Here is a 57010-nt window from a genome sequence, read left to right as displayed (position 1 = left end):
AGCGAAGGCGTGCGCACCGAGCGTCGTGACATCATCAAAGACGGCGTGCTGACCCAGTGGCTGCTGACCAACTACTCGGCGCGTAAGCTGGGGATGAAAAGCACCGGCCACGCCGGGGGCATCCACAACTGGCGCATTAACGGCCGCGGCCTGAGTTTTGCAAAGATGCTTAAAGAGATGGGCACCGGTCTTGTGGTTACCGAACTGATGGGGCAGGGTGTCAGTGGCGTCACCGGCGACTACTCACGCGGCGCATCCGGCTTCTGGGTAGAAAACGGCGAAATTCAATATCCTGTCAGTGAGATCACCATTGCAGGAAATCTGAAAGAAATGTGGCGTAATATCGTGACCATTGGCGATGATATTGAAACGCGCAGCAACATTCAGTGCGGTTCTGTGCTGCTGCCGGAGATGAAAATCGCCGGGCAATAACACCTGTTTGCTTAAATAATAAAAAGGAAGTGAGCAATGCGTAAAAAACTGTTAGCGATGCTGGCTGTCTCTGCTTTTGCGCTCGGTTCAGCGTCGGCCTTCGCCGACCTGGGCGAAGACATGGACACTCTGGCAGAAAACCTGCAAGTGGTACAGAAGACCTCCGACGCCGGCGAGCTGAAAGCGGCGCTGAATAAGATGCGTACCGCCGCGGTCGATGCCCAGAAAGAGACCCCGCCGAAGCTGGAAGGCAAAGCGGCCGACAGCGCTGAGATGAAAGATTACCGTCATGGTCTGGATATTCTGATCGGCCAGATCGACGGTGCGCTGAAGCTGGCGAACGAAGGCAAGGTGAAAGAGGCGCAGGCCGCCGCGGAGGAGTTTAAAACCACCCGCAACACCTACCATAAGAAGTACCGCTAACCGTTCTTTTCGGGAGGCATCAGCCGATGCCTCCCGCCTGAAAGCCTACCGATATCACATTTTTCCACTCTCTTTTTCCGGCCTTTCCGCTGCCGCGGGCGCCTTGTCCACGCTCATTGTTGTGATACATCTCACGTCATAGCCGTCGTTTTTGCCTTTTCCCTGTGAATATGTGGGGTCGATCACGCCTGCCGTCTCCCTTTCCACTTCGAAGTGGAAAACAACTCGCTACAAACTCCCATCCCCCGGCGCTACCTTGATTTCCAGAGACATCAGCGGGGTATCAGAAGTGAATAACGGAGCGGTAATACACGACGAAGGGGAGCAGGCAGCGCAGACCGAACGGCTGGCTGACAAGATGCTGCAGCAGGTTTACGCCTTGTTAAACCGTCACGGCATCGTCCCTAACGACGTTCAGGAGCAAATGCTGACTTCCCACGTGCGGGCCATGGCCCACCGGTCAATCAGTGGTGAACCGCTGCCGGAAGTGGATGCCAGCCTGTTCGAAGAGATTTCACCAGATTCAATGACGCTGGCCCGCGAAGTGGTCGCGCAGTTCGGCAACCTGCCCGATGAAGAGGCCTGGCTGCTGTCCGTCCATTTCGAAGTCGCAAAAGAAAACCTGTAAGGAGCAAAACATGGAACAAATCACCGTAGTCATTGGCGACCGTCTGGGTAAAGGCCAAAAAGTCGCTGCAGGCGCTGAGAAAGCGGGCGCACGTGCTGTGGTCGTCCCTGGCGTTGCTGCCGATATGAAGCTTGGCGACATGATGAAAGCGGAAAACGCTACCTTCGGCATCTCCTTCTGCGGCAGCGGCGGCGCCGGGGCCATCACCGCCCAGACCAAATACGGCTACAAAGCGAAATATGGCATGCGTTCGGTGGAAGAGGGCGTCACTGCCATCAACGAAGGGTGCAACGTGCTGGGCTTCGGCTTTATGGATAAAGAAGAGCTGGGCGAGCGCCTGGTAGAAGCCTGGAAAAAGAAATACGGCGCATAAGTATGAAAGAGCAATTCACCACCACGGTGAGGGTTGCCGGCAAAGGCGAAAGCAAATCACGGGCCTTCGCCGATGCCCTGAACCATGTGCAGGCTGCGGTGATGAAAACCTCATCGCACATTCTGCTGCGTATTGAGCCACAGGACGTGACGGTTGTTCATGCGCGCGAAGCGGTACGAAAAGAGGCCTTCCTGTTCTTCTTTTTGCGCCGTGAACGACGGACCTACAGCGTGGAGCTGGACGTCACCGTCAACGTGACCGCCATCGATCTCGATAAAGTGGATTTCGTCACGCAAACCTGATTGTTAGCAAAGGGTCTGACTATGTTCCTGATAATTTTAATAAAATCGCTCATCATCGGCGGCCTGGTCGGCGTCGGCGTGGGCGCCGGAGCGGCACGCATGTTTCACGCCCCTACCACCCAGGGGATGGGGGCGTTTCGAACCCTGGGCGAGCTGAATTCCTGCGAAGGCGATCCGGCTTCCCACTTCTCCTTTGGCCTCGGTTTCTTCTTTAACGCCTGGGCCTCTTCCGTGGCAGCAGGCTCCTTCACCCAGGATGTTGACCACCGCATTATCCCCAACTGGGGCGCGGCGGCGCTAATGCTGAAAAATCGTAACGTCGGCGAAACGCTGCACGATCCGAAAAAAATGGCCATCTCCTGCGGCATCATCGGCATGATTGTCGTCGCCTTCCTCAACCTCACCGCCTCGTCCGTACCGGAAGCGCTGCAGGTGACCGCGGTTAAGGTCCTGGTGCCGGCGGCAAACCTGCTGGTGAACACCGTGATGCCGGTGATCTTCTGGCTGGCGGCTATCGATGCCGGTAAGAAATCAGGCTTCTGGGCGACGATTTTCGGCGGCGCCGCGCAGCTGATTATGGGTAACGCCGTACCGGGTCTGGTGCTGGGGATCCTGATCGGTAAAGGCGTCGAAGAGAGCGGCTGGAACCGGGTGACTAAAGTGATGATGGTGGCCATCGTCGCGCTGTTTGTCCTCAGCGGCTTCTTCCGCGGCTTCGACATGAAGATGATCGAATCCTTCCATCTGACCGTGCCGAACTGGCTGGACATGATCCACAACTCACTCAGCGGCAAGTAACGGGAGCCTGATAATGGAACAGAATAAAGGTTTTTGGTATGCCGACTGGTCGTTCCCGATCTTTGTTGGCCTGCTCTCCTCCGGCGTCTTCGCCGGGACGCACATGTACTACCTGTACGGCATCGGCGCCTTTAACGAAGTGGCCTTCGTGGCCATGCTGAAGTCGGGGATTGATACCGGCGTTTACGGCGCGGTGGCGGCGTTTGGCGCCAGCTTCCTGTTCGCCCGCATCATCGAAGGGTCGCTGGTGGGGATCCTCGATATCGGCGGAGCGATACAGACCGGTATCGGTCTTGGCGTACCGGCGCTGCTGCTCGGCGCGGGCTTTGTCTTCCCGGTGGCGAACTTCGCCGCCTCGCTGGTCACCGGCCTGGTCCTTGGTCTGGCAGTGGGTTACATCATCATTCTGGCGCGTAAGTTCACCATTAACCAGAGCGATTCCACTTACGGCGCCGACGTGATGATGGGGGCCGGTAATGCCTCCGGCCGCTTCCTCGGTCCCTTGATTATCCTCAGCGCGATGACCGCCTCGATTCCTATCGGGATTGGCTCGCTGGTTGGCGCACTGCTGTTCTACATCTGGCAGAAACCGATCACCGGCGGCGCCATCCTCGGCGCGATGATCCTCGGCTCCATCTTCCCGGTGGCGATTAGCTAATCGCCCGATGGCGCTGCGCTTATCGGGCCTACACGTCAGCGCGATTGGTAGGCCGGATAAGGCGGTACGCCGCCATCCGGCAACAGATTCACCCTTTTCATCAGGAGATAGCTATGTTTGATTTACTCCTGCGCCGTGCGCGCCTCGTCGACGATACCCTGACTGATATCGCCATCCAGGACGGGAAAATCGCGGCGCTGGGCGAGATTAGCGCGCCCTCCCGCAACACCCTCGATCTGCACGGCAACAGCTACGTTAGCGCCGGCTGGATTGACTCCCACGTTCACTGCTACCCGAATTCACCGATTTATCATGATGAGCCGGATAGCGTCGGCATCGCCACCGGCGTCACTACCGTGATCGATGCCGGCAGCACCGGCGCCGACGACGTCGATGACTTCTATCAACTGACCCGTAAAGCGGCGACGGAAGTTTATGCGTTGCTCAACATCTCCCGCGTCGGGCTGATTGCGCAGAATGAGCTGGCGAATATGGCCAATATCGACGCCGCCGCGGTGAAGCAGGCGGTGCAGCGTCATCCTGACTTTATCGTCGGCCTGAAGGCGCGGATGAGCAGCAGCGTCGTCGGCGAAAACGGCATCACGCCGCTGGCGCGCGCCAAGGCCATTCAGCAGGAAAACGGCGATCTGCCGCTGATGGTGCACATCGGCAATAACCCGCCGAACCTCGATGAAATCGCCGATCTGCTGAGCAGCGGCGACATCATTACCCACTGCTATAACGGCAAGCCGAACCGCATTCTGAATCCTGCCGGCGAGCTGCGCAGCTCCATTACTCGCGCTCTGCAGCGCGGCGTGCGCCTCGATGTCGGCCACGGTACCGCCAGTTTCAGCTTTGAAGTGGCGCGGCGGGCGATTGCGATGGGCATTCTGCCGCACACCATTAGCTCCGATATTTACTGCCGTAACCGTATCGACGGCCCGGTGCGCTCGCTGGCGCTGGTGATGTCGAAATTCCTCGCCATCGGCATGACCCTGCCGCAGGTGATTGACTGCGTGACCGTCAGCGCCGCCGAGGGGCTGCGCCTGGCGCGTAAAGGGCGACTGGAAGCGGGCTTCGATGCCGATTTAACGCTATTTAGCCTGCAGCATCAGCCCACGTTATTGGTGGATGCCGAAAAAGAGAGCCTGCAGGCTGACAACATTCTGGTGCCGCTGGCCGCGATTCGCGCGGGCAAGGGCTATCTGACCGAACAAGGGAGCGCGGAACATGCCTTCGATTTTTGAGAAATACCATTTAAAACAAGTTATTAATACTTCAGGCCGGATGACGGCGCTGGGCGTCTCCACGCCGCGCCCGGAAGTGGTTGAAGCCGCGATGGCCGGTATGAACCAGTACTTTGAAATGAAAGACCTGGTGAATAAAACCGGCGAGTACATCGCCAAACTGCTGGATGTGGAAGGGGCGACCGTTGTCTCCTGCGCGTCGGCGGGGATTGCCCAGTCGGTAGCGGCGGTGCTGGTGAAAGACAGCGACTGGCTGCTGGAGAATCTGCACGTTACCCCGATTGAAAATAACGAAATCGTGTTGCCGAAGGGCCACAACGTCAACTTTGGCGCGCCGGTAGGCACCATGGTGGCATTGGGCGGCGGTAAGCTGGTGGAAGCGGGCTACGCCAACGAATGCTCTGCCCAACAGCTGGCGGCGGCGATCACTCCGCGCACCGCGGCGATTCTGTATATCAAATCCCACCACTGCGTGCAGAAAAGCATGCTCAACGTCGCGCAGGCCGCGGAAGTAGCGCGCCAGCATAACTTACCGCTGATCGTCGATGCGGCGGCGGAAGAAGATCTGCAGTGCTACTACCGCATGGGCGCCGATTTGGTTATCTACAGCGGCGCGAAAGCGATTGAAGGGCCGACCAGCGGGCTGGTCATCGGCAAAACGCAGTACGTTGAGTGGGTTAAGCGCCAGTCGATGGGGATTGGCCGGGCGATGAAAGTGGGCAAAGAGGGCATTCTCGGTCTGACCTGCGCCATTGAACACTACCTGACGGCGACCAAAGAGAGCGGTCAGCAGATGGTGGACAAGATGACGCCGTTTATCGAACAGCTCAACACGCTTAACGGCGTGACCGCCCGGGTGGTGTGGGATAGCGCGGGTCGCGATATCGCCCGCGCCGAAATCAAATTCAACGAAGCGGTGACCGGCGTGAAGACCGGCGATCTGGTTAACGCGCTGAAGCAGGGCGAATACGCCATCTACTTCCGCGGCTATAAAGCGAATGAAGGCATTATCGAAGCCGATGTCCGCAGCGTGAACGCGCAGCAGCTGGCGGTGGTTGCTCGCCGCATCGCGGAAGTGCTGAACAAGGAGAAACAAGCATGAAACTGACCCCAAACTTTCACCGTGATCGCGTGTGCCTGAACGTCCTGGCGGGCAGCAAAGACAACGCCCGCGAAATTTACGACGCGGCGGAAGGTCACGTCCTGGTCGGCGTGCTCTCCAAAAACTATCCGGATGTCGCCAGCGCGGTGGCCGATATGCGTGACTACGCGAAGCTTATTGATAACGCGCTCTCCGTCGGGCTGGGCGCAGGCGATCCAAACCAGTCGGCGATGGTGAGCGAGATTTCTCGCCAGGTGCAGCCGCAGCACGTCAACCAGGTCTTCACCGGCGTGGCTACCAGCCGCGCGCTGCTCGGGCAGAATGAGACCGTGGTGAATGGCCTGGTCTCGCCGACCGGTACGCCGGGAATGGTGAAGATCTCCACCGGCCCGCTGAGCAGCGGCGCGGCGGATGGCATTGTGCCGCTGGAAACCGCCATCGCGCTGCTGAAAGACATGGGCGGCAGCTCCATCAAATACTTCCCGATGGGCGGCCTGAAGCACCGCGCCGAATTCGAAGCCGTCGCCAAAGCCTGCGCTGCGCACGATTTCTGGCTGGAACCGACCGGCGGTATCGATCTGGACAACTACAGCGAGATCCTGAAAATCGCTCTCGATGCCGGGGTGAGCAAAATCATCCCGCATATCTACAGCTCGATTATCGATAAAGCCAGCGGCAACACCCGCCCGGCCGATGTGCGCCAGCTGCTGGAGATGACTAAACAGTTAGTGAAGTAGTGCTATTGCCGCTCATCCTAACTTTCTCCCGGAGGGAGAGGGAACCATCTGGTTTTCTCCCTCTCCCTTTGGGAGAGGGCCGGGGTGAGAGGCAACTTATCCCACCGAACCATCAAGGAGTTGCTATGCCTGTCGCTCGTCATCTGCTTGTCGCTTCACTGTCCCTGTTTGCCGCCGCCGCGGGCGCCGCGCAAACCCACTATGCCTGGGTAGGTACCTATAATCCCAATGGCGAAGGTCTGTACCGCTTTACCGTCGATGCCAACACCGGCGCGCTGCGTGACAGGGCGCTGGTGAGCGCGTTGCCAAACGTCGCGCAGCTGACCGTGTCGCGCGATGGCAAAACGCTGTATGCCGCCAGTGAAGTCGAAAAAGGCGTCGTGCAGGCGTGGCGCATTGAGAAGAATGGCGAGCTGACCGCGCTCAGCCAGGTTGCCTCCGGCGGCGCCGGGCCGGTGTATCTCTCCCTGACGCCGGATGGTAAACATCTGCTGGTGGCCAACTACGTCAGCGGGAGTATCGCCGTGCTACCGGTGAAAGAAGATGGTAGCCTGGGCGAGGCAGTGGACAGGCATCAGGATGAAGGCCCGGCAGGCGCCGAACGCCCGGCGGCGGCCGTCGAGGGCAGCTTCGCCATCAGCGATCACAATGGCCCGCACGCCCATATGATCGCCGCCGATCCCTGCGGGAAATTTGTTTATTCCACCGATCTGGGGCTGGATCGGATCTATCAGTACCGGCTGGATAGCGCCAGCGGCAAGCTGACGCCGAACGATCCGCCGTTCATCGCCGCTTCGTCGCCGGGCGCCGGCCCACGCCACTTCGTCTTTACGCCAAAGGGCGACGGCCTGTGGCTGATCAACGAAGAAGCGTCGACGCTGACTTTCTATCATCTGGATAAGCAAAGCGGCTTGCTGCGCGAAGGCAAAACCGTCTCCGCGCTGCCGAAAGAGTATAAGGGCACCAGCTTTGCCGCCGGTCTGGCGCTGAGCAACGATGGTAAGCAGCTGTATGTCGCCAACCGCCTGCATAACAGCATCGCCCACTTTACGGTGCAGGCCGACGGCCGCCTGAGCCACCAGGAGGATATCTGGACGCGTGGGGATTACCCCCGTACGCTGACCCTGGATAATCAGGGGCAGTGGCTGTACGTCATGAACCAGCGTAGCGATAATATTACCCGCTTCAGCGTGGCGCCGAAGGATGGCAAATTAACCTTTGCCTCCGACTACACGCCGGTTGGTAGCCCATCGCAGATGGTGATATCCGCCCAACCCTGAGCCGTAACCACAAGGAACTGACATGCGATTTCCCAACCAACGCTTAGCGCAACTCTTCACCCTGCTGCGGAATGAAACGCTGCCGCAGGATGAGCTGGCGCAGCGGCTGTCGGTTTCCACCCGTACTGTGCGCGCCGATATTACCGCCCTGAATGCGCTACTGGCGCAGTATGGCGCACAGTTTATCCTCAACCGCGGCAGCGGTTATCAACTGAAAATTGATAACCCGGCGAGCTTTCAGGCGCTGGAGGAGACGGCGCCGAAGACGCAGCACGTGCCGCGAACCGCCCAGGATCGCATCACGTTTCTGCTGGTGCGCTTCCTGACGTCGGCGTTCTCCATCAAGCTGGAAGATCTGGCGGATGAGTGGTTCGTCAGCCGCGCGACGCTGCAAAATGATATGGTCGAGGTGCGCGAGCGCTTCCAGCGCTATCAGCTCACCCTTGAAACCCGCCCGCGCCACGGCATGAAGCTGTTTGGTAGCGAGGTGTCGATTCGCGCCTGCCTGACCGATCTACTGTGGGAACTGACGCTGCAGGGCGGCATTCATCCGTTAATCGGCGCCGAGGCGCTGGAAGCGGATGTCCCTGCGCTGCTGGAGCCTGTGCTGCAGGAGACGCTCACCCGGCATCATATTCGCCTCACCGATGTCGGCGAGCGTTTTATCTGCCTGTACGGCGCAGTGGTGGTGCGCCGCGTTAGCGAAGGCTATCCGCTGGCCGATTTCAACGCCGAAGATGTGGCGCAAAACGTCCGCGACGCCGCGCGCGATTTGGCGGGAGAGCTACAGCGGCTGGCCGGAAAGCCCTTCTCGCCCGCTGAAGAAGAGTGGCTGTGCGTGCATCTCGCCGCCCGTCAGGTGCAGGACGTCGACCCGGAAACCATCAGCGCCGACGATGACGAAGCGCTGGTCAATTACATTCTGCGCTACATCAACAGCCAGTATAACTACAACCTGCTGGACGACGCCCAGCTGCACGCCGATCTGCTGACCCACATTAAGACCATGATCACCCGCGTGCGCTACCAGATCATGATCCCCAATCCGCTGCTGGATAACATCAAACAGCACTACCCGATGGCCTGGGATATGACCCTCGCCGCGGTCTCCAGCTGGGGGAAATATACTCCGTACACCATCAGCGAAAACGAAATCGGCTTTCTGGTGCTGCATATCGGCGTCGGGCTGGAGCGTCACTACAACATTGGCTACCAGCGTCAACCGCAGATGCTACTGGTCTGCGATACCAGCAATGCGATGGTACGGATGATCGAAGCGATCCTGCAGCGCAAATATCCGCAGCTGGAGATCGCCGCCACGATTTCCCAGCGCGAGTATGAACAGCGGGATGCGATCGAGGCGGATTTTGTTATCTCCACGGTGCGCATCAGCGAAAAAGACAAACCGGTGGTGACCATCGCGCCGTTTCCCACCGACTATCAGCTGGATCAGATTGGCAAGCTGGTGCTGGTGGACCGTACCCGTCCGTGGATGCTGAATAAGTACTTCGATGCCGCCCACTTCCGGGTGGTCGATAAGCCGATGGATCAGCAAACGCTGTTCGCCGAGCTGTGCCAGCAGCTGCTGGAGGAAGGCTTTGTTGACGCCGAGTTTCATGCTTCGGTGGTGGAGCGTGAGGCGATTGTCAGCACCATGCTCGGCGATGGCATTGCGCTGCCGCACTCCCTGGGACTGCTGGCCAAAAAGACGGTGGTTTATACGGTTATCGCCCCGCAGGGCATCGCCTGGGGCGACGAAACCGCCCATATCATTTTCCTGCTCGCCATCAGTAAGCGCGAGTACGAAGAGGCGATGGCGATCTACGATATTTTCGTGACTTTCCTGCGCGAGCGCGCCATGAGCCGCCTTGCCACGACCCGCAGCTTCAATGAGTTTAAAACGGTGGCGATGGAGTGCGTCAGCCGGTTTTGAGAGGCTGACGGAGGGGATTAACGCAAATGATGTACCACCTGGTTGCTGCTGCCGCGCCAGATCAGCGCCGGGTCTTTTAAATCCTGCACAAACTTACCGTCGACCAGCACGTTGATCAGGTTCACTACCTGCATCTGCGCCTCATTCAGCTCATCCAGTTTATAGCCGGTCCAGACCCAGATATCTTTGCCGGGGCATTCGGCGCGCACGCGCTGAACCAGCTTGAGGATCTCCGCGATGTTTTGCGGATGCAGCGGATCGCCGCCGGAGAGTGAAATCCCCTGGCGCTTGATGCGGGTATCGTTGAGGTCGGCAATGATGCGGTCGGCCATCTCAGCGGTAAACGGCATACCGGAGTTCACCCGCCAGGTGCTCTTGTTGTAGCAGCCGGGGCACTCGTGGACGCAGCCGGAGACAAACAGGGTGCAGCGGGTGCCGGGGCCGTTGACGATATCTACCGGGTAGTACTGATGGTAATTCATTTTTCGCTTCTCAATTAACGCCATAGCCGCGTTGGCTGCGCTCGCTCACCCCAGTCACGTACTGAATGTACGCTCCCGGGGATTCCCTCGTTTGCCGCCTTGCTCTGACGCTAATTGCTTTGCGAAAACGGAGGAATGCGGCCATTTCCCGGGTCGCGGCGTTCCGCCTTACCCGGGCTACCGGACGGTGCAAAACAGTAGCCCGGATAAGGCGCTGCGCGCCGCTATCCGGGAAAAGCGCATTGGTCTTTAACCGATTTGCCCATTGCCCAGGTGCTTAACGCGGCGCTTCACCTCTTCCTGCTTGCCGGCGTTGAACGGGCGCGCGTCCGGACTGCCGAGATAACCGCATACCCGACGAGTAACCGACACGCGAGCGGCATCGTGGTTACCGCATTTCGGGCAGGTAAAGCCCTTGCTGGTGCACTCGAACTCGCCGGTAAAACCGCACTCGTAGCATTCATCGATCGGCGTGTTGGTGCCGTAGTACGGCACGTGCTCATAGCTGTAATCCCACACGTCTTCCAGCGCCTTCAGGTTGTGCTGGATATTCGGGTACTCGCCGTAGCAAATGAAGCCGCCGTTGGCCAGCGGCGGGTACGGCGCTTCGAAATCGATCTTGTCGTACGGGTTGACCTTCTTCTCGACGTCAAGGTGGAAGCTGTTGGTGTAGTAACCTTTATCGGTCACGCCCTCCACTATGCCAAACTCGGCGGTGTCGAGACGGCAGAAGCGGTCGCACAGGTTTTCGCTCGGCGTGCTGTACAGACTAAAGCCGTAGCCGGTTTCTTCCTTCCACACATCGACGGCGTCGCGCAGGCGCTGGACGATGGCCACACCTTTCTCACGCAGCGCCTCGCTGTCGTACATATGCTGATTACCGTACAGCGCATTGATGGTCTCATGGATACCGATATAACCCAGCGAAATGGACGCGCGGCCGTTTTTGAAAATCTCGGAGACGTCATCGTCGGCTTTCAGCCGCACGCCGCAGGCCCCTTCCATATACAGGATCGGCGCCACGCGGGCCTTCACCCCTTCCAGACGGGCAATACGGGTCATCAGCGCTTTGCGCGCCAGCTGCAGGCGCTCGTCCAGCAGCGCCCAGAAGGCGGCTTCGTCGCCTTTCGCTTCCAGGGCGATACGCGGCAGGTTGAGGCTAATCACGCCGAGGTTATTGCGCCCGTCATGCACCTGCTCGCCATCCTCGTTTTTCCACACCCCGAGGAAGCTGCGGCAGCCCATCGGCGTTTTAAACGACCCGGTGACTTTCACCACCTGATCGTAGTTGAGGATATCCGGGTACATGCGCTTGCTGGCGCACTCCAGCGCCAGCTGCTTGATGTCGTAGTTCGGATCGCCGAACTTATGGTTCAGACCGTCGCGAATGGCGAAGACCAGTTTCGGGAATACCGCGGTTTTGCGATTTTTACCGAGGCCAGCGATGCGGTTGCGCAGAATCGACTGCTGGATCATGCGCGACTCCCAGCTAGTGCCGAGGCCAAAACCAAAGGTGACAAACGGCGTCTGACCGTTGGCGGTATGCAGCGTGTTGACTTCATACTCCAGCGACTGGAAGGCGTCGTAGCACTCTTTTTCGGTACGGGCGCGGGCATAGCCTTCGGCGTCCGGGATCTGCCACTCTTCGGCGATTTTACGATGCTTTTTGAAGCTTTCGGTGACGAACGGCGCCAGCACTTCATCGATACGGTTGATGGTAGTGCCGCCATAAATATGGCTGGCGACCTGGGCGATGATCTGCGCCGTCACCGCGGTGGCGGTAGAGATAGACTTCGGCGGCTCGATCTCCGCGTTGCCCATCTTAAAGCCCTGAGTCAGCATCCCTTTCAGATCGATCAGCATGCAGTTGAACATCGGGAAGAAGGGCGAGTAATCGAGGTCGTGATAGTGGATCATGCCGCGCTCGTGGGCCATCACCACATCGTGGGGCAGCAGGTGCTGCCGCGCATAGTGCTTGGCGACGATACCGGCCAGCAGGTCCCGCTGGGTCGGGATGACTTTGCTATCCTTGTTGGCATTTTCGTTGAGCAGCGCGGAGTTGGTCTGCTCGACGAGGCCGCGGATCTCCTGATTGAGGCGGCCGCGCTTCTCGCGCTGGCTATCGCGGTCATGGCGATACTCAATGTAGGCGCGCGCCAGCTGCTTATAGGGGCCGGACATCAGCTGGTTTTCTACCGCAGTCTGAATCTCGTTGATGTCGACCTGGGCGCGGCCCTGCATTTGTTGGCTAACGACTTCTGCGACGGTGGCGCAATAGTCTGCGTCATCGACTCCCGCTGCTTTAGCTGCACGTAGAATTGCTTCCTGAATGCGCTCTGATTTGAACGGCACTTTACAGCCATCACGTTTCATCACATGCGGTGTCATGATCACTCCATATATAGAACAGGTTATCCACAGAGGCGGAGGTTATCCCGAAGGCGCTGCACGCTACGGCTCGTGCTGTTTGCCTTCAGATCCGGCCCGTTTTATCCACATCTCATCACCGCCAGACATCGACAAGATATGGTGACATAATAGACGATTAATACAACATGTAGGGCCGGGACGCATTTTAAGTTCTATATGTAGTGATTTGCATCAAAGATGTTTGCGATTTTATTGACCCAGAACAAGGTAAAAAGGTGAGAGTACGGATGATGGGCGCTGGCGATAAATGTAAATTTATCTGGCTGGAAAATAAGCAAAAATGCCTGGCATCCACCTCCGATGCCAGGCATTACGCTCCGGTTTCTGTCGGGCAAGAAGTACCTTACGCCTGCAGCCACCATACGGCTTCGAACGGCCGCAGCGTCAGACCGGTCGGGCGGGGCGTAGTTTCGGCATAGTTGCTGATGATCATCTTCCAGTCGCCCTGGGCTTCCTCTGGCTGCCAGGTCTGCAGGTCGCGGCTCAGGTTGGCGGCGACCACCAGTGTTTGCCCCTGCCACTGACGGCGATAACACCACAGCGACGGATGGTCCGGCAGGAGATCCTGGTAATCGCCCCAGGTCAGCAGCGGCAGGGTTTTACGCAGCGTAATCAGCTGCTGATAGGCATAAAACACCGAATCGGGGTCCGCCAGCGCCGCCTCAACGTTGATCTCCCGGTAGTTATCGCCAAGGCCGATCCACGGCTCACCGTCGCTGAAGCCGCCGTTCTCCCCGGCGTGCCACGGCATCGGCGTGCGGCTGTTGTCGCGCGACTTACTGGCGAGGATTGCCAGCAGTTCGTCCGGGCTTTGCCCCTGCGCTGCGCGCTCGATAAACATATTGTGGCTTTCGACGTCACGGTAATCGCTGATGCTGCTGAAGTGCGGATTGGTCATGCCGATCTCTTCGCCCTGGTAGATATAGGGCGTGCCCTGCATGCCGTGCAGCACCATCGCCAGCATCTTCGCCGCCGGCACCCGGTACTCGCCTTCGTCGCCAAAGCGCGACACGATGCGCGGCTGATCGTGGTTACACCAGAACAGCGCGTTCCACGCCCGATTGTGCATCCCCTGCTGCCAGTGGCGGAACAGCGCTTTCAGCGCCACATAGTCCGGGCGGGCGAGGGTCCATTTTTCACCGCCGGGATAATCGACCTTTAAATGGTGGAAGTTAAAGGTCATCGACAGCTCGCGGCCGTCCAGCGCGGCGTACTGCTGGCAGTGCTCCAGCGAGGTGGAGGACATCTCGCCGACGGTCATCAGGTTACGGGGAGTAAAGACATCGCGGCTCATCTCCTGCAGGAATTCATGCACCCGCGGGCCGTCAGTGTAGAAGCGGCGGCCATCACCCTCCGCATCGCAGGGGAAGGTCTGGTCTTTCGAGATCAGGTTGACGACGTCGAGGCGCAGACCGTCGACGCCGCGGTCGGCCCAGAATTCGCAGACCTTTTTCAGCTCAGCGCGTACCGCCGGGTTCTCCCAGTTGAGATCCGCCTGTTCAATGGCGAACAGGTGCAGATAATACTGCCCGCTGTCGGCGTGCCACTGCCAGGCGTTGCCGCCAAATTTGGAGCGCCAGTTGTTCGGCAGCGCGTCCGGTTCGCCGTCGCGCCAGATATAGAACTGCCGGTAGGGACTCTCCTTATTCAGCGACTGACGGAACCATTCATGCTCGGTCGAGGTATGGTTCAGTACCATATCCAGCACGATGCGGATGCCGCGGGCCTTCGCCTCCGCCACCAGGGCGTCAAAGTCGGCCATCGTGCCGTAGGAGGGATCGATAGCGGTGTAGTTCGCCACATCGTAGCCGTTATCCACCTGCGGCGACACGTAGAACGGCGTCAGCCAGATGGCGTCGACCCCAAGCTTCTGCAGATAGTCGAGGCGGGAAGTGACGCCGCGCAGATCGCCGGTACCGCTGCCGGTGGTATCCTGAAAACTCTTCGGATAGATTTGATAAATAACGCCGTTTTGCCACCAGTGGGGAAGATGATTCATAGTGCTTTCCTGCTGCAACGAGGGGCGCCAAAGGCGCCCCGAAAGAAGAAGTTAGACAATCTGCAAGGTGCCCTGACGGTACTTGCGCTGATACACCACGGTGGTCAGGATAATCGGCACCACCACCGCGATAGCCATCGCCATGGCGTACACCTGCCAGTAGGTTGGCTGGATGGAGAGGATGCCCGGCAGGCCGCCGACGCCGATGCCGTTCGCCAGCACGCCGTTCAGGCCGCACAGCAGGCCGGCAAGACCGGAGCCGATCATCGCGCACAGCATCGGGAAGCGGTACTTCAGGTTGATACCGTACATCGCCGGTTCGGTAACCCCGAGGTAAGCAGAGATTGCCGCCGGCACCGAGATTTCGCGTTCATTCTGTTTACGGCTGGCAATAATAATGCCGACTACCGCCGATGCCTGGGCAATGTTGGATAGCGCAATCAGTGGCCACACCGGGGTGCCGCCCATGCTCTGGATCATCTGCATATCGATAGCGAGGGTGGTCTGGTGGACACCGGTAATCACCAGCGGCGCGTAGAGGAAGCCGAACAGCGCGGCGCCGATTGGCGCGAAGCTGCCGGTTAACAGATGGCGTACCGCGAAGGCCACGCCGTCGCCGATCAGGCGGCCGAACGGACCGATAATGGCGTGCGCGAGGAACACCGCGAGGATCAGCGAGCAGACCGGGACAATGACCAGGTAGAGGTAGTCAGGCACGATGCGCTTGAGGCGCGTCTCGATAAAGCCGAGCGTCAGGCCCGCCAGCAGGGCCGGGATCACCTGCGCCTGGTAGCCAACTTTGGCAATGGTAAACAGGCCGAAGTTCCACACCTCCGGCACCTGCTGGCCGAGGAGATAGGCGTTCATCAGCTGCGGGGAAACCAGGGTGACGCCAAGGACGATCCCGAGGATCGGCGTGCCGCCCATTTTCTTCACCGCTGACCAGCAGATCCCCACCGGCAGATAGAAGAAGATCGCCTCGCCAATCAGCCACAGGAAGTCATAGATGGTTTTCAGCGACGGGTGCATCTGAGCCAGCGTCTGGCCGTTGCTCATGGGTAAGTCGCCGATGACGTTACGGAAACCGAGGATCAGACCGCCACTGATTAGCGCCGGCAGCAGCGGGAAGAAGATCTCGGCAAAGTGCGAGATCAACTGCTCATGCCACTTCATATTTTGCCGCGCGGCCTGCTTGACCTGCTCTTTATTGGCGGAGGTCTGGCCGGTGGTAGCCAGCAGGGCCTTGTAGTAATCGCCCACCTCGGTGCCGATGACCACCTGGAACTGACCGGCGTTAGTGAAGCATCCCTTCACCATGCGCAGCTGTTCAATCTCTTTTGGTTTGGCGATGGCCGGGTCGTTCAGCACAAAGCGCAAACGGGTAATACAGTGGCTGACGGTGGCGATGTTGCCGCGCCCGCCCACCAGTTCGATCAGTTTATCGATGTCCTGCTGGTTTACTTTGCTCATGATGAAGCCTCAAAAACAGAGGGGAGAGATGCCGTTTTTACCTTGAGGGCATCCTAACCGTTTCGTTTGCTTTGCAAAATGGGAACGTTCCCGAAACCCGGCGACGATCACATAAATCGTCCGAACGAGATTAATTCAGGGCGGCGGGAATCACGATCTGGCGGGGTTCGACGCTGCCGGCGATCTGCTCGATCAACTGCCGGGCGGCCCGGCGTCCGGACTCGGCATAGCCGGGATCGACGGTCAAGATTTCCGGGTGGAGAAACTTCATTAGCGGCGTGCTACCGACGCTGGCGAGCTGCAGCGCAGCGCGGCCCTGCTGCTGAAGGTACTTGCTGGCGCCGAGGGCGAGGGTATCCGTCGCGCAGACCAGGGCGCTGGTTTCGGCCGTCAGCACGCTGGCGACGGTGTCATACCCCTGCTTCATGCCCAGGCCCGGCAGAGCGGCGGTGGGCGTCAGGCGATGCTTTTTACAGAAGGCGAGGTAGGCGAGATGGCGGCGCTCGCCGGTGGTGACGTCGCTGTGCGGGACGCCAAGAAAACTGATGTGGCGATGTCCGCGATCGTAGAGCCGCTGCATCAGCAGCGTGATGGCGCCTTCGTCGTCATAGCACACCGAGGCGAAACCGGGGGCGTCGCGGGCCATCAGCACCAGCGTATCGCGCCAGGGGGCGAGCATCGCCTCATCAATGCCGGTAAATCCGAACAGCACTACGCCGTCAATATTACGCCGGGCGAGCATGCCGAGATGCTCTTCAACCAGTCCCGGGGAGAACTGGCTCTCCATCATAATCGGATCGTAACCCTGTTCATAAAAGGCAGGCAGCATGGTCTGCACGGCAAGGTTTTCCGACAGGGAATCCAGACGGGTAACGATAATCGCCACCACTTTATCGCTCTGGCCGCGCATGGCGCGGGCGGAGCGGGAGGGTGAGAAACCGTGCTGCTGCATCACCGCTTCGACGCGCTCGCGGGTCCGTTCGCTGACCCCGCTCTCGTTGTTAAGGACGCGGGATACCGTCGATTTTCCTACGCCGCTTAAACGCGCAATATCTTTGATGGTCAGCCGGTTCTGCATGCGGAATTCTCGTCAGGGATGGTAGAAGTGAGCCTAATGCTACTCAACCAAACCGCAATGAGCAAAGTCTGGTTTACGTTCGGTTTAGTTGCGCGGGCTTATCATCGCCATAAATGCCACACATGTCTCAACGAGCGCGCTATAATCCGCGCCGTTTATATTCACTTACCGGAGAATTTATGGACCCCGATCCCACTCCTCATCCTCGATGGAGCAACCTTTCTTTCCGGTAAGCCTGTTTAACACTGCTTTACCGGAAAGCGTAAAGCAGTGATGTCCTTGATGTCCCTGCCATAAAAATTACATGCCTGACAGGTAGGCTTTGCTACGCCTGTTGGCGACGCTGCGTTCGCTCGCGCGAGCGCGGAGGGACTGTTTATGTTGAAAAATTATACCCGGCAGCTGTTCGCGCAGCTTAGCCGCCATCTGCCACGCCGTTTGGTCCAGCGCGATCCGCTGCCTGATGCCCGTAACCTGACCAGCGTGCCGATCCCGGACTCGCTCGGCAAGCGCTGCCTGGACGTTGCGGCGATGGATGACCAGGAGATCTGGCGTGCCTTTGACAGCCACCCTGAAGGGCTCAATGAAGGCGAAGTGGCGGCAAAGATCCTCAAACATGGTGACAATCAGATCCCGGCGCAGAAGCCCTCGCCGTGGTGGGTGCATCTGTGGACCTGCTATCGCAACCCGTTCAACCTGCTGCTGACGGTGCTCGGCATCGTCTCCTATTCCACCGAAGATCTGTTCGCCGCGGGCGTTATCGCGCTGATGGTCGGCATCTCGACGCTGCTTAACTTCATCCAGGAAGCGCGCTCGACCAAAGCGGCGGATGCGCTAAAGGCGATGGTCAGCAATACCGCCACGGTGCTGCGGGTGGTGAACGAGCAGGGGGAGAGCCGCTGGCTTGAACTGCCTATCGACCAACTGGTGCCAGGAGATATCGTCAAGCTGTCGGCGGGAGATATGATCCCGGCGGACCTGCGCATTATTCAGGCGCGCGATCTGTTTGTCGCTCAGGCCTCGCTGACCGGCGAATCGCTGCCGGTAGAGAAAGTCGCGCGCAGCCGCGACCCGCTGCAGCAGAACCCGCTGGAATGCGACACCCTGTGCTTTATGGGGACCAACGTGGTGAGCGGCTCGGCGCAGGCTATCGTCTACGCCACCGGCGGCAACACCTGGTTTGGCCAGCTGGCCGGGCGCGTCAGCGAGCAGGAAAGCGAGCCGAACGCCTTCCAGAAAGGCATCAGCCGGGTCAGCATGCTGCTGATCCGCTTTATGCTGGTGATGGCCCCGGTGGTGCTGTTGATTAATGGCTACACCAAAGGCGACTGGTGGGAAGCGGCGCTGTTTGCACTGTCGGTGGCGGTCGGCCTGACGCCGGAGATGCTGCCGATGATCGTCACCTCGACGCTGGCGCGCGGGGCGGTGAAGCTGTCGAAACAAAAAGTGATCGTCAAACACCTCGACGCCATTCAGAACTTTGGCGCGATGGATATTCTCTGCACCGATAAAACCGGCACCCTGACTCAGGACAAGATCGTGCTGGAGAACCACACCGATGTCTCCGGTAAGTCCAGCGAGAGAGTGCTGCATACCGCCTGGCTCAACAGCCATTACCAGACCGGGCTGAAAAACCTGCTCGATACCGCGGTGCTGGAAGGCGTGGAGCTGGAGGCCGCCCGCGGCCTCGCGGAGCGCTGGCAGAAGGTGGATGAGATCCCGTTCGACTTCGAACGCCGCCGCATGTCGGTGGTGGTGAAAGAGCAGGGCGACGCGCATCAGCTGATCTGTAAAGGGGCGTTGCAGGAGATCCTTAACGTCTCGACCCAGGTGCGCTACAACGGCGAAATCGTACCGCTGGACGACACCATGCTGCGCCGCATCCGCCGGGTGACCGATACCCTGAACCGTCAGGGGCTGCGGGTGGTGGCGGTAGCAACCAAATACCTGCCGGCGCGCGAGGGCGATTACCAGCGCGCCGATGAATCCGATCTGATCCTCGAAGGCTACATCGCCTTCCTTGATCCGCCGAAAGAGACGACCGCCCCGGCGCTGAAGGCGCTGAAGGCCAGCGGCATCACGGTGAAGATCCTCACCGGCGACAGCGAGCTGGTGGCGGCCAAGGTGTGCCATGAAGTGGGACTGGATGCGGGCGAAGTGGTGATTGGCAGCCAGATCGAAGCCATGAGCGACGACGAGCTGGCGGCGCTGGCGAAGCGCACCACTTTGTTTGCACGTCTGGCGCCGCTGCATAAAGAGCGTATCGTGACGCTGCTGAAACGCGAAGGTCACGTGGTGGGCTTTATGGGCGACGGCATCAACGACGCCCCGGCGTTACGCGCGGCGGATATTGGCATCTCGGTTGATGGCGCGGTGGATATCGCCCGCGAGGCGGCGGATATCATTCTGCTGGAAAAAAGCCTGATGGTGCTGGAGGAGGGGGTGATCGAAGGCCGCCGCACCTTCGCCAACATGCTCAAGTACATCAAAATGACCGCCAGCTCCAACTTCGGTAACGTCTTTAGCGTGCTGGTGGCCAGCGCCTTCCTGCCGTTTCTGCCGATGCTGCCGCTGCACCTGTTGATTCAGAACCTGCTGTACGATGTCTCCCAGGTGGCGATCCCGTTCGATAACGTCGATGATGAGCAGATCCGTAAACCGCAGCGCTGGAACCCGGCCGATCTCGGGCGCTTTATGGTCTTCTTCGGACCGATCAGCTCGATTTTCGATATCCTCACCTTCGGCCTGATGTGGTGGGTGTTCCACGCCAATACCGTGGAGATGCAGACTCTGTTCCAGTCCGGCTGGTTTATTGAAGGGCTGCTGTCGCAGACGCTGATTGTGCACATGATCCGCACCCGGCGCATTCCGTTCGTTCAGAGCCGCGCCGCGTGGCCGCTGTTCGCCATGACTCTGGTGGTGATGGCCGTGGGCATTGCCCTGCCGTTCTCGCCGCTGGCGGGCTACCTGCAGCTGCAGGCGCTGCCGCTCAGCTACTTCCCGTGGCTGGTGGTGATCCTGGCGGGCTATATGGTGCTGACCCAGACCGTTAAAGGTTTCTATAGCCGTCGCTACGGCTGGCAGTGAAGGGCGCATTTTCGGATGAGCCACGTAAAAAAGGCAGCCACTGGCTGCCTTTTTTTCTGCCAACCAAAGCGATCAGCGACGCACGGCGATGGCTTCGATCTCGATCTTCACGTCTTTCGGCAGACGAGCGACTTCCACACAGGAGCGCGCCGGGAAGGTGGCATTGTGCTCGGTGAAGAACGCTTCGTAGGTGGCGTTAACGGTAGCGAAATCGTTGAGATCTTTGACGAATACGGTGGTCTTGACGATGTCGCCAACGGTGAGGCCAGCGGCTTCCACGATCGCTTTCACGTTGTTCAGCGACTGGCGCGCCTGCGCGGACACGTCTTCCGGGACGCTGCCGGTTTTCGGGTCGACCGGGATCTGGCCAGAGGTGATGATCATGCTGCCCAGATCAACGCCCTGAACGTATGGGCCAATCGCTGCTGGTGCATTTTCCGTCGCAATAGTTTTGCTCATGTTATCTCCAGATGAACTGAGTAATGTTACGCAAAATCATTCAGGTTGCCGCCAGAGGGTAAGCGCTGTGCCGCCGGCGCAGACGCCGCCTGAAGGACGAAGCGTAGGGTGGTAGCCATTATAGGGAGGCCTACCACCAATACCAACCGCATTTAGTTGGCCAGCACCACATAATGAGAAAACTCTTTTTCACAGTATTTGCATTTGAGTGCGATGTCATCGGCGCGTTTTTTCACTGCAAAACTGGAAGAAACCGGTTCGGCGTGGCTGATACAGTTGCTGTTCGGGCAGACCAGCACGCTGTCAATGCGATCCGGCAGGCTCGGGCGGGATTTGCCCACCACTTCGTAATCATCAATGCGGTTTACCGTCGCCTGCGGGGCGTACAGTGACAGCTGGTTAACCTGCTCGTCGGTCAGGAAGGTGTTCTCGATTTTAATCAAATCCTTGCGGCCCATCTCGCCGGAGGGCAGGTTCAGGCCGATGGTGATGCGCTGGTCGGTTTCGGTCAGTTTGAACAGGGTGAGCAGCTTAAAGCCGACCTGCGCCGGGATATGGTCGATCACGGTGCCGCGTTTAATGGCTTCTACTTGCAGTTTATTGTCGTGTGTCATCTCTCATTCCCCCTTACAGTGCCAGCTCGCTATTCAGTACCAGTGCCAGTAACGCCTGGCGGGCGAAGATGCCGTTACCGGCCTGCTGGAAGTACCAGGCGTGCGGTGTTTTATCGACATCGGTGGTGATTTCGTCAATGCGCGGCAGCGGGTGCAGCACCTTCATGTTGGCGCGCGCCCCTTCGAGGTCGGCGGCGCGCAGGACGAACTGCGCTTTCACGTTGGCGTATTCCGACGGATCCAGACGCTCTTTCTGCACGCGGGTCATGTACAGAATATCCACTTCCGCCATCACGTCGTCGATGGCGCTATGCAGGCTCCAGGCGATACCTTTTTCATCCAGCATATCGAGGATGTACTGCGGCATGGCCAGCGCGTCCGGGGCGATAAAGTAGAAGCGGTTGCCGCTGAATTTGGCCAGCGCCTGGGTCAGGGAGTGGACGGTACGGCCATACTTCAGATCGCCGACCATCGCCACGTTGAGGTTTTCGAGGCGGCCCTGGGTCTCCTGAATGGTGAACAGGTCGAGCAGGGTTTGGGTCGGGTGCTGGTTAGCGCCGTCGCCAGCGTTCAGTACCGGCACGCCGCCGGAGAATTCGGTCGCCAGGCGCGCGGCGCCCTCCTGCGGATGACGCATCACGATGGCGTCAACGTAGGTGCTGATGACGGAGATGGTATCCGCCAGGGTTTCCCCTTTTTTGCCCAGCGAGGTATTGGCGCTGTCAGAAAAGCCGACCACGCTGGCGCCCAGGCGGTGCATCGAGGTTTCAAAAGAGAGACGGGTACGGGTGGAGGCTTCAAAGAAACAGCTGGCGATAACCTTATGCTTCAGCAGCTCGGGTTGCGGATTGGCTTTCAGCTTTGCCGCCGTCGCCAGCACCAGTTCGAGGTCTTCGCGGCTGAGATCGTTTATGGAAATGATATGTTTTTGATATAGCGGGTTAGCCATGCTTATCTCCTGACGCTTGGGCAAAAAAAAAGCCCCTTAAATAAGGGGCTTCGGGAATCCAATGAGCAACGGAAAGAAAAACGCCAGGCCAGCGTCTGCGTTCAGACGCGCTAAGACAGAATGTCGTACGCAATTGGCCATGCTTCCTCCCGGCAAAACGACTGGCATTATACGCAGACCGTTATGACGATCAAGCGATTCATTCACAAACAGGTAATCGTTTGCCTGCAGAAAAGTGCGCCAGCGCAAAGAACGGTGAAACTGTACTGGTATGGCAGTGGCGATAGGGGTATAAAGTTATAAAATGAAATGCTGTTTTATATTCGAGGTAAGTGATGATTATTGGCAATATCCACCATCTGCAGCCATGGCTGCCTGCCGCGCTGCGCGAGGCCATTGAGCACGTCATCGCCCATGTCAGCGAGGCGACGCCGCTGGGTAAACACGATATCGACGGCAATAACCTGTTTTATCTGATTTCCGAAGACACCACCGAGCCGCAGGCCGCGCGCCGCGCGGAATACCATGCCCGCTATCTCGATATTCAGATTGTGCTCCGCGGCATCGAGGGGATGACCTTCAGTACCTTGCCGGCTGGAGAGCCGCAGATCGAGTGGCTGGCGGAGAAAGACATCGCTTTTCTGGCCGAAGGCCAGCAGGAGAAAACGGTGATCCTCAACGAAGGGGATTTTGTGGTGTTTTATCCCGGCGAAGTGCATAAACCGCTGTGCGCCGTAGGCGCCCCGGCGAAGGTGCGCAAAGCGGTAGTGAAGATGCTGATGGCGTAAAATGGCGAGCCACATCCCGGATAAGCGCCGTGCTATCCGGGATGTGGCCACACGCGAAGGACTACTTGCTCAGCGTCGCCACCATCACCGCTTTGATGGTGTGCATCCGGTTTTCCGCCTGGTCAAACACCACGCTCGCCGCCGACTCAAACACCTCGTCAGTCACTTCCATACCGCCGTGCAGGCCGTAATCGGCGGCCATCTGTTTGCCCAGCGTGGTCTGGTCGTCATGGAATGCCGGCAGGCAGTGGAGGAACTTGACCTGCGGATTGCCGGTCAGCGCCAGCATCGCACTGTTAACCTTATAATCGCGCAGCAGGGCGATACGTTCGGCCCATTTTTCCTTCGCCTCGCCCATCGATACCCAGACGTCGGTATAGATAAAATCGGCGCCTTTCACCCCCGCGGCGATATCTTCCGTCAGGGTGATGTTGCCGCCCTGCTGTTTGGCCAGCGCGGTACAGGTCTCCACCAGCTGAGACTCCGGCCAGCAGGCCGATGGCGCTACCAGGCGCAGATCCAGACCGGTCAGCGCTGCGGCTTCCAGCATCGAATTGCCCATGTTGTTGCGCGCGTCGCCGGCGTAGACCAGCGTCATCTGGTTAAAGGCTTTGCCCGGCAGGTGCTCTTTCATGGTCAGCAGGTCCGCCAGCAACTGGGTGGGGTGGAACTCGTTGGTGAGGCCGTTCCACACCGGCACGCCGGCGTATTGCGCCAGGGTCTCCACCACCTCCTGGCCGTGGCCGCGATACTGAATGCCATCGTACATCCGCCCGAGCACGCGGGCGGTGTCCTTGATCGACTCTTTATGGCCAATCTGGCTGCCGCTTGGCCCCAGATAAGTCACGCGGGCGCCCTGATCGTATGCGGCAACTTCGAAAGAGCATCGTGTACGGGTTGAGTCTTTTTCGAAGATGAGCGCGATGTTTTTCCCTGCCAGTTTCTGGACTTCGATACCGTTTTTCTTATCGGCTTTGAGCTTTGCCGCCAGCTCGAGCAGGGCGGTGATTTCTGCAGGCGTAAAATCGAGTAACTTTAAAAAATGCTTCTGGTAAAACGCAGACATGGTTCCCTCACCTGGCATAGGCCACTAATTGAATTAAAATTCAATTTATATGTATGAATATTCATTTGCAAGTCTGTGATCGAAATCTTTCACTGAGAAGTGGAGGCAATGACGGCGGTATGTGACAATAGGGACAACTGCCGCACATTATGAGGAACGAGCCATGGCAAACCCGGAACACCTGGAAGAACAGCGTGAAGAGACGCGTCTGATTATCGAAGAGCTGCTGGAGGATGGCAGCGATCCGGACGCACTGTACACGATTGAGCATCACCTCTCTGCAGACGATTTCGAAACCCTGGAGAAAGTGGCGGTGGAAGCGTTCAAGCTGGGCTATGAAGTGACCGAGCCCGAAGAGCTGGAAGTGGAAGAGGGTGACATGGTCATCTGCTGCGATATTCTCAGCGAATGCGCGCTGAACGCAGACCTGATCGATGCCCAGGTGGAACAGCTGATGACGCTGGCAGAAAAATATGACGTCGAGTATGACGGTTGGGGTACCTATTATGAGGACCCGAACGGTGAAGAAGACGGCGACGATGACGAAGATTTTGTCGATGAAGACGACGATGGTGTTCGCCACTAAGCTGCAGATGGATACGGCGGCGCCTGCCGCCGTATAGCAAGGAACTTCCATGGATTACCCGCAGATACTCTCCCCGATTATCAACTTCCTGCACTGCCCGACACCGCAGGCGTGGATTGATGAAGCCCGCAAGCCGGAAAACCTGCCGCTGCTGCTGACCGACCATATGGTGTGCGAACTGAAAGCGGCGCAGAACGCCATGCTGCTGGTGCGTCGCTACGTCGCGGATAAAGCCGACGCCGACGAGCTGCTGGCCTGCCTGAAGCCGTATGAAGACTTCACCTACCGCTGGGGGCCGGAGCCGGATTTCGTCGCCCTGCATAAGCGGATCAACAAAAGCGCCATGCCGCAGACCGACGACCCGTGGGGCCGCCAGTTGCTGGACAGCATGATTTTGCTGATTAAAGAGGAGCTACATCACTTCTGGCAGGTGCGGGAGATGATGCTGGCGCGTGATATTCCCTACGTCAAAATCACCGCCAGCAACTATGCCCGTGGCATGCGGCGGGAGGTGCGTTCGCACGAGCCGGTGATGCTGATCGATAAGTTGATCTGCGGCGCTTATATCGAGGCCCGCTCCTGCGAACGCTTTGCGGCGCTGGCGCCGTGGCTGGATGACGATCTGCAGAAGTTTTATCTGTCGCTGCTGCGCTCCGAGGCGCGTCACTATCAGGACTATCTGGATCTGGCGCAGAAGATTGCCGGAGACGATATTAGCGAGCGGGTGCGCCAGCTCGGCGAGGCGGAAGCGGCGCTGATCCTCAGGCCGGAGGCCGAGTTCCGCTTTCACAGCGGTGTGCCGGTGGCGGCGTAACCCTCGGTATTCGGGCCCTGCAGCCCCGGTAGCCACTAACACTGGCAGTTTCAGTAGCCCTGGGGAAAGAGATAGCGTTGAGAGCTTCAGCTCGCAATGGTATGGGCCGTAGGTCGGGCAAGGCGTTAGCCGCCACCCGACAAAAAAACGGCACCGCGAGCACGGGACATCCCCCGGCTTGCGCTACACTCAGCCGGGCTACCGAACTGTAGCCCCGGTAAGCGTAGCGCTACCGGGGACGCCTGCGATATCGAGGCGCTACAGCGTTTTCAGCATCCGCACTTCACAGTCAACGTGGCCGGTGCAACCCAGCGGCCCGTCAATGTGCTCGAAGCCGAGATGTTCATATAAGCCGATCGCCTCCGTCAGGAAGGCGGTAGTTTCCAGATAGCAGCGTTTAAAGCCCTGCTCGCGGGCATAGTCCAGCGCCAACAGCGCCAGCTTCTTCGCCAGCCCCTGACCGCGCGCGCTGGTCATAAAATACATTTTCTGTAGCTCGCAGATATCCGGCTCGCTGCAGGCGAGCGGCGCGACGCCACCGCCGCCAACCACTTCGCCCTCTTTCTCCACCACCCAATAGGCAGAGCCTGGCTGGCTGTACAGCTCATACAGTTCATCGAGATTCGGGTCGGCGACCGTATAGCCTTTATCGGCGGTGAGGCCATATTCAGCCGAGACCTGGCGGATGACCCTGGCGATGGCGGCATTGTCTGCCGCCGTAATGCGACGCAGCAACGTCGCCGCGGGGACGCTCGTATTCATACAATGACTCATTACCCAAAAAAGACGAATGATGATGTTAATAACATCGCGACAGGGGAAAGCGCAAGCGAGGATGTTTCATAAAAAAACGCCCCTTGCCGGGTGGCAAGGGGCGGGAGGATCACAGCGCGGCGATCACCGCCTGCTGCTCAATCAGCTTCGCTTTCGCTTCCGCGTAGCCTTCCAGCTTCTCGCGCTCTTTAGCGATCACCGCTTCTGGCGCGCGGGCGACAAAACCTTCGTTGGACAGCTTGCTTTCGATGCGGCCAATTTCACCTTCGATTTTGGCCACTTCTTTCGCCAGACGCGCCAGCTCATCTTCTTTATTGATGAGGCCCGCCATCGGGATCAGCAGCTCGGCGCCGTCGATAATCTTGGTCACGGAGACCGGACCTTTATCATCGGCAGGCAGCACGGTAATGCTTTCCAGACGCGCCAGGTTCAGCAGGAAGCTGCGGTTGTCGTTCACACGACGCTCGGCCTCTTTGCTGCAGCCGCGCAGCAGCAGTTCCAGCGGTTTGCCCGGGGCGATGTTCATTTCCGCACGGATGTTACGCACGGCGACGATCGCCTGTTTCAGCCATTCGGTATCGGCCAGCGCCGCTTCATCGACCTGAGAAGCATCGTACTGCGGGAACGGCTGCAGCATGATGGTGTCGGCGGTGATACCGCAGATCGCTTTCACGCGCTGCCAGATGGTCTCGGTGATGAACGGAATGATCGGATGCGCCAGGCGCAGCAGACCTTCCAGCACGGTCACCAGCGTATGGCGAGTCCCGCGCAGCTCCGCTTCGCTGCCACCGTTCATCACCGGCTTGGTCAGCTCCAGGTACCAGTCGCAGAACTGGTTCCAGGTGAACTCGTACAGGATGCCGGCGGCGATATCGAAGCGGAAGTTATCCAGCGCTTCGCGATACGCTTTCACGGTGTGGTTGAATTCCGCCAGGATCCAGCGGTCGGCCAGGGAGAGCACCATTTCGCCGCCGTTGAAGCCACAATCCTGATCTTCGGTATTCATCAGTACGAAGCGGCTGGCGTTCCACAGCTTGTTACAGAAGTTACGGTAACCTTCCAGACGCTTCATATCCCAGTTGATGTCGCGGCCGGTAGAGGCCAGCGCCGCCAGGGTAAAGCGCAGGGCGTCAGTGCCGTGCGGCTCAATGCCGTTCGGGAACTGCTTCTCGGTACGCTTGCGGATTTTCTCCGCCAGCTGCGGCTGCATCATGTTGCCGGTACGTTTCTCCAGCAGCTCCGGCAGGGTGATGCCGTCAACCATATCCAGCGGGTCGATAACGTTACCCTTGGATTTGGACATCTTCTGGCCTTCGTCGTCGCGGATCAGACCGGTCATGTAGACGGTCTTAAACGGTACCTGCGGCTTGCCGTCTTCATCTTTGATGAAGTGCATGGTCATCATGATCATGCGGGCGATCCAGAAGAAGATGATGTCGAAGCCGGACACCATCACGCTGGTCGGGTGGAACTGACGCAGGGCGTCGGTGTTTTCCGGCCAGCCGAGGGTGGAGAAGGTCCACAGCGCGGAGGAGAACCAGGTATCGAGAACGTCTTCATCCTGACGCAGGGCAACGTCCGTACCGAGTTTGTTTTCCTGACGCACTTCGTCTTCGCTACGGCCCACGTAGACGTTGCCGTCGTTGTCATACCATGCCGGGATGCGGTGACCCCACCACAGCTGACGGGAGATACACCAGTCCTGAATATCGCGCATCCAGGAGAAGTACATGTTTTCGTACTGCTTCGGCACGAACTGAATGTCGCCATTCTCAACGGCTTCCACCGCCGGCTTGGCCAGCACGTCCGCACGCACGTACCACTGGTCGGTGAGCATCGGTTCGATAACCACGCCGCCGCGATCGCCGTAAGGGACGGTCAGATCGTGCGGTTTGATCTCTTCCAGCAGGCCGAGGGCGTCAACCGCCGCAACGACGGCTTTACGCGCCGCGAAGCGTTCCAGTTTCTGGAACTCCGCCGGGATCTCGCTGGAGTAGACGTCGGATTCATTGCCTTTGGTGTCGTACACTTCCGCGCTTTCGCGGATGTCGCCGTCAAAGGTCAGGATGTTGATCATCGGCAGCTGATGACGACGACCCACTTCGTAGTCGTTAAAGTCGTGCGCCGGGGTGATTTTCACGCAGCCGGTGCCTTTTTCCATATCGGCGTGTTCGTCGCCAACAATCGGAATGCGGCGGTTAACCAGCGGCAGCACCACGAATTTACCAATCAGGTCTTTGTAGCGCGGGTCTTCCGGGTTGACGGCCACACCGGTATCGCCCAGCAGGGTTTCCGGACGGGTGGTGGCGACCACCAGGTAATCTTTACCGTCAGCGGTTTTCGCGCCATCGGCCAGCGGGTAGCGGATGTGCCACATGGAACCTTTCGATTCGCGGTTTTCCACTTCGAGGTCGGAAATGGCGGTGCGCAGTTTCGGGTCCCAGTTAACCAGGCGTTTACCGCGGTAAATCAGATCTTCTTTGTACAGGCGAACAAAGACTTCTTTCACGGCATTGGAAAGCCCCTCGTCCATGGTGAAGCGCTCGCGCTCCCAGTCCACGGAGTTGCCGAGGCGGCGCATCTGGCGGGTAATGGTGCCGCCGGATTCCGCTTTCCACTGCCAGATTTTGTCGATGAAGGCATCGCGGCCGTAGTCGTGACGGGTTTTCCCTTCTTCCGCGGCAATCTTACGCTCAACCACCATCTGGGTGGCGATACCCGCGTGGTCGGTACCGGCCTGCCACAGGGTGTTTTTACCCTGCATGCGCTGGTAGCGAATCATGGTATCCATGATGGTTTGCTGGAAGGCATGACCCATATGCAAACTGCCGGTGACGTTCGGCGGCGGGATCATGATGCAGAAGCTCTCCTGGCTTTCATCACCATTCGGTTTGAAATAGCCCTGCTTTTCCCAGTGCTCGTAAAGCGGCTGTTCGATATCTTGTGGGTTGTATGTCTTTTCCATTATTTCCAGGTTGCCGTGTTCAGGTTGAAACCAGCCATGCGGTACGCTTTATAGCGTTCGCGCGCCAGTTGTTTCAGATTTTCTTCGTAAGGGACAAAGTCTATCACTTCTGTGAAAGCGGTGGCAAAATCTGCAAAGTTAAGCCGCAGACTGATCAGAATGTCCCGCGGGCTGCTGTTGCGTTTCTGCGGCCAGGCAATCTCCACCGGCGCGCCGCCTCTCGGGCCTTCGCCCGCCAGATTATGCGGCACAAAGCTCTCCGGCGGCCGCGACCACAGCGCCTCGTCGAGACGAATCGCCTGCTGCTCATCTTCACAGGCGATCAGGACGCGCTTGCCGTTGCGCCAACGTTCTGCGGCAATGTCACACACCAGCTGCTCGACGGCGCTCAGGCCTTCGACGGTGTTTTCGTTGTCCAGAAGGTAGAACGTTGCATTCTTCATATATGGGGCTTCTTGTCGTGGATTTAAATGCAAAGCCGGGTGGCGCTACGCTTACCCGGCCTACAAACGGCATCTTTCCGTAGGCCCGGTAAGCGTAGCGCCACCGGGCATCAGACGGCAATCACTCTTCGCCGTTAAAACCCGCACGATTGAGCAGGAACTGCGACAGCAGGGCGACCGGACGACCGGTGGCGCCTTTGGCCTTACCGGAACGCCAGGCGGTACCGGCGATGTCGAGGTGCGCCCAGTTGTACTTACGGGTAAAGCGCGACAGGAAGCAGCCGGCGGTAATTGCGCCGCCAGGACGGCCGCCGATGTTCGCCATATCGGCAAAGTTGGACTCCAGCTGATCCTGGAACTCGTCGGCCAGCGGCAGACGCCAGGCGCGGTCGCCCGCCAGTTCGGAGGCGCCGATCAGCTCATGAGCCAGCGGGTTATGGTTCGACATCAGGCCGGTGATGTGATGGCCGAGGGCAATCACGCAGGCGCCGGTCAGCGTCGCGACGTCGATAACCGCTTCCGGTTCGAAACGCTCAACGTAGGTCAGGACGTCGCACAGCACCAGGCGGCCTTCGGCGTCGGTGTTCAGGACTTCCACCGTCTGACCGGACATGGTGGTCAGGACGTCACCCGGACGATAGGCGCGACCGCCAGGCATGTTTTCACAGCCCGCCAGCACGCCGATGACGTTCAGCGGCAGCTGCAGCTCGGCAACCATCCGCATCACACCGTACACCGCCGCGGCGCCGCACATGTCGTACTTCATCTCGTCCATGCCTTCGGCAGGCTTGATGGAGATACCGCCGGAGTCGAAGGTCAGGCCTTTACCGACCAGCACGATAGGGCGCGCGTCCTCAGACGGGTTGCCTTTATACTCGATGACCGACATCAGCGACTCGTTCTGCGAGCCGTTGCCGACGGCGAGATAGGAGTTCATCCCCAGCTCGCGCATCTGCTGTTCGCCGATCACGCGGGTAATGACGTTCTTGCTGTAGGTATCGGCCAGCTGACGCGCCTGGGAAGCCAGATAGGCGGCGTTACAGATGTTCGGCGGCATGTTGCCAAGATCTTTCGCCGCTTTGATGCCGGCGGCGATCGCCAGGCCATGCTGAATGGCGCGTTCGCCGCTGGTCAGCTCGCGACGGGTCGGCACGTTAAAGACCATTTTACGCAGCGGGCGACGCGGCTCGCTTTTGTTGGTCTTCAACTGATCGAAGCTGTACAGCGTCTCTTTGGCGGTTTCAACGGCCTGGCGAACTTTCCAGTAGTTGTTGCGGCCCTTGACGTGCAGCTCGGTCAGGAAGCAGACGGCTTCCATTGAACCGGTATCATTCAGGGTATTGATGGTTTTCTGGATGACCTGCTTATACTGACGTTCATCCAGCTCGCGCTCTTTGCCGCAGCCAATCAGCAGAATGCGCTCAGACAGAATGTTTGGCACATGGTGCAGCAATAACGTCTGGCCAGGTTTGCCTTCCAGCTCGCCGCGACGCAGCAGGGCGCTGATGTAGCCGTCGCTGATTTTATCGAGTTGTTCGGCGATGGGGGAGAGGCGACGTGGTTCAAAGACGCCGACCACGATACAGGCGCTCCGTTGCTTCTCCGGGCTACCGCTTTTTACACTGAACTCCATGCACTATGCTCCTGAATCTTAAAGACAACAGTGGTGGCTACGGCTATACTCGTCGCCTTTCAAGTTGCAGATGCGCCGGCTGCGCCTGCTTACCTGATGCGGGCCTAACGCGCGCGCCAGGGGTCACAGCCCTGCTGCCTTCTTACAACTCGAAATCCATTGAGTATATAATTGCAAGCTTTCGTAACTCATGTCCGCTGTTGCGGTGACTTCGTGTTAATCTTAACGTTATTAAGGCCTGGGTTCGTCAGAAAAGATCCTGACATGCAGAACCGATGAGTCATTTAATCTTAGCGATGTTTTCAACGACCAAAGAGAATAAATGACGTTTAAGCCATGAAACAAGCAATTTTCCTGCAATAAAACGGGTTTTTACGGGCGTATTTATAGTGATAATCATAAGATATCTGGTTCGTGAGACGCTGAAAAGCCAGTTGGCGATCCTATTCATCCTGTTACTGATTTTCTTTTGTCAGAAATTAGTCAGGATCCTCGGCGCCGCGGTGGATGGCGATATCCCAACCAATCTGGTGCTCTCGCTGTTGGGGCTCGGCATCCCGGAGATGGCGCAGCTTATCCTGCCGTTAAGTTTGTTCCTTGGCCTGCTAATGACCCTGGGCAAGCTGTACACCGAAAGTGAAATTACGGTGATGCACGCTTGCGGTCTGAGCAAAGCCGTGCTGATCAAGGCGGCGATGATCCTCGCGCTGTTCACCGGCGCGGTGGCGGCGGTCAACGTCATGTGGGCGGGGCCGTGGTCGTCGCGCCATCAGGACGAAGTGCTGGCCGAAGCCAAAGCCAACCCCGGCATGGCGGCGCTGGCCCAGGGCCAGTTCCAGCAGGCCAGCGATGGTAACGCGGTGATGTTTATCGAGAGCGTCAACGGCAACCGCTTCCATGACGTCTTCCTTGCCCAGCTGCGTCCGAAAGGCAATGCGCGCCCCTCGGTGGTGGTGGCGGATTCCGGCGAGCTGTCGCAGCAGAAAGACGGCTCGCAGGTGGTGACCCTCAACAAGGGCACCCGCTTTGAAGGCACCGCGATGCTGCGCGATTTCCGCATTACCGACTTCAATAACTATCAGGCCATTATCGGCCACCAGGCAGTGACCTCCGATCCGGACGACACCGAACAGATGGATATGCGCACTCTGTGGCAGACCCATACCGACCGCGCGCGTGCCGAACTGCACTGGCGCTTCACGCTGGTGGCGACCGTCTTCATTATGGCGCTGATGGTGGTGCCGCTCAGCGTGGTGAACCCGCGTCAGGGGCGCGTGCTGTCGATGCTGCCGGCGATGCTGCTCTACCTGGTGTTCTTCCTGCTGCAAACGTCGATTAAGTCGAACGGCGGCAAAGGCAAAATGGACCCGGCTATCTGGATGTGGGCGATTAACCTGCTCTATTTTGCGCTGGCGGTGCTGTTAAACCTGTGGGACACGGTGCCGATGCGCCGCTTCCGCGCCCGTTTTAATAAAGGAGCGTCCTGATGCAGGCGTTTGGCGTACTTGACCGTTATATCGGTAAGACGATTTTCAACACCATCATGATGACCCTGTTCATGCTGGTGTCGCTCTCCGGCATTATCAAGTTTGTCGATCAGCTGAAAAAGTCCGGGCAGGGTAGTTATGATGCGCTGGGCGCTGGTCTCTACACCATCCTCAGCGTGCCGAAGGACATCCAGATCTTCTTCCCGATGGCGGCGCTGCTTGGCGCACTGCTGGGGCTGGGGATGCTGGCCCAACGCAGCGAGCTGGTGGTGATGCAGGCATCCGGTTTCACCCGGCTGCAGGTGGCGCTGGCGGTAATGAAAACTGCGATCCCGCTGGTGCTGCTGACCATGGCGATCGGCGAGTGGGTGGCGCCCCAGGGCGAGCAAATGGCGCGCAACTACCGCGCCCAGCAGATGTACGGCGGTTCGCTGCTGTCGACTCAGCAAGGGCTGTGGGCGAAAGATGGCCACAACTTTGTCTATATCGAACGCGTGAAAGGCAACGATGAGCTGGGGGGCGTCAGCATCTATGCCTTCAATCCGGAGCGTCGTTTGGAGTCGGTGCGCTATGCCGCCTCGGCAAAGTTCGATAGTGAAAATAAAGTGTGGCGCCTGTCGCAGGTGGATGAATCCAACCTGACCGATCCAAAGCAGGTGACCGGGTCGCAGATGGTGAGCGGCACCTGGAAAACCAACCTCACGCCGGATAAGCTCGGCGTGGTTGCCCTGGATCCGGATGCGCTGTCGATCAGCGGTCTGCACAACTATGTGAAATACCTGAAGTCCAGCGGCCAGGATCCGGGACGCTACCAGCTCAATATGTGGAGCAAAATCTTCCAGCCGCTGTCGGTGGCGGTGATGATGCTGATGGCGCTGTCGTTTATCTTTGGTCCGCTGCGTAGCGTGCCGATGGGCGTGCGGGTGGTGACGGGGATTAGCTTCGGCTTTATCTTCTACGTACTGGATCAGATTTTCGGCCCGCTGACCCTGGTCTACGGCATCCCGCCGATCATCGGCGCGCTGTTGCCGAGCGCCAGCTTCTTCCTGATAAGCCTCTGGCTGATGATGCGCAAGGCCTAGCGGGTGAAGCCCGGAACGTATAAGCCCCCTCAACGATGAGGGGGCTTTTTTTTAGCGCTTGCGTCCGCCCAGCAGGCTGCCCAGCATGCCGCGGACGATCTGATTGGTGACCTGGCGAACCGCGCTTTTCGCCGCGGTCTGCACGATACCGTCGCGTTTGCCGCCGCGCGGGCCGGTGCTGCCGAACAGAATATCTTTCAGGCCGCCGAGTAGCCCATCGTCATCGCCGCTCTGCTGGCCCTTCGCCGGCGGAGCCGACTGCTGCCCGGTGGCGACCTGCACCCCTTGCTGCAGCATCTCAAAGGCCGACTCGCGGTCCACCTCCTCCTCATACTTGCCGTACAGCGGCGAGTGATTCAGCAGGCCATTGCGCTCGTCATCGCTGACCGGACCCATTCGCGAGCAGGGGGCGATAACCATCGCCCGCTCGACCACCGACGGACTGCCTTTCTCATCGAGGAAGGAGATCAGCGCCTCGCCGGTGCCCAGCTCCTGGATCGCCTGCTCGGTACTGAAGGCCGGATTGGCGCGCATGGTCTGGGCGGCGGTTTTCACCGCCTTCTGGTCCTTCGGCGTAAAGGCGCGCAGGGCATGCTGCACGCGGTTGCCCAGCTGGCCGAGCACGGCGTCGGGAATATCCGCCGGGTTCTGCGAAACGAAATAGACGCCGACGCCCTTGGAGCGGATGAGGCGGATCACCTGTTCGATTTTATCCAGCAGTACCTGCGGCGCGTCGTTGAACAGCAGATGCGCCTCATCGAAGAAGAACACCAGCTTCGGTTTTTCGAGGTCGCCAGCTTCCGGCAGGCGCTCGTAGAGTTCGGAGAGCATCCACAGCAGGCTGGCGGCATAGAGCTTCGGCATCTGGTAGAGTTTTTCGGCGCTGAGGATATTGATCACCCCTTTACCACTGGCATCGACGCGCATCCAGTCGGCAATATCCAGCATCGGCTCGCCGAAGAAGTGCTCGGCGCCCTGCTGCTCCAGGGTTAACAGCCCGCGCTGGATGGCGCCGATCGAGGCGCTGCTGATATTGCCGTACTGATTCTGGAACGCTTTGGCGTTGTCGCCGATAAACTGGGTGATGGCGCGGAGGTCTTTGAAGTCGAGCAGCAGCAGGCCGCGGTCGTCCGCGATGCGAAAAATAATGTTCAGCACGCCGCTCTGCACCTCGTTGAGATTGAGCAGGCGCGCCAGCAGCAGAGGGCCAAGATCGGAGACCGTCGCCCGAACCGGGTGACCCTTCTCGCCAAAGATATCCCAGAGCACCACCGGGTTGGCGTGCGGCTCCCAGTCGCTGACGCCGATCTTCTCCAGCCGCGCCTGCAGTTTCTCTGAGCTCTGCCCCGCGGCGGCAATGCCGGTCAGGTCGCCCTTGACGTCCGCCATAAATACCGGGACGCCAATCTCCGAGAACGACTCAGCCAGCTTTTGCAGGGTGACGGTTTTACCGGTGCCGGTCGCACCGGTGATCAGCCCATGGCGGTTGGCCATCGCGGGCAGCAAATACAGCGCGTTATCCAGCGTGCGCGCAATCAACAAGGGTGAGCTCATGATCGATTCCTCCATTTATCCTGCGACGATTATAGGCAACCTCGTCGTCCGGCGTTGGGGAAATTGTCACGTGCCGCGCATGCTGTCCAGAGCAGGCTTCAGGCGCAGTGGCGCTGGATAAGCGCGATGCTCTGCTCAATTTCGCGCTCGATATCCGCTTCGCTCCACTGCGCCAGTTCGGGCGCGAAGGGCTCAAAAGCGTATACCCCTTGATAGCCGCGGGCTTCCAGCGCTTTAACCTGCTCGCAGGTGCCGAGACGATCCTGCGGGGTTAGCATGATGCGCTCGGCATCGGTGAGCTGCTCGCGCGGACGGGTATCGTCCACCCCGGAAAGGTGCACCAGACCGATGTCCGCCACCTCCACCTGGCTGAACTCGTCCGCCGCCTGGGGGTAGAGATGGTGATGGAAGGTGTCGATCAGCAGCTTAAACGGCACGCGGGCGTCATGGATCAGCGTCTGCGCCTGGTGCGCAGAGCGCAGCGAGCTTTGTGGGAAGCCCAGCGGCTCCACCAGACCGTGGATGCCATAGAACGCAAACAGCGGCGACAGATCGCGCAGGGCGCTCAGGGTTTCGCTGGCCGGCACTTCGCTGCCGTCGTTGAGCGGACAGAGTACCAGCGATTTGGCGCCGATGGCCTGGGCCTCTTTCAGCAGCGATTCGGTCAACTGCCGCACCTCTTCGCTACGACGGTTAAAGGGGTAGACTGCGTTAATCGTCAGGATCTCGATGTGGTAGCGCGCCGCCAGCTCGCGCACCTGCTGATGGCTCAGATCGTCGGTCACTTTTCCGCTGGGTAAATCGTTGCGTAGCTCAACCTTATTCAGGCCCAGACGGTTCACCAGACGGAAAAACGCTTCAATGCTGAGCGCTGGCGCGATTTTGCGGTTAATACAAAAACGTTGCATTGCGATGGCCATAGGACACTCCTGACGGAAGAGGGGGTAGGTTCGTTCAATTGGCTAACAGTCAAAACGTTTATTCCAAAATTAGCAAGAATGGAAATGATGAATGTTTGAACTGTCTCGCAAAATATCACTGGCCCCGACTACGGAGGCGACAGCGGCGGGAAGCCTGGCGTCGAGAGACAACGAGGCGCGATGCGGGCAACGCACAGGCAATCCGTCGGCGCAAAATGCGACTGTTATCACCAAAATGAAATTTCATTTCACGACAATGTTGAAATATAAATTTCATTTTACTACGGTTATAGCACAGCAGAATCAGCGACGGGCCGGTGTGCGCTGGCCCCCTTCACTATGAGGCGAGAACATGACGATCACAGGAAACTTTATTGGCGGGAAAACCGTTATTAGCAGCAGCAACGAAACGATGCCGGTGTACGACCCGGCGACGGGCAAAGCGGTGCGCGAAGTCACGGTGTCAACCGCGCAGGAAGTCTCCGAGGCGATTCAGGTTGCTCGCGATGCGTTTGACAGCTGGTCCCGTACCACGCCGCTGCGCCGCGCCCGCGTGCTGTTCAACTTCAAAATGTTGCTGGAGCAGCACGTGGAAGAGCTGGCCGGGATCATCGTCAGCGAGCACGGTAAAGTGTGGTCGGATGCGCTGGGCGAGCTGACCCGCGGCATGGAAGTGGTTGAATTCGCCTGCGGGATCCCGCACCTGATTAAAGGCGAATACTCTTCTGACGTCGGCACCGGCGTCGACAGCTATTCGCTGATGCAGCCCCTGGGCGTAGTGGCCGGGATCACCCCGTTCAACTTCCCGGCGATGGTGCCGATGTGGATGTTCCCGCTGGCGCTGGCCTGCGGCAACAGTTTCGTCCTCAAGCCGCCCGCGCTGGCGCCGACGGCCGCTGTGCGGCTGGCAGAGCTGCTGAAAGAGGCCGGTCTGCCGGACGGCGTGTTTAACGTCGTGCACTGCAGCAATGAAGATGCCGAGCAGCTGTACACTGACCCGCGTATTGCGGCGGTGAGCTTCGTCGGCTCCTCCGGCGTGGCGGAGTATATCTACAAGACCGCTAGCGCCCACGGCAAGCGCGTGCAGGCCTTCGGCGCCGCCAAGAACCACGCGATTGTGATGCCGGATGCCGATCTCGACGCCACCGTTAACGCCATTATGGGCGGCGCTTTTGGCTCCGCAGGCGAGCGCTGCATGGCGCTGCCGGTGGTGGTGGCGGTGGGAGATGAAACCGCCGACAAACTGATCGCCCGCCTGAAGCCGCTGGTGGAAGCGCTGAAAGTGGGGCCGGGCTGCATGCGCGGCCAGGAAGAGAACGAGATGGGACCGGTGGTGTCTGATACCCACCAGAAAAAAGTGCTCGGCTATATTGATAAAGGCGAAAGCGAAGGGGCAAAACTGGTGGTCGATGGCCGCAAACTGCGCGTGCCGGGTTACGACGCGGGCTATTATGTCGGCGGCACCCTGTTCGATCACGTCACCCCGGAGATGACCATCTGGCGCGAAGAGATCTTTGGCCCAGTGCTGGGGATTGTGCGCGCGGCGGACTATGACAGCGCCCTTGAGCTGGTCAACAGCCACGAGTTTGGCAACGGCAGCGCCGTTTTCACCAGCAACGGCCACACCGCGCGTGAATTCGTCCACGACGTGCAGGCGGGGATGGTTGGGGTGAACGTGCCGGTCCCGGTGCCGATGGCGTTCCACAGCTTCGGCGGCTGGAAGCGCTCGGTGTTTGGCGCGTTGAACGTCCACGGGCCGGACGGCGTGCGCTTCTACACGCGCATGAAGACCGCCACCGTACGCTGGCCGGCAGGGCAGCAGACCGTATCTGAATTCAGCATGCCGACATTAGGTTAATCGGCGAAGGAGAGCGCCATGTCGTTACTGGCTAAATCGCGAAAAGAGGGACAGATCCAGCATATTACGCCGCAAAGCGCCGGTTGGCGCTATATCGGCTTTGATGTCTGGATGTTGAAAAAAGGGCAGACTGTGACGCTGGAGAGCGGCGATCGCGAGCTGTGCCTGGTGCTGGTCGCCGGGCTGGCGTCGGTGAAAACGCAGCATGCCGATTTCCCGAATCTCGGTAAACGGATGTCGCCGTTTGAACGCACCCCGCCGTGGTCGGTCTACGTCCCGCCGCAGGATAAAGTCGAGGTAACCGCCGATTCCGATCTGGAGCTGGCGGTATGCAGCGCGCCGGGCAAAGGCCGCTTCCCGGCACGCCTCATTCGGCCGGAAGATGTCGGCGTAGAGCACCGAGGGAAAGGGCGCAACCAGCGCCGGGTGCATAATATTCTGCCGGACAGCGCCGAGGCGGACTGCCTGCTGGTGGTGGAAGTGTACACCGACGAGGGGGCCACCAGTTCGTGGCCATCGCATAAGCATGATACCGCCCTACCGGGCAAAGAGACGCAGCTGGAAGAGACTTACTATCACCGCTTCGATCCGCCGCAGGGCTTTGCCTTCCAGCGAGTCTACACCGACGACCGTAGCCTGGACGCCTGTATGGCGCCCTACAACCACGACGTGGTGATGGTGCCGCGTGGTTACCACCCGGTGGCGGCGATTGCCGGTTACGACAGCTACTATCTGAACGTGATGGCCGGGCCGGATCGGAAATGGTTGTTCACCTGGGAAGATGACCACGCCTGGATCAACACGCCGGAGTACCCGCGCCACGACTGACGCGCCGTGCAGAAGCGGATAAAAAAGGCCGGTTAGCGATGCTAACCGGCCTTCTTGTTTGAGGGCGGCAGGTGTTTTTTAGCGAAACGCTCCGCGGAATCCCACTCCCCGACCCCGCAAGCTCCGGCGCCATACCCGCCTTTGTGCCGGATGGCGCTACGCTTATCCGGCCTACGGTTCGTGCGACCTGCCGTTAATTTATTCACCATTCTTGCTGAAACTGCCGGTGCTGACGGCCTCAAAATCGCTGAGACGTTCCCGGAAGGCCGGGGCAGCCCGCATGGATGCGGGCTGAGGGCCGTGTTTTGCAGGGATGCTGCCTCGGCCCGACCCGAAGCCTGCAGGGATAAGTCGAAGGTACCACGCAGTGGCGATTTTGCTGGCCGGAGCCCGGGGGGACAGGGGGCGGCGGCGACTGGCCGCCCCCTGTGCGCTCCCTGCGCCATGAGTGACATAACGCAGACGATTAACCGGGAGCGCAATGTGCGTTGAAATCACATGCGACAAACGCTTTTCCCGGATTAATAAAGTTGCATACCAATAACATTATCTCTGGCACCCCGCAGGCGCATATACCTTAGGCCCGGCAAGCGCAGCGCCGCCGGGCAGTCAGGCACCGTACCCGTGGCTGTGCCGGATGGCGGCATAAATGCCTTATCCGGCCTACGAGATCCTCCCGCAGGCTTATACAACTCCGCCGGGTCACAAACGCCAGGCGACTTATCTCACGCCTTCTGCTTGGCCTCGGACTCCTGACTGCTGTTCAGCGCCAGCGAAACCGCCAGCGTCTGGGCCAGACACAGGGAAGCAACCTGCGAGCGGAAGCCATCCACCTGCGCTTCACGCACCACAAAGCAGACGTCGCTGAAGGCCGCCAGCGGGCTGACCTGGCTGTCGGTAATCGCGATCTGTCGCGCTTTGCGCTGCGCGCCCAGCTCCACCAGCTCGACCACTTCCCGGGCGTACGGCGAGAAGCTCACCGCCACCACCACGTCTTTCGGGCCGACCAGACTCAGCTGCTCGGTGAACATGCCGCCGAGGCCGTCGATCAGAAAGGCTTTGCGATCGAGGTGGCGCAGCGCATAGGTCAGATAGGAGGCGACGCTGAACGACCGGCGCAGGCCAATGACGTAGATATTTTCCGCTTCGCCCAGCAGGGCCACCGCGCGCTCCAGCTCATCGCTGGAGGTCTGCATCGCCAGCTGCTGCAGCGCCTGGTTGTTCACCATCGTGAACATATTGAGGATTTCCGTCGGCGTTTCCGGCGGGCTGGACTCATCGCTGGTGGTCTGACGGAACAGACGGGCGCGCTCGGTATAGTTGGCGGTCTCTTCCATCAAATGTTGCTTGAACATCTGTTTCATTTCGTTAAAGCCGCTGAAGCCGAAGGCGTTGGCAAAACGAATCAACGTGGAAGGGGGAACATCCGCCTGTTGCGCAATGGAGGCCACGGTATCGAAAGCCACGCTATTGCTGTTATCAAGGATATAGCGGGCGACCTGTTTCAGGCGTTTGCTTAATGTATCGTAGCGACGCCTGATTTCATCCTGCAGGATGGTCAGCTGTGTTGGGTTATTGGCCATAGAGTGCGCTCTGAGAAAATGGAAGGAATATGGCTTCCAGTGTACCAAATGAAGCGAATTTTTCATTTATTGCGACGAAATACGCGATTCATTTCACGAAGAAACAGAAAAACGCCCGCTCCGCAAGGTGACGGAGACGGGCGTCGGGGGATCAGCGGCGGGCTTCGCGCCAGTAGCCAATAAGCGTCAGGTAGTTGCGTTTCACTTCCTCTATCAGGGCCTCATCGCTGAGCTCACCCTGCATCCAGCGCCGCGACGGCAGGCCAAAGATGGTGCGCCCAACGGCGAAACCTTTGATCATCGGGTGTGCGGCCGCCTCGGCGAAACCGGCGCGCAGTTTGTCGGAAGGCGCGTCGAGGCCGAGGATCAGGATCCCGCGGCTCCACGGATCTTCGCGCTCGATAAGGGCGGTGATCTGCTGCCAGCTGGCGCTGGAGAGCGGCGGCAGCTTCCACCAGTCCGGCTTGATCCCCAGCTGATAGAAGTGTTCCAGCATGGTGTGGTAATGGCGCTCGTCTTTGTCCGGGCCATTTTCCGGCAGGATCACCTCCAGCAGCAGCTCATGGCCTGACTTGTTACAGGCCTGCCACACCTCGAGCAGCAGGGCGTCCTGCTCTTCACGCAGCGCCGCCGGGTCGGCAGGATGATAGAAGACCAGGCATTTGACGACATGCTCCAGCGGCCAGTCGATCAGCTGCGAGCCGATGTTGCCATGCTCCAGACGCAGCGGTCGCGAGCTGGGCAGCTCGATGGGGCGGCCGATCCACCAGCCCTTGCCGGTAATGGCGTTCAGCGCACGCTGGCCATAGGTGCCGTCGGCCAGAATGCCGCTGCGCTGATCGAGACCCGCCTCCTGCGCCGCCGCTTCGGCCGCGGCTAACAACAACAGCTTGAGCTGCGGAATGCAGGCTTCATCGCGCCCGGTCTCCCGTGCCAGGTCGGCCAGCTGTTTGCGATGGTCGAAGGCGAAAATGCACAGCTCCGGCCACTGCTGACGGCGGCTGGTGACCCGGTGCAGGTGGTTGAGGCGCTCGTCGACGTCCGGGCGCGGCACCGATTCGGCACGCAGCAGGTAGTCATCGAGTTCGACTTTGGTCGGCATCGCCGGCGCGCAGCCGTGGCGGGAGACCACCAGCGCGCCGCAGGCGTTGGCGTAACGGCAAGCCTGCTCCCAGCCTTCGTCGTTGAGCCAGCCGCGCAGCAGGCCCGACATAAAGGCATCCCCGGCGCCCAGCACGTTGAGAACCTCCACGCGCACGCCCTGCTGCAGCGGCACCTGGTCCCAGTTGTCCGGGATGTCGCCTTCCAGCACCACGCAGCCCATCGGCCCGCGCTTGCAGACGAGGGTGGCTTTGGTGGCATTGCGCACATTTTTCAGCGCGGTCAGGGTATTGGTGCTGCCCCCGGCAATATGAAACTCTTCTTCGGTTCCCACCACCAAATCGAACAGATGCAGCACTTCCTGCAGCTGGCTGGTGACCGGCCCGGACTCAATGAAACGGGTTTCGCCATCGCCGAGCGAGGTGAGCCCCCACAGCACCGGACGGTAATCGATATCCAGCGCGGTACGCAGGCCGTGACGGCGAGCGTATTCCAGCGCCTTCAGCACCGCGGCGCGAGTGTTGGCGTGCGACAGGTGGGTGCCAGTCACCGCCAGCGCCCGGGAGGAGGCAATATACTCCTCGCTGATGTCATCAGGCGTTAAGGCCATATCGGCGCAGTTATCACGGTAGAAAATCAGAGGGAAGGTCTCCTGATCCTTAATCCCCAGCATCACCAGCGCGGTCAGGCGAGATTTGTCGGTAATCAGATACTCGGTATCCACCCCGGCGCGGTTGAGCGTTTCGCGCAGGAAACGGCCGTTGTGTTCATCGCCAACGCGCGCCAGCATGGCCGATTTCAGCCCCTGAATCGCGGTGCCAAAGGCCACGTTGCCGGAGGAGCCGCCCAGATATTTCGCGAAACTGGCAACGTCTTCTAGCCGCGAACCGATCTGCTGGGCATAGAGGTCGACGGCCACCCGACCTATACAGATGACGTCGAGCCGCTTTACTGCTGCATTCATAGCTAGGATTTCCTTTTTGGTGTCTGCTGCCTGGAAGGGTCGGGATCCCGACGTCGACTCCGTGAACAGCCTGAGGGTTATTGGTTACCCTTAGTTTGAGAAATAAATATTTCATTTGCAAACTCGTTCGAAATTAAAAAACCAAAAGTGTGAGGGATCTACCACTCTGCCGCACTGAGCCTCGCGCGAGCGTGGATCGGCCCCTCTGTCGCCCCAGGGGAAAGTGAAACGCCGGAAGCGGTTTCTTTACCTATGATTTTTAAGGGGATATTGTCGTGTGGCGCGGCAAAAAAGGGTCCGAAAACGTGTCTGGAATGTAAGTGAAACGTATGAAATGGGTAGAGAGTTTGATCCCTCTCGCAAAATGAAATATTTCTTCTGTATTTGTATTTAATGAAAAAAATGTTTGCCTATAATCCACAGGTATTCCAGTGACGTGAACGACGGCCCCGGCGGCATCGGCGCGACGCCACACACAAATACTGAACAATAAGGATTGTGCATCATGGGCAAACTGAGACTGACAACGGCGCAGGCGCTGGTGAAGTTCCTCGATAACCAGTACCTGGAAGTGGATGGCGTAGAGCTGAAATTCGTGAAAGGCATTTTCGCGATTTTCGGCCATGGCAACGTCCTGGGGCTGGGGCAGGCGCTGGAGCAGGACAGCGGCGATATGCGCGTCTATCAGGGGCGTAACGAGCAGGGGATGGCCCACGCGGCCACCGGTTTTGCCCGCCAGGCCCTGCGCCGGCAGATTATCGCCTGCACCTCCTCCATCGGTCCGGGAGCGGCCAACATGATCACCGCCGCCGGCACCGCCAGCGCCAACCGCATTCCGCTGCTGTTGCTGCCGGGCGATGTCTTCGCCACCCGCCAGCCGGACCCGGTGCTCCAGCAGATTGAACAGAGCTACGATCTCAGCATCAGCACCAATGACGCTTTCCGCGCAGTCAGCAAATACTGGGACCGTATTACCCGCCCGGAACAGCTGATGAGCGCCTGCATCAACGCTATGCGCGTCCTGACCGACCCGGCGGAAACCGGCGCGGTGACGCTGTGCCTGCCGCAGGATGTGCAGGGCGAAGCCTGGGACTACCCGGAATCCTTCTTTGCGCGCCGCGTGCACCGTCTCGACCGCCGCCCGGCCAGCGCCGCGCAGCTGGCGGACGCCGTCGCGGCCATCAAAGCCAGCCGTAAACCGCTGATCGTTTGCGGCGGTGGGGTGAAATACTCCGGCGCGGGCGAAGCGCTGTCCCGTTTCGCCGAGCGCTACGGGGTGCCCTTCGCCGAAACCCAGGCCGGGAAGGGGACGGTGGTCTCTTCTCACCCCCTGAACGTCGGCGGCGTCGGCGAGACGGGCTGCCTGGCGGCGAACCTGCTGGCGAAAGAGGCCGACCTGGTGATCGGCGTCGGCACCCGCTTCAGCGATTTTACCACCGCCTCGAAATGGATTTTCCAGCACCCGGAGGTGCGTTTCCTGAATATTAACGTCAGCAACTTCGACGCCTGGAAGCTGGACGGCATTGCCATGCTGGCGGACGCCCGGGAAGCGATGACCGCCCTCGACGCGGGGCTGGCGGACAGCGGCTGGCAGGCCGGCTGGGGCGCGCAGATCGAGAGCGTGCAGAGTCGTCAGTTAAAAGAGACCCAGCGCGTCTACCAGGCGGTGTGGCAGGAGAAATCCTTTGTGCCGGAGATCGACGATCACCTCGATCGCGAATCGGTGTATCGCGAGTTCCGCCAGATCACCGACTCCACCCTGACCCAGAGCAGCGTCCTTGGGGTACTGAATGAAACGCTGCCGGCCGAGGCGGTGATCGTCGCGGCGGCGGGCAGCCTGCCCGGCGATCTGCAGCGCGTCTGGCGCAACCGCGCGGAAAACACCTACCACGTGGAGTACGGCTACTCCTGCATGGGATACGAAGTCAACGCCGCGCTGGGCGTGAAGCTGGCGCAGCCGCAGAGCGAAGTCTACTCCCTGGTCGGCGATGGCTCCTTCATGATGCTGCACTCTGAGCTGGTCACCTCCCTGCAGGAGCGGGCGAAGATCAACGTCGTGCTGTTCGACAACATGGCCAACGGCTGCATCAACAACCTGCAGATGGAACATGGGATGGACAGCTTCGGCACCGAGTTCCGCTACCGCCAGCCGGAAACCGGCCAGCTGCAGGGCGGCCTGGTGCCGGTGGACTTCGCCACCATCGCCGCCGGCTACGGCTGCAAAACCTGGCGCGTCACCACCCTGGACGAACTGCGCCACGCGCTGGACGCCGCCCGTCGCGAAACGGTCAGCACCCTGATTGATATTAAAGTGCTGCCGAAGACCATGGTGCACAAATACGGCAGCTGGTGGAACGTCGGAGTCGCCCAGACGGCGCTCTCTGAGCGGATCCGCAAGGTGGCGCAAATGATTAATGAAAAGCGCGCCCAGGCGCGTGATTACTAAAACGAACCTCTACCCTGAATCCTACAGACTTACGGAGAAAACCATTATGTCACTCAAATTAGGTGTCATCGGCGCTGGCGCTATCGGTAAAGAACACATCCGTCGCTGCACCCAGGTTCTGCAGGGCGCCACCGTTGTGGCGGTGTCTGATATCAATGCCGACAACGCCCGTGCGGCGGTCGCGCTGCCGGGCGTGCAGGCGGAAGTCTACGCCGACGGCCACGACGTGATTAACGCCAGCGATGTCGATGCCATCCTGGTCACCTCCTGGGACCCGACCCACGAAGAGTACACCCTGGCCGCCATCGCCGCTGGTAAGCCGGTGTTCTGCGAAAAACCGCTGGCGATGTCTGCGGAAGGCTGCCGTCGCATCGTCGATGCCGAGATGAAGGCCGGCCGTCGTCTGGTGCAGGTTGGCTTTATGCGCCCGTACGACGAAGGCTATCTGGCGCTGAAAAAAGTGATCGACGATGGCGATATCGGCGCGCCGCTGATGCTGCGCTGCGCCCACCGCAACCAGTCAGTCGGCGAGAACTACACCACCGATATGGCGATCACCAACACCCTGATCCACGAGCTGGACGTGCTGCGCTGGCTGCTGAACGATGACTACCGTTCCGTGCAGGTGCGCTTCCCGCGCTCCACCTCGCACACCCATGCGCGCCTGAAAGATCCGCAGATCGTCTCCTTTGAAACCAAAAAAGGCACCCTGATCGACGTCGAAGTGTTTGTGAACTGCCAGTACGGGTATGACATCCAGTGCGAAGTGGTCGGCGAAACCGGGATTGCCCGTCTGCCGGAGCCGTCTGCCGTCCAGATGCGCAAGTCCGCCAGTCTGTCGACCGCCATTCTGACCGACTGGAAAGACCGCTTTATCAAAGCCTACGACGTCGAGCTGCAGGCCTTTATCAACGACGTCAAAGCTGGCCAGCTGCACGGCCCGTCGGCCTGGGACGGCTACGCGGCGTCGGTGGCGGCGGACGCCTGCATTAAAGCGCAGGGAACCAGCGAGCCGGTTGAGGTGACGCTGCCTGAGTGCCCGGCATTCTACAAACGTTAAGCGCGTTTTGCTGACGGAACTTCTTTGCACAGGTAACGACGATGAAAATTGCCTTTGATGTGGATGTGATTAAGGACCTCGGGATCACCCGCATGGTCCATCAGGTAGCGGAGTGGGGCTACAAGTACATTGAACAGTCGCCGCACCCGCAGATTAACCCGTTCTACAAGCACCCGCGCGCCAGCCGGGAGATCATGGCGGAGTACAAGCAGGCGCTGCGCGATACCGGCCTTGAGCTGTCGTCGTTTATCTGCGTCTACCGCTGGTCCGGCCCGGACGAACTGCGCCGTCAGGCGGCGGTGAAAAACTGGAAACGGCTGGTGGAAATTGCGGTGGAGATGGGCGTTCAGGTGATCAACACCGAGTTCTCCGGTGATCCGAATCAGCCCGAAATCTGCGATGAAATGTTCTATCGCTCAATGGAAGAGCTGTTGCCGATTTTTGAGCGGGAAGGCATCCGCGTGGAGATCCAGGCGCATCCCTGGGATTTCTGCGAAGAGAACAATGAAACCGTCGATATTGTGAAGTCGTTCCGCAGCGATAACGTGAAGTACGTCTACAGCGTGCCGCACACCTTTTTCTACGACAAAGGCGTCGGCGACGTGGCGAGCATGCTGCGCTATGCCGGGAGCGATCTCTCCCATGTCCTGATTGCGGATACCCGCAACCATACGAAACATTGCCGCTATATCGTTAACCCGCCGGGCGTGGATGCCGTGGTGCACCAGCACGTAGGCGTCGGGGAAGGGGATGTGGATTTCGACGCGCTGTTCCGCACCCTGCGCGAAATGAAATTCGCCGAGCAGACCTTCAAGGTCGGCGGGGAGCCGATTGTCGCCACCTCGCTGTTTGGCTACCCGGAAAAAATGAAATACCAGGCAGTGGAAACCCGTGAACTCATTGAACGTGAATTGCTGCGCCGGTAAGGCGCAGCGGCAGGAGCCCTACTATGAACAAAGATAACGTCAAACTGGCTATCGCCCCGATCGGCTGGACTAACGATGATATGCCGGAGCTCGGCAGCGAAAACACCTTCCAGCAGATCGTCAGCGAAATGGCGCTGGCCGGCTTTACCGGCAGCGAAGTCGGCAGCAAATATCCGCGCGACCCGGCGGTTCTCAAGCCGATGCTGGACATCCGCGGCATTCAGATCTGCAACGCCTGGTTCAGTACCTTTTTCGCCAACGGCCAGCGGGAAAAAACCATTGATGAATTCGTCAATCACATGAACTTCCTTCATGCGATGGGGGCGAAAGTGATTGGCTGCTCCGAGCAGAGCGGCAGCATCCAGGGGCTGGATAAACCGATCCTCGGCGATGCGAAGCCGTGCTTCAGCGAAGAGGAGTGGCAGCGGGTGGCGGAAGGCTACAACACCCTCGGTCGCCTGGCGGCGGAGAAGGGGATGCAGGTCTGTCTGCACCACCACATGGGCACCGGCATTCAGACCACCGCGGAAATCGACAAATTTATGTCGCTGGTGGACGAGCGCGTCTTCCTGCTGTTCGATACCGGCCATGCCTGGTATTCCGAAGGCGGCGAAGCGGCGATGCTGGCGATCCTCAAAAAGTATCTGCCGCGCATCAACCACGTTCACCTGAAAGACGTCCGTCCGCCGGTGATCGACCAGGTGCGCCGCGACGGCCTGTCGTTCCTCGACGGCGTGAAAAAAGGCACCTTCACCGTCCCGGGCGACGGGGTGATCGATTTCCGTCCGGTGTTCAAGCTGCTTGACGACTTTGGCTATAAAGGCTGGATGGTGGTGGAAGCCGAGCAGGATCCTGCTCTGGCCAATCCTTTCGAATACGCCGTCAAAGCGCGCAAATATATCCGCGAAACGGCAGGGATCTAATCGTTGTGACATTTTCAGGCCATACCGGGTATGGCCTGCTTTTTTTCCTTCCTCAACCGGACTCAGGGCTTAACCACGGCGCCGTACCGTCCCCTCTCCCGGGCCCAGGGCTCAACCACGGCGCCGGACAGTTCCCTCTCCCGGATTCAGGGCTTAACCACGGCGCCGTACCGTCCCCTCTCCCGGACTCAGGGCTTAACCACGGCGCCGTACCGTCCCCTCTCCCTCAGGGAGAGGGCCAGGGTGAGGGTGACGATGACGGGTAACGCGTCACTTCACTTCCGCCAGCGCGGTCTTATCCACATAAGGTTTCATCAGCGCGTCGGCTTCCTTCTGCGCCGCCTGAACAGCCGCTTCCGGCGTCACTTTGGCATCATTGACCACCGCCGCCAGCTGGTTCTCCATCGCCTTACGCACCGCCACGGTCTCCCAGGTGGAGTACCACGGATGGGCGTACTTAAGCTGCTCAAGCGCGATCGCCGCCCGCGGATCCTGCTGCAGATAGGCCTTCATCTCCGGCGTATCGTATGACGCCTTGCGCGGCGAGAAGTAGCCGGTAAAGCGGCTCCACGCGCCGTTCACGTCGGGGCTCACCAGATAGGTCAGGAACTGATACGCCGCTTTCTTCTGCGCCTCGTTGATGCCTTTAAAGCTCACCAGGCTGGCGCCGCCGATCGGCACCGCGCGCTGCTCTTTGGCCGGCAGCATCGCCACCCCAAGCTCAAAGTCTTTGCTGTTCTCGCGCATAAAGCCCAGCGCGCCAGTGCTGAGCATCGCCATCCCGAGCTTACCGGAGAAGAACGCGGCGCTGATCTGCTTCGAGTTCAGCACCCCGGACGGCATTACCTTGTCCTTGTAAATCAGATCCTGCCAGAAGCGCAGGGCGCCGATGGCGGTCGGCGAGTTGTAATAGACCTCGCCAGGATAGTCTTCGTTAAAGTATTTCCCGCCGTTGGCGCGTACCAGCGCCGAGAAGATCCAGCCGCCGTAGTCGTCGTTGGTCGACGGCAGCATGATCCCCCACTGGCCTTTGCTCTCGTCGGTCAGCTTTTTGGCATCAGCCAGCAGCTCGGCCCAGGTCTGCGGCGGCTGTTTGATCCCGGCCTGATCGAACATCGTCTTGTTGTAGTAGAGGATCGGCGTCGAGTTATGGAACGGGATCGCATAGGTGGTGCCCATCACCTGGGCGTTCTTATGCATCGCGGGCCAGAATTCCTTTTGCAGAAAATCGCCAGCCTTTTGATCGCCATATTTAAACAGCTCGTCCATCGGCAGGATCTCATCCTTCAGCGCCAGATCGGTGGTGAAGTTGGCGGACATGATCACCAGCGCCGGCGGCTGGCCGGCCTTCTGCGCCGATTCGGCTTTGATCTTGGTGGTGTCGTAGTTGCCGGTGAAGATGCCGCGCACTTCGACATCCTGCTGCGAGTCGTTGAATTGCTTAATGACGCGGGTCATCTCCATGGTCAGCTTGCCGTCCACCGGCGCCGGAAACATGAAGTCTATTTTTTCTTTTGCCAGCGCCGCGCCGCTCAGGGCAAGACTGAGGCCAACCGCGACTACCGTAAGAGGTTTAAACATGATTACACTCCATCAGTAAATTATGCTGGGTCTCAGCATGAAAAAGATGCACATCGGCAGGCGAGAAGCCGACCAGTAGCGACTCGCCTTTCTCCGGCACCGTGCCGCGGTGGCGGCGGCTAAAGCGCAGGGTGCCGATCGGGGTGCTGACGTGGAGCAGGTAGTCGGCTCCCATTAGTTCTCGTTGCAGAACGGTGGCCGGGAGGCGCAGATGGCCCTCCTCCACGCGGTCGGTAATATGTTCCGGGCGAACGCCCAGCCAGACGCGGGTCTGATCCCGGTGGCGCGGCGGCAGCGGATAGCGCTGTTCTCCCAACAGTACTTCACCATTGGCGCAGGGCAGCGACAGCAGGTTCATCGCCGGCGAACCGATAAACCCGGCGACGAACAGGTTGGCCGGGTTGGCGTACAGATACTCCGGGCGCCCGACCTGCTGTACGTGGCCGCCGTTCATCACCACGATGCGGTCGGCCATCGACATCGCCTCGGTCTGATCGTGGGTCACATAGATCGTGCTGGTTTTCAGCTGCTGGTGGAGGGCCATAATGCTGTCGCGCACTTCGCTGCGCAGGCGGGCGTCGAGGTTGGAGAGCGGCTCGTCCATCAGGAACAGCCGCGGATTGCGCACGATCGCCCGGGCCATCGCCACCCGCTGGCGCTGGCCGCCGGAGAGCTTCGCCGGTTTGCGGTCGAGCAGCGCCTCCAGCTGCAGCATCTGCGCCACTTTATCCACCCGTGGCTGCCAGCTGCTTTTCTCTTCCTTGCGCACTTTCATGCCGAAGGTGATGTTGTCGCGCACCGACAGATGCGGAAACAGGGCATAGTTCTGGAAGATCATCGCGAAGTTGCGCTCGCGCGGCGTGGTGGCGGTGATGTTCTCATCATGCAGCCAGATTTGGCCTTCGCTGACCGGCTCCAGGCCGGCGAGCAGGCGCAGCAGGGTGCTTTTCCCGCAGCCCGACGGGCCGACCAGCACCACGAATTCTCCTTCGTGAATATCCAGCGACAGGGCGCTGAGCGCCGGTTTGCCGTCGAAATGTTTACTGATGTTTTGCAGACTGAGCATGGCGGTTAGCGCTCTTCCGTTGGGCAACTGATGTTTTCGTCGTACAGCCAGGGGCCGGCGTAGTGGGCCAGCGAGTGCTGGTAGCTCACCCACTGCTCACCGACCTGACGGTGCATCAGGCACGAGGCCGGGGAGAGGTCGTAATAGGGCCGGGTGTCTTCGTGGCAGTACGGCACCTGATGGACGGTGCCAGGGATAGTGGAGATCAGCGCCTGGCGATACTGGGTCATGGTCAGGCTGTGGTTATGGCCGCAGAAGATGCGCGTCAGCGACGGGAAACGCTCCACCAGCGCCAGCAGACGGTGGCCGTTTTCGCAGGCGATCGGGTCCATCTGCGCATTGCCCAGCGGCAGCGGCGGGTGGTGCATAAACACCGTTGCCGGTTTGTCGCCGCCCTCGAACAGCTGCGCTTCCAGCCAGCCGATGGTCTCGTCGGTCAGCCAGCCTTTTGACGTGCCGGCGCGACTGGAATCGATAAACAGCAGGCGGGTGGCGAAGTCATCCACCGCATAGCGCATATTTTGCGGATCGTTGCCCAGCTGCGGGCACAGCGGGTGAAGATGCTCGAGAAAATGGGCTTTGTCGTCGTGGTTGCCGGGGATCAGATACAGCGGATAGTTCAGGCTGCCGAGGATCTGGCGGGCCACCTGATACTCCTCCGGGCGGCCGCAGTTGACGATATCTCCGCTCACCACCACCGCGTCCGGGCGTTCGCGCAGCGCGTTAAGCTGGGAGACCACGTCGGCGTTGGCGGCATTGACGTCGATAAAGCCGTACAGCTTCTCGCCGCGGCTGCGGAAATGGGTATCGGAAATGTGCGCTAACAGCATGAATCACTCCTTATTTGATCCCGGAGAAGCCGAAGCTCCGCAGGAACTGTTTCTGAAAAAGGATGAACGCCAGCATCAGCGGCAGGCAGACCATCAGCGTCCCGGCGCCGATGGTGCCCCACTGGCCGCCGGATTCGGCGCCCATGGCGAAAGAGACCAGCCCGACGGTCAGCACCTGCTTATCGGGATCGTTGAGCATCATCAGCGGCCACAGGTACTCGTTCCAGTGGTAGGTAATGCTGACGGTGGCGAAGGCCAGCACCGACGGCCAGGACATCGGCAGCAGCACGCGGAACAGCACCTGCCACCAGCGGCAGCCCTCCATCAGCGCCGCCTCCTCCAGCTCTTTCGGGATGGCGAGGAACGCCTGACGCATCAGGAACACGCCGAACGCCGAGGTGAAGTAGGGCATCATCACCCCGGTGAGGGTGTTGAGCAGGCCGAAGGTTTTCAGGGTCAGCATGTTCGGCACCATCATCACTACCGGCATGATCATCAGCTGCACCAGGAACAGGAGAAACAGCGTCTGCTTGCCGCGAAACTCGTGGCAGGCGAAGACGTACCCGGCGGTGGTGATGGTCAACAGCTGCACGCAGAAGGTGCCGAAGGTGAAGATAATGGTGTTGGCATACAGGCTCAGCCAGTCGGCGCTCTGCCAGGCGTCGCGGAAGTTATCGAGGGTCAGCGGCAGGCGGGGCAGCAGCGACGCCATATCGTCACCGAAGGTGGTAGCGCTGAACGAGGTCGCCAGCATCCAGATAAATGGGCTGACCCACAGCAGCGCCAGGCAGCACATTAATACTGTCAGCGTAAAGGGCGACGAGCGGCGCAGGCGCAGCCACAGCGGATGGGCGGCGGCGGGCGTGCGGACCAACAGCGGCGAGATGTCAGCGCTCATAGTGGGCTCCTTTCTCCAGCAGTTTCAGGTTAATCAGCGAGAAGGCGAACAGCCCGGCCAGGGTCAGGAAGGTGGCGGCGGAGGCTTTGCCGAGGTCGTGGGTATCCCAGGCGAGATTCTGGATGTAATAGAGCAGCACGGTGGTGGCGTTGTCCGGCCCGCCGCGGGTCATCACCGCCACGTGGTCGATCTGGGTGATGGAGTAGATCAGCGCGGTGGTGATCACAAAGCTTAGCGTCGGGCGCAGCAGCGGTAACGTGACCTTAAAAAAGACCTGCGTGCGGGTAGCCCCCTCCATCAGCGCCGCTTCCCGCGTCGAGGCCGGAATGCTCTGCAGCCCGGCGAGGAAAAACAGCATGTAGTAGCCGGCGAACTTCCATACGCCGATCAACGCCAGGGCCAGCAGCGCGCTGTTGCTGCGCCCCAGCCAGTTGTTGTTCATCGGCCCGAACAGCTTCGCCAGATAGTGGTCGAGCAGGCCGAGGCCGGGCATAAAGATAAACAGCCACAGCGCGGCGGCGCTGACCATCGGGATAATCATCGGGAAGAAGAAGGCGGTGCGCAGCCAGCGGTTGACGCGATGGTTCTCGCTCAGGGCGACCGCCAGCAGCAGGGCGAGGGTCACCCCGGGCACTACCGTCAGCAGGATATAGAGCAGGTTATTGCCCAGCGACTGCCAGAAGACGTTATCGGCAAACAGGCGGGCGAAGTTATCCAGCCCGACGTACTGCGCGCCGTCGCTGGCCATGCGGGTATCAAACAGGCTGTCATACACCGAACGCCCCAGGGGGAACCAGGTAAACAGCAGTAAAAACAGCAGGGAAGGCGACAGGATCAGCCAGGGAAGCCAGGTCTTTCTCATGGTGACGCGCATCTCGTTCAGCCATTTATCGAAGCCCGGATTGTGGGAAGCAATGACTACAGAGGCATGGCGGGGAGATGACGGTTTGATGAAGCGACGGGGAAAACGCCGGGCGAGCGGGCCGCCCGGCGGGAGAGAACCATCAGAAGTCGGCTTTCAGCACCGCGCGGTAGCGGGCTTTGCCTTCGCGAACGTGCTTCAGCGCTTCGTTAATCTGCGACATCGGGAACAGCTCGGTGGTCGGGGCCACCTTGCTGCGCCCGGCGAATTTCATCAGCGTGCGCAGTTCGGACGGATTACCGGTCGCCGAGCCGGAGATGCTGCGGTCGCCGCCGATCAGGGTAAAGGCCGGCACCGGGAACGGCTTCATCACCGCGCCGACGGTGTGGAAGTTGCCGCCGTAAGCCAGGGCTTCGAAGTACGGCTGCCAGTCGAGATCCACCGCCACGGTGTTGATGATCAGATCAAACTGACCGGCCAGCGCTTTTAAGGCTTCCGGATCGCGGCTGTTGACCACGCGATCGGCACCCATCGCCAGCACTTCCTGCTCTTTCGCCGGGTTGGAGCTGAAGGCGGTCACTTCCGCGCCCATCGCCCGCAGCAGCTTAATAGCGATATGGCCGAGGCCGCCGATGCCGATCACGCCGACGCGGCTGGTGGCGGTGACGTGGTGGGTCAGCAGCGGTTTAAAGACGGTGATGCCGCCGCACAGCATCGGGCCGGCGGACGCCAGATCGATGCTCTCCGGCAGGGGGATCACCCACTGCCAGTCAGCGCGCAACTTATTGGCGAAGCCGCCGCGGTTAAGAATGGTCGGCACCGAGCCTTCCAGACAGTTGATCTGGTTGCCGCTGATGCAGGCGTCGCAATGGCCGCAGCTGCGCGCCGTCCAGCCGATGCCGACCTTCTGGCCAATCTTCAGCCCTTTATCCTGCGCCGCGCTGCCCAGCGCCGCCACCCGGCCAATCACCTCGTGACCGGCCACCAGCGGGTAGCTCGACATCCCCCATTCGTTGTCGATCATCGACAGGTCCGAATGGCAGATCCCGCAGTATTCCACTTCAACTTCGACATCTTCCGGCTGCAACTCGCCGGCATCGTACTCCCACAGCGACAGATCGGCGCCCGCTTCTTTGGCGGCGTAGCTTTTAATGATGCTCATGTTCATTTCCTTGGGGTTGGCGTGATAACCCAGAAAGTGTAGAGCATGGCATTCCACGGCGCTTGGCAATCGGAGGGGTCGCGAAGCGGGCGGACCAACCGCCCGTTAAGGTCAGCGGCTGGCCAGCGGCCACTGATTAAGGCGGATGCCGCGCTGCGGGGCGTTCTCGGCAAAATCATCCAGCACCGCCCGCACGTCCGGGTCGAGATAGCCGACGCTGTCGTGCTCGACGATCACCACGCTCTTTTCCGGAATCTTCGCCAGCAGGGCCAGCAGATGCGGATTGTGCATAAAGGTCAGATTCTGCTGGATGCGCAGCACGTAGTGGTCATCGTAGCGCGCCAGCTGCAGCGAGTGGCGATGGCTGCGCCAGAGGCTGAATGCCATCTGGGTGGCAAGACCAATCCCGATCCCCGCCAGCATGCCGAAGGCGATAATCCCGCCGATGGTGGCGAGGAACGGGACGTACTGCGCCGCACCCTGGCGGAACTGCTCGATGAACAGCCGCGGCGTCGCCAGCTTATAGCCGGTATACAGCAGCACGGCGGCGAGGCTGGCGAGCGGGATTAAGGTCAGCAGGCCGCTGAACCACAGGCCGCAGATCAGCAGCAGTACGCCGTGGATAAAGATCGACAGTTTGCTCTGCGCGCCATTGCTGACGTTCACGGAGCTGCGGACGATCACCGCGGTGATCGGCATCGCCCCCAGCACGCCGGAGAGCAGGTTGCCCACGCCCTGGGCGACCATTTCGCGGTTCGGCGAAGGCGGTGGATTTTGCGGACGCAGTTTTTTCAGCGCCTCCTGGCTGAGCAGGGTTTCGAGGCTGGCGACCAGCGCCAGGGTCACCGCCACCACCCACACCGACGGATTGCGCCACGCGCTCCATGCGGGAGACTCCAGCTCGCCCAGCAGATCGCCGAGGCTGCCGAACGCCGGCAGGGTAATACGCGGCAGGGCGGCCAGCTGCTGCGGCGCAAAATGGGTCAGCAGCAGGGTGGTCACGCAGCCGAGCAGGACGGCGATCAGCGGCCCGGGGATCCAACGCAGGCTCTTCACCCGGCGGATAAGCGGCGAGCCCCACAGCCAGAGCACCAGCAGACCGCCCGCGGCGACGGCAATCGCAGTGACGGAGAAAGCGGCATTGCCCTGAACCACATCGGCAAGTCCGGTCTCTTCCGCCGTGCCGAGCGCGACGGGGATCTGCTGCATAATCAGCAGGATGCCGATCGCCGCCAGCATGCCTTTGATGACGCTGGCGGGAACCAGCGAGATAAAGCGCCCGGCCCGCAGGATGCCGAACAGCAGCTGCAGCACGCCGGCCAGCACCAGCGCCATCAGGAAGACGGAGAAGGAACCCAGGGATTCGATGGCGGCGACGACGATGGTGACCAGTCCGGCGGCGGGGCCGCTGACGGCGAAGCGGGAGGGGCTGAGGGCGGTGACGACCAGGCCGCCGATGATGCCGGTCAGCAGGCCGACGAAGGGCGATAAGCCGCTGGCCTGGGCGATGCCGAGGCACAGCGGCAGGGCGACAAGGAAGACGACGATGCCGGCGAGAGAGTCCTGACGAAGCGTATTCATGGGGCGTGCTCCTGCGGTGAGAGGTGTTCGACGAGGGTGGTTAAATGGCCGGAAGCCAGATCGTAGACGCAGCCGTGCAGGCTGAGCGGCCGCCCGCTGGCGAGCACCGTCTGCACCGGTTCACTCTCCAGCAGACGGGCGAACTGGGCGCGAACGTTGGCTTCCACCAGGGCGTCCAGCGCATGGCGAGAGCGCTCCGCGTCGGTGCTGGCGCTGGCGCTGGCGCCGGGGGAGGCCGCAACACAACACCCATCGGCGATCTGCGCAATTTCGTGATGCAGGGTGTGGCGCAGCTGGCCGATGCGGCGAGCCAGCGCCGAGGATTCCTGCGCCAGCGGCAGGGTGGGCAGGGAGAGCGCCGCCTGCACGCCGCCGCAGCCGTAGTGGCCGCAAAGCACCACCCGCTCCACCTCAAGGTAGTGGAGGGCATACTGCAGGACGCTCATGACGTTGTCGTCGGCGGGGTCGAGCATGTTGGCGATATTGCGGTGGACAAAGAGCTCGCCGGGCTGGCTGCCGGTGAGCACCTCGGCGGGCACGCGGCTGTCGGAGCAGCCGATCCACAGCGAGTGGGGCCGCTGCCCGTCGACCCATTTTTCGAAATAGTCCGGGTCATGCTGACATTTCTGCAGCGCCCAGCTGCGGTTGCGGGCCAGCAAAGGTTTTAACGTCGTCACAAGTATTCTCCTGAGTTAATTCATCGAGTGAATATGTCCATCAAGACTCGTACAGCGACTAGTAAAAATAG

Annotated in this window: 53 protein-coding genes (1 of these 53 only partly in view); 25 read left to right on the top strand and 28 right to left on the bottom strand. The window is 59.9% G+C overall.

What is annotated here, in order from left to right:
* Both pmbA and cybC read left to right on the top strand, forming a co-directional pair.
* On the top strand, window positions 1-432 hold the 3' portion of the coding sequence (gene pmbA, locus R0140_RS24455; protein WP_008807141.1) for a metalloprotease PmbA. Its footprint begins 921 nt before the window's first position; 432 of the gene's 1353 nt are visible here — the last part of the coding sequence; its start codon lies beyond the left edge, outside the window; its stop codon occupies window positions 430-432.
* 36 nt (window positions 433-468) lie between these two features.
* Window positions 469-855, top strand: a complete 387-nt coding sequence (gene cybC, locus R0140_RS24450; RefSeq protein ID WP_002886893.1) for a cytochrome b562 — start codon at window positions 469-471, stop codon at window positions 853-855.
* 54 nt (window positions 856-909) lie between these two features.
* Here the strand turns inward: cybC and R0140_RS24445 are convergent, their stop codons facing one another.
* Window positions 910-1041, bottom strand: coding sequence for a hypothetical protein (locus R0140_RS24445; protein ID WP_012543089.1), 132 nt, complete (start codon window positions 1039-1041; stop codon window positions 910-912).
* Between the two features lie 103 nt (window positions 1042-1144).
* Between R0140_RS24445 and R0140_RS24440 the strand changes: the two genes are divergently transcribed.
* From R0140_RS24440 to R0140_RS24395, 10 genes are all read left to right on the top strand, one after another.
* Window positions 1145-1483, top strand: a complete 339-nt coding sequence (locus R0140_RS24440; RefSeq protein ID WP_008807140.1) for a PRD domain-containing protein — start codon at window positions 1145-1147, stop codon at window positions 1481-1483.
* Window positions 1484-1493: 10 nt separating this feature from the next.
* Entirely contained in the window at window positions 1494-1856 is a 363-nt protein-coding gene (locus R0140_RS24435; RefSeq protein WP_004206501.1) for an SFCGS family glycine-rich protein, read from the top strand.
* Between the two features lie 2 nt (window positions 1857-1858).
* Window positions 1859-2158, top strand: coding sequence for a DUF4312 family protein (locus R0140_RS24430; RefSeq protein WP_004206503.1), 300 nt, complete (start codon window positions 1859-1861; stop codon window positions 2156-2158).
* Between the two features lie 21 nt (window positions 2159-2179).
* The gene (locus R0140_RS24425; protein ID WP_002886897.1) at window positions 2180-2956 is read left to right on the top strand and encodes a DUF4311 domain-containing protein; all 777 of its coding nucleotides are present in this window, start codon (window positions 2180-2182) and stop codon (window positions 2954-2956) included.
* Window positions 2957-2969: 13 nt separating this feature from the next.
* Window positions 2970-3614 carry a DUF4310 family protein gene (locus R0140_RS24420; protein ID WP_004152267.1) on the top strand — a complete coding sequence of 215 codons (645 nt, stop codon included), beginning with the start codon at window positions 2970-2972 and terminating at the stop codon, window positions 3612-3614.
* 113 nt (window positions 3615-3727) lie between these two features.
* Window positions 3728-4861, top strand: coding sequence for an amidohydrolase/deacetylase family metallohydrolase (locus R0140_RS24415; protein ID WP_032736729.1), 1134 nt, complete (start codon window positions 3728-3730; stop codon window positions 4859-4861).
* Window positions 4845-5963, top strand: coding sequence for a DgaE family pyridoxal phosphate-dependent ammonia lyase (locus tag R0140_RS24410; protein WP_032741400.1), 1119 nt, complete (start codon window positions 4845-4847; stop codon window positions 5961-5963). The genes R0140_RS24415 and R0140_RS24410 overlap by 17 nt, the downstream gene beginning before the upstream one ends.
* A complete protein-coding gene (gene dagF, locus R0140_RS24405) occupies window positions 5960-6700 on the top strand; it encodes a 2-dehydro-3-deoxy-phosphogluconate aldolase (protein ID WP_032741402.1) in 741 nt (246 codons plus the stop codon). Before R0140_RS24410 ends, dagF begins: the two co-directional genes overlap by 4 nt.
* Window positions 6701-6825: 125 nt before the next feature.
* Window positions 6826-7980, top strand: a complete 1155-nt coding sequence (locus R0140_RS24400) for a lactonase family protein (RefSeq protein WP_032741404.1) — start codon at window positions 6826-6828, stop codon at window positions 7978-7980.
* 22 nt (window positions 7981-8002) lie between these two features.
* Complete coding sequence (locus tag R0140_RS24395) at window positions 8003-9913, top strand: BglG family transcription antiterminator (protein ID WP_032741411.1); 1911 nt, start codon at window positions 8003-8005, stop codon at window positions 9911-9913.
* 17 nt (window positions 9914-9930) lie between these two features.
* Here the strand turns inward: R0140_RS24395 and nrdG are convergent, their stop codons facing one another.
* The 5 genes from nrdG to treR all read right to left on the bottom strand — a co-directional run bounded on the left by nrdG (window position 9931) and on the right by treR (window position 17372).
* Complete coding sequence (nrdG, locus tag R0140_RS24390) at window positions 9931-10395, bottom strand: anaerobic ribonucleoside-triphosphate reductase-activating protein (RefSeq protein ID WP_022065402.1); 465 nt, start codon at window positions 10393-10395, stop codon at window positions 9931-9933.
* Window positions 10396-10644: 249 nt separating this feature from the next.
* Window positions 10645-12783: an anaerobic ribonucleoside-triphosphate reductase gene (nrdD, locus tag R0140_RS24385; RefSeq protein ID WP_032736730.1), complete on the bottom strand. Its 2139-nt coding sequence runs from the start codon at window positions 12781-12783 to the stop codon at window positions 10645-10647.
* Window positions 12784-13168: 385 nt separating this feature from the next.
* Window positions 13169-14824: an alpha,alpha-phosphotrehalase gene (treC, locus tag R0140_RS24380; protein ID WP_008807132.1), complete on the bottom strand. Its 1656-nt coding sequence runs from the start codon at window positions 14822-14824 to the stop codon at window positions 13169-13171.
* 51 nt (window positions 14825-14875) lie between these two features.
* Complete coding sequence (treB, locus tag R0140_RS24375) at window positions 14876-16294, bottom strand: PTS trehalose transporter subunit IIBC (protein ID WP_032741413.1); 1419 nt, start codon at window positions 16292-16294, stop codon at window positions 14876-14878.
* Window positions 16295-16424: 130 nt separating this feature from the next.
* Window positions 16425-17372, bottom strand: coding sequence for a trehalose operon repressor TreR (gene treR / locus R0140_RS24370; RefSeq protein WP_008807130.1), 948 nt, complete (start codon window positions 17370-17372; stop codon window positions 16425-16427).
* Window positions 17373-17485: 113 nt separating this feature from the next.
* Between treR and mgtL the strand changes: the two genes are divergently transcribed.
* Window positions 17486-17605, top strand: a complete 120-nt coding sequence (gene mgtL, locus R0140_RS27850; RefSeq protein ID WP_353074613.1) for a mgtA regulatory leader peptide MgtL — start codon at window positions 17486-17488, stop codon at window positions 17603-17605.
* 145 nt (window positions 17606-17750) lie between these two features.
* On the top strand, window positions 17751-20459 hold the full coding sequence (gene mgtA, locus R0140_RS24365; protein WP_008807129.1) for a magnesium-translocating P-type ATPase: 2709 nt from the start codon (window positions 17751-17753) through the stop codon (window positions 20457-20459).
* A 72-nt stretch (window positions 20460-20531) separates the two neighbouring features.
* Here the strand turns inward: mgtA and ridA are convergent, their stop codons facing one another.
* The 4 genes from ridA to R0140_RS24345 all read right to left on the bottom strand — a co-directional run bounded on the left by ridA (window position 20532) and on the right by R0140_RS24345 (window position 22622).
* Window positions 20532-20918, bottom strand: coding sequence for a 2-iminobutanoate/2-iminopropanoate deaminase (gene ridA / locus R0140_RS24360; protein ID WP_002886926.1), 387 nt, complete (start codon window positions 20916-20918; stop codon window positions 20532-20534).
* Window positions 20919-21070: 152 nt separating this feature from the next.
* Window positions 21071-21532 carry an aspartate carbamoyltransferase regulatory subunit gene (gene pyrI / locus R0140_RS24355; RefSeq protein ID WP_002886927.1) on the bottom strand — a complete coding sequence of 154 codons (462 nt, stop codon included), beginning with the start codon at window positions 21530-21532 and terminating at the stop codon, window positions 21071-21073.
* 13 nt (window positions 21533-21545) lie between these two features.
* Window positions 21546-22481: an aspartate carbamoyltransferase gene (pyrB, locus tag R0140_RS24350; RefSeq protein ID WP_004206522.1), complete on the bottom strand. Its 936-nt coding sequence runs from the start codon at window positions 22479-22481 to the stop codon at window positions 21546-21548.
* A 36-nt stretch (window positions 22482-22517) separates the two neighbouring features.
* Window positions 22518-22622, bottom strand: coding sequence for a pyrBI operon leader peptide (locus R0140_RS24345; protein WP_012969080.1), 105 nt, complete (start codon window positions 22620-22622; stop codon window positions 22518-22520).
* 194 nt (window positions 22623-22816) lie between these two features.
* Here R0140_RS24345 and R0140_RS24340 point away from each other — a divergent pair, with 194 nt between their 5' ends.
* Window positions 22817-23269, top strand: coding sequence for a YhcH/YjgK/YiaL family protein (locus R0140_RS24340; RefSeq protein WP_032741415.1), 453 nt, complete (start codon window positions 22817-22819; stop codon window positions 23267-23269).
* 61 nt (window positions 23270-23330) lie between these two features.
* On the opposite strand, the gene argF is transcribed toward R0140_RS24340, so the two are convergent.
* Both argF and argL read right to left on the bottom strand, forming a co-directional pair.
* Window positions 23331-24335 (bottom strand): ornithine carbamoyltransferase, encoded by a 1005-nt coding sequence (gene argF, locus R0140_RS24335; RefSeq protein ID WP_032741416.1) that lies wholly within the window; start codon window positions 24333-24335, stop codon window positions 23331-23333.
* The gene (argL, locus tag R0140_RS27845; RefSeq protein ID WP_370736902.1) at window positions 24305-24400 is read right to left on the bottom strand and encodes a putative translational regulatory protein ArgL; all 96 of its coding nucleotides are present in this window, start codon (window positions 24398-24400) and stop codon (window positions 24305-24307) included. The genes argF and argL overlap by 31 nt, the downstream gene beginning before the upstream one ends.
* Before the next feature lie 98 nt (window positions 24401-24498).
* Here argL and rraB point away from each other — a divergent pair, with 98 nt between their 5' ends.
* Together rraB and miaE are read left to right on the top strand one after the other, a co-directional pair.
* Window positions 24499-24921 (top strand): ribonuclease E inhibitor RraB, encoded by a 423-nt coding sequence (rraB, locus tag R0140_RS24330; RefSeq protein ID WP_008807126.1) that lies wholly within the window; start codon window positions 24499-24501, stop codon window positions 24919-24921.
* A gap of 49 nt (window positions 24922-24970) precedes the next feature.
* Window positions 24971-25735, top strand: coding sequence for a tRNA isopentenyl-2-thiomethyl-A-37 hydroxylase MiaE (miaE, locus tag R0140_RS24325; protein WP_008807125.1), 765 nt, complete (start codon window positions 24971-24973; stop codon window positions 25733-25735).
* A gap of 258 nt (window positions 25736-25993) precedes the next feature.
* Here miaE and R0140_RS24320 read toward each other — a convergent pair whose 3' ends face one another.
* From R0140_RS24320 to pepA, 4 genes are all read right to left on the bottom strand, one after another.
* The gene (locus R0140_RS24320) at window positions 25994-26497 is read right to left on the bottom strand and encodes a GNAT family N-acetyltransferase (protein ID WP_008807124.1); all 504 of its coding nucleotides are present in this window, start codon (window positions 26495-26497) and stop codon (window positions 25994-25996) included.
* Window positions 26498-26618: 121 nt separating this feature from the next.
* Complete coding sequence (locus tag R0140_RS24315; protein ID WP_064171396.1) at window positions 26619-29474, bottom strand: valine--tRNA ligase; 2856 nt, start codon at window positions 29472-29474, stop codon at window positions 26619-26621.
* Window positions 29474-29917, bottom strand: a complete 444-nt coding sequence (holC, locus tag R0140_RS24310) for a DNA polymerase III subunit chi (RefSeq protein WP_008807122.1) — start codon at window positions 29915-29917, stop codon at window positions 29474-29476. Before holC ends, R0140_RS24315 begins: the two co-directional genes overlap by 1 nt.
* A gap of 121 nt (window positions 29918-30038) precedes the next feature.
* A complete protein-coding gene (gene pepA / locus R0140_RS24305; protein ID WP_008807121.1) occupies window positions 30039-31550 on the bottom strand; it encodes a leucyl aminopeptidase in 1512 nt (503 codons plus the stop codon).
* A gap of 389 nt (window positions 31551-31939) precedes the next feature.
* On the opposite strand from pepA, the gene lptF reads away from it, so the two are divergent.
* The gene (gene lptF / locus R0140_RS24300; RefSeq protein ID WP_172491471.1) at window positions 31940-33037 is read left to right on the top strand and encodes an LPS export ABC transporter permease LptF; all 1098 of its coding nucleotides are present in this window, start codon (window positions 31940-31942) and stop codon (window positions 33035-33037) included.
* Window positions 33037-34119, top strand: a complete 1083-nt coding sequence (lptG, locus tag R0140_RS24295) for an LPS export ABC transporter permease LptG (protein ID WP_008807120.1) — start codon at window positions 33037-33039, stop codon at window positions 34117-34119. The genes lptF and lptG overlap by 1 nt, the downstream gene beginning before the upstream one ends.
* A 51-nt stretch (window positions 34120-34170) precedes the next feature.
* On the opposite strand, the gene R0140_RS24290 is transcribed toward lptG, so the two are convergent.
* Window positions 34171-35673: a helicase HerA-like C-terminal domain-containing protein gene (locus R0140_RS24290; protein ID WP_008807119.1), complete on the bottom strand. Its 1503-nt coding sequence runs from the start codon at window positions 35671-35673 to the stop codon at window positions 34171-34173.
* A 98-nt stretch (window positions 35674-35771) separates the two neighbouring features.
* Window positions 35772-36593 carry a TIM barrel protein gene (locus tag R0140_RS24285; RefSeq protein WP_044612644.1) on the bottom strand — a complete coding sequence of 274 codons (822 nt, stop codon included), beginning with the start codon at window positions 36591-36593 and terminating at the stop codon, window positions 35772-35774.
* Window positions 36594-36945: 352 nt separating this feature from the next.
* Between R0140_RS24285 and R0140_RS24280 the strand changes: the two genes are divergently transcribed.
* Both R0140_RS24280 and iolB read left to right on the top strand, forming a co-directional pair.
* A complete protein-coding gene (locus tag R0140_RS24280) occupies window positions 36946-38451 on the top strand; it encodes a CoA-acylating methylmalonate-semialdehyde dehydrogenase (RefSeq protein WP_004146794.1) in 1506 nt (501 codons plus the stop codon).
* Window positions 38452-38469: 18 nt separating this feature from the next.
* Window positions 38470-39279, top strand: a complete 810-nt coding sequence (gene iolB, locus R0140_RS24275) for a 5-deoxy-glucuronate isomerase (protein WP_022065407.1) — start codon at window positions 38470-38472, stop codon at window positions 39277-39279.
* 725 nt (window positions 39280-40004) lie between these two features.
* Here iolB and R0140_RS24270 read toward each other — a convergent pair.
* Both R0140_RS24270 and R0140_RS24265 read right to left on the bottom strand, forming a co-directional pair.
* Window positions 40005-40862 carry a MurR/RpiR family transcriptional regulator gene (locus tag R0140_RS24270; RefSeq protein ID WP_004206536.1) on the bottom strand — a complete coding sequence of 286 codons (858 nt, stop codon included), beginning with the start codon at window positions 40860-40862 and terminating at the stop codon, window positions 40005-40007.
* A gap of 151 nt (window positions 40863-41013) precedes the next feature.
* Window positions 41014-42927, bottom strand: coding sequence for a bifunctional 5-dehydro-2-deoxygluconokinase/5-dehydro-2-deoxyphosphogluconate aldolase (locus R0140_RS24265; protein WP_172491472.1), 1914 nt, complete (start codon window positions 42925-42927; stop codon window positions 41014-41016).
* Window positions 42928-43432: 505 nt separating this feature from the next.
* On the opposite strand from R0140_RS24265, the gene iolD reads away from it, so the two are divergent.
* Genes iolD through iolE form a run of 4 tightly spaced genes read left to right on the top strand, consistent with a single transcriptional unit; the run spans window position 43433 to window position 48282 of the window.
* Window positions 43433-45373: a 3D-(3,5/4)-trihydroxycyclohexane-1,2-dione acylhydrolase (decyclizing) gene (gene iolD, locus R0140_RS24260; protein WP_008807115.1), complete on the top strand. Its 1941-nt coding sequence runs from the start codon at window positions 43433-43435 to the stop codon at window positions 45371-45373.
* A 46-nt stretch (window positions 45374-45419) separates the two neighbouring features.
* Window positions 45420-46433: a bifunctional inositol 2-dehydrogenase/D-chiro-inositol 1-dehydrogenase gene (locus R0140_RS24255; RefSeq protein WP_004152192.1), complete on the top strand. Its 1014-nt coding sequence runs from the start codon at window positions 45420-45422 to the stop codon at window positions 46431-46433.
* Between the two features lie 41 nt (window positions 46434-46474).
* On the top strand, window positions 46475-47359 hold the full coding sequence (locus R0140_RS24250) for a sugar phosphate isomerase/epimerase family protein (protein ID WP_004152193.1): 885 nt from the start codon (window positions 46475-46477) through the stop codon (window positions 47357-47359).
* Window positions 47360-47382: 23 nt separating this feature from the next.
* Window positions 47383-48282: a myo-inosose-2 dehydratase gene (gene iolE / locus R0140_RS24245; RefSeq protein ID WP_023296940.1), complete on the top strand. Its 900-nt coding sequence runs from the start codon at window positions 47383-47385 to the stop codon at window positions 48280-48282.
* 270 nt (window positions 48283-48552) lie between these two features.
* On the opposite strand, the gene R0140_RS24240 is transcribed toward iolE, so the two are convergent.
* The 8 genes from R0140_RS24240 to R0140_RS24205 form a co-directional block, all read right to left on the bottom strand.
* A complete protein-coding gene (locus R0140_RS24240) occupies window positions 48553-49863 on the bottom strand; it encodes an ABC transporter substrate-binding protein (RefSeq protein WP_023323534.1) in 1311 nt (436 codons plus the stop codon).
* Window positions 49856-50929, bottom strand: coding sequence for an ABC transporter ATP-binding protein (locus tag R0140_RS24235; RefSeq protein ID WP_039102760.1), 1074 nt, complete (start codon window positions 50927-50929; stop codon window positions 49856-49858). Before R0140_RS24235 ends, R0140_RS24240 begins: the two co-directional genes overlap by 8 nt.
* A gap of 5 nt (window positions 50930-50934) precedes the next feature.
* Window positions 50935-51759 carry a phosphodiesterase gene (locus tag R0140_RS24230; protein WP_032736736.1) on the bottom strand — a complete coding sequence of 275 codons (825 nt, stop codon included), beginning with the start codon at window positions 51757-51759 and terminating at the stop codon, window positions 50935-50937.
* A 10-nt stretch (window positions 51760-51769) separates the two neighbouring features.
* On the bottom strand, window positions 51770-52657 hold the full coding sequence (locus tag R0140_RS24225) for a carbohydrate ABC transporter permease (RefSeq protein ID WP_032734087.1): 888 nt from the start codon (window positions 52655-52657) through the stop codon (window positions 51770-51772).
* Complete coding sequence (locus R0140_RS24220) at window positions 52647-53531, bottom strand: carbohydrate ABC transporter permease (RefSeq protein ID WP_004146807.1); 885 nt, start codon at window positions 53529-53531, stop codon at window positions 52647-52649. The genes R0140_RS24225 and R0140_RS24220 overlap by 11 nt, the downstream gene beginning before the upstream one ends.
* Window positions 53532-53661: 130 nt before the next feature.
* Window positions 53662-54681: an NADPH-dependent aldehyde reductase Ahr gene (gene ahr, locus R0140_RS24215; RefSeq protein WP_004178400.1), complete on the bottom strand. Its 1020-nt coding sequence runs from the start codon at window positions 54679-54681 to the stop codon at window positions 53662-53664.
* Between the two features lie 111 nt (window positions 54682-54792).
* Entirely contained in the window at window positions 54793-56262 is a 1470-nt protein-coding gene (locus R0140_RS24210; protein WP_116696539.1) for a SulP family inorganic anion transporter, read from the bottom strand.
* Complete coding sequence (locus tag R0140_RS24205) at window positions 56259-56939, bottom strand: carbonic anhydrase (protein WP_012969069.1); 681 nt, start codon at window positions 56937-56939, stop codon at window positions 56259-56261. Before R0140_RS24205 ends, R0140_RS24210 begins: the two co-directional genes overlap by 4 nt.
* Window positions 56940-57010 lie beyond the last annotated feature (71 nt).

The organism is Klebsiella sp. w6, from assembly GCF_033100215.1.
In the GTDB taxonomy this organism is placed as follows: Bacteria; Pseudomonadota; Gammaproteobacteria; order Enterobacterales; family Enterobacteriaceae; genus Klebsiella; species Klebsiella variicola.
The sequence above is the reverse complement of the archived record's forward strand: the minus strand, read 5'-3'. Positions and strand labels throughout refer to the sequence as shown.

What these genes read in the sequence shown, in the direction of transcription:
- cybC (WP_002886893.1), top strand. Translation starts at nt 469, where the DNA reads ATGCGTAAAAAACTGTTAGCGATGCTGGCTGTCTCTGCTTTTGCGCTC.
- R0140_RS24435 (WP_004206501.1), top strand. Translation starts at nt 1,494, where the DNA reads ATGGAACAAATCACCGTAGTCATTGGCGACCGTCTGGGTAAAGGCCAA.
- R0140_RS24430 (WP_004206503.1), top strand. Translation starts at nt 1,859, where the DNA reads ATGAAAGAGCAATTCACCACCACGGTGAGGGTTGCCGGCAAAGGCGAA.
- R0140_RS24425 (WP_002886897.1), top strand. Translation starts at nt 2,180, where the DNA reads ATGTTCCTGATAATTTTAATAAAATCGCTCATCATCGGCGGCCTGGTC.
- R0140_RS24420 (WP_004152267.1), top strand. Translation starts at nt 2,970, where the DNA reads ATGGAACAGAATAAAGGTTTTTGGTATGCCGACTGGTCGTTCCCGATC.
- R0140_RS24415 (WP_032736729.1), top strand. Translation starts at nt 3,728, where the DNA reads ATGTTTGATTTACTCCTGCGCCGTGCGCGCCTCGTCGACGATACCCTG.
- R0140_RS24410 (WP_032741400.1), top strand. Translation starts at nt 4,845, where the DNA reads ATGCCTTCGATTTTTGAGAAATACCATTTAAAACAAGTTATTAATACT.
- dagF (WP_032741402.1), top strand. Translation starts at nt 5,960, where the DNA reads ATGAAACTGACCCCAAACTTTCACCGTGATCGCGTGTGCCTGAACGTC.
- R0140_RS24400 (WP_032741404.1), top strand. Translation starts at nt 6,826, where the DNA reads ATGCCTGTCGCTCGTCATCTGCTTGTCGCTTCACTGTCCCTGTTTGCC.
- R0140_RS24395 (WP_032741411.1), top strand. Translation starts at nt 8,003, where the DNA reads ATGCGATTTCCCAACCAACGCTTAGCGCAACTCTTCACCCTGCTGCGG.
- nrdG (WP_022065402.1), bottom strand. Translation starts at nt 10,395, where the DNA reads ATGAATTACCATCAGTACTACCCGGTAGATATCGTCAACGGCCCCGGC.
- nrdD (WP_032736730.1), bottom strand. Translation starts at nt 12,783, where the DNA reads ATGACACCGCATGTGATGAAACGTGATGGCTGTAAAGTGCCGTTCAAA.
- treC (WP_008807132.1), bottom strand. Translation starts at nt 14,824, where the DNA reads ATGAATCATCTTCCCCACTGGTGGCAAAACGGCGTTATTTATCAAATC.
- treB (WP_032741413.1), bottom strand. Translation starts at nt 16,294, where the DNA reads ATGAGCAAAGTAAACCAGCAGGACATCGATAAACTGATCGAACTGGTG.
- treR (WP_008807130.1), bottom strand. Translation starts at nt 17,372, where the DNA reads ATGCAGAACCGGCTGACCATCAAAGATATTGCGCGTTTAAGCGGCGTA.
- mgtL (WP_353074613.1), top strand. Translation starts at nt 17,486, where the DNA reads ATGCCACACATGTCTCAACGAGCGCGCTATAATCCGCGCCGTTTATAT.
- mgtA (WP_008807129.1), top strand. Translation starts at nt 17,751, where the DNA reads ATGTTGAAAAATTATACCCGGCAGCTGTTCGCGCAGCTTAGCCGCCAT.
- ridA (WP_002886926.1), bottom strand. Translation starts at nt 20,918, where the DNA reads ATGAGCAAAACTATTGCGACGGAAAATGCACCAGCAGCGATTGGCCCA.
- pyrI (WP_002886927.1), bottom strand. Translation starts at nt 21,532, where the DNA reads ATGACACACGACAATAAACTGCAAGTAGAAGCCATTAAACGCGGCACC.
- pyrB (WP_004206522.1), bottom strand. Translation starts at nt 22,481, where the DNA reads ATGGCTAACCCGCTATATCAAAAACATATCATTTCCATAAACGATCTC.
- R0140_RS24345 (WP_012969080.1), bottom strand. Translation starts at nt 22,622, where the DNA reads ATGGCCAATTGCGTACGACATTCTGTCTTAGCGCGTCTGAACGCAGAC.
- R0140_RS24340 (WP_032741415.1), top strand. Translation starts at nt 22,817, where the DNA reads ATGATTATTGGCAATATCCACCATCTGCAGCCATGGCTGCCTGCCGCG.
- argF (WP_032741416.1), bottom strand. Translation starts at nt 24,335, where the DNA reads ATGTCTGCGTTTTACCAGAAGCATTTTTTAAAGTTACTCGATTTTACG.
- argL (WP_370736902.1), bottom strand. Translation starts at nt 24,400, where the DNA reads ATGAATATTCATACATATAAATTGAATTTTAATTCAATTAGTGGCCTA.
- rraB (WP_008807126.1), top strand. Translation starts at nt 24,499, where the DNA reads ATGGCAAACCCGGAACACCTGGAAGAACAGCGTGAAGAGACGCGTCTG.
- miaE (WP_008807125.1), top strand. Translation starts at nt 24,971, where the DNA reads ATGGATTACCCGCAGATACTCTCCCCGATTATCAACTTCCTGCACTGC.
- R0140_RS24320 (WP_008807124.1), bottom strand. Translation starts at nt 26,497, where the DNA reads ATGAATACGAGCGTCCCCGCGGCGACGTTGCTGCGTCGCATTACGGCG.
- R0140_RS24315 (WP_064171396.1), bottom strand. Translation starts at nt 29,474, where the DNA reads ATGGAAAAGACATACAACCCACAAGATATCGAACAGCCGCTTTACGAG.
- holC (WP_008807122.1), bottom strand. Translation starts at nt 29,917, where the DNA reads ATGAAGAATGCAACGTTCTACCTTCTGGACAACGAAAACACCGTCGAA.
- pepA (WP_008807121.1), bottom strand. Translation starts at nt 31,550, where the DNA reads ATGGAGTTCAGTGTAAAAAGCGGTAGCCCGGAGAAGCAACGGAGCGCC.
- lptG (WP_008807120.1), top strand. Translation starts at nt 33,037, where the DNA reads ATGCAGGCGTTTGGCGTACTTGACCGTTATATCGGTAAGACGATTTTC.
- R0140_RS24290 (WP_008807119.1), bottom strand. Translation starts at nt 35,673, where the DNA reads ATGAGCTCACCCTTGTTGATTGCGCGCACGCTGGATAACGCGCTGTAT.
- R0140_RS24285 (WP_044612644.1), bottom strand. Translation starts at nt 36,593, where the DNA reads ATGGCCATCGCAATGCAACGTTTTTGTATTAACCGCAAAATCGCGCCA.
- R0140_RS24280 (WP_004146794.1), top strand. Translation starts at nt 36,946, where the DNA reads ATGACGATCACAGGAAACTTTATTGGCGGGAAAACCGTTATTAGCAGC.
- iolB (WP_022065407.1), top strand. Translation starts at nt 38,470, where the DNA reads ATGTCGTTACTGGCTAAATCGCGAAAAGAGGGACAGATCCAGCATATT.
- R0140_RS24270 (WP_004206536.1), bottom strand. Translation starts at nt 40,862, where the DNA reads ATGGCCAATAACCCAACACAGCTGACCATCCTGCAGGATGAAATCAGG.
- R0140_RS24265 (WP_172491472.1), bottom strand. Translation starts at nt 42,927, where the DNA reads ATGAATGCAGCAGTAAAGCGGCTCGACGTCATCTGTATAGGTCGGGTG.
- iolD (WP_008807115.1), top strand. Translation starts at nt 43,433, where the DNA reads ATGGGCAAACTGAGACTGACAACGGCGCAGGCGCTGGTGAAGTTCCTC.
- R0140_RS24255 (WP_004152192.1), top strand. Translation starts at nt 45,420, where the DNA reads ATGTCACTCAAATTAGGTGTCATCGGCGCTGGCGCTATCGGTAAAGAA.
- R0140_RS24250 (WP_004152193.1), top strand. Translation starts at nt 46,475, where the DNA reads ATGAAAATTGCCTTTGATGTGGATGTGATTAAGGACCTCGGGATCACC.
- iolE (WP_023296940.1), top strand. Translation starts at nt 47,383, where the DNA reads ATGAACAAAGATAACGTCAAACTGGCTATCGCCCCGATCGGCTGGACT.
- R0140_RS24240 (WP_023323534.1), bottom strand. Translation starts at nt 49,863, where the DNA reads ATGTTTAAACCTCTTACGGTAGTCGCGGTTGGCCTCAGTCTTGCCCTG.
- R0140_RS24235 (WP_039102760.1), bottom strand. Translation starts at nt 50,929, where the DNA reads ATGCTCAGTCTGCAAAACATCAGTAAACATTTCGACGGCAAACCGGCG.
- R0140_RS24230 (WP_032736736.1), bottom strand. Translation starts at nt 51,759, where the DNA reads ATGCTGTTAGCGCACATTTCCGATACCCATTTCCGCAGCCGCGGCGAG.
- R0140_RS24225 (WP_032734087.1), bottom strand. Translation starts at nt 52,657, where the DNA reads ATGAGCGCTGACATCTCGCCGCTGTTGGTCCGCACGCCCGCCGCCGCC.
- R0140_RS24220 (WP_004146807.1), bottom strand. Translation starts at nt 53,531, where the DNA reads ATGCGCGTCACCATGAGAAAGACCTGGCTTCCCTGGCTGATCCTGTCG.
- ahr (WP_004178400.1), bottom strand. Translation starts at nt 54,681, where the DNA reads ATGAGCATCATTAAAAGCTACGCCGCCAAAGAAGCGGGCGCCGATCTG.
- R0140_RS24210 (WP_116696539.1), bottom strand. Translation starts at nt 56,262, where the DNA reads ATGAATACGCTTCGTCAGGACTCTCTCGCCGGCATCGTCGTCTTCCTT.